54 protein-coding genes, 3 pseudogenes, 1 riboswitch and 1 other annotated feature (1 of these 59 only partly in view) are annotated in these 56,336 nt (G+C 59.7%); of the genes and pseudogenes, 40 read left to right on the top strand and 17 right to left on the bottom strand.

The genetic code is table 11. The annotated features are described in order from the left end of the window. Positions 1 to 1,533, top strand: the 3' portion of a protein-coding gene (locus tag G485_RS0121785; protein ID WP_027094269.1) for an acyltransferase family protein. Its footprint begins 606 nt before the window's first position; the window shows 1,533 of its 2,139 coding nt (coding positions 607–2,139); the start codon falls outside the window, past its left edge; the stop codon is at positions 1,531 to 1,533. A gap of 167 nt (positions 1,534 to 1,700) precedes the next feature. Here G485_RS0121785 and G485_RS0121780 read toward each other — a convergent pair whose 3' ends face one another. Continuing rightward, a complete protein-coding gene (locus G485_RS0121780) occupies positions 1,701 to 2,699 on the bottom strand; it encodes an LLM class flavin-dependent oxidoreductase (RefSeq protein ID WP_027094268.1) in 999 nt (332 codons plus the stop codon). A 177-nt stretch (positions 2,700 to 2,876) separates the two neighbouring features. Between G485_RS0121780 and G485_RS0121775 the strand changes: the two genes are divergently transcribed. From G485_RS0121775 to gntK, 6 genes are all read left to right on the top strand, one after another. Further along, positions 2,877 to 3,566: a metal-dependent hydrolase gene (locus G485_RS0121775; RefSeq protein WP_205620181.1), complete on the top strand. Its 690-nt coding sequence runs from the start codon at positions 2,877 to 2,879 to the stop codon at positions 3,564 to 3,566. Positions 3,567 to 3,582: 16 nt separating this feature from the next. Beyond that, positions 3,583 to 3,849, top strand: a complete 267-nt coding sequence (locus G485_RS0121770) for a YqkE family protein (protein ID WP_027094266.1) — start codon at positions 3,583 to 3,585, stop codon at positions 3,847 to 3,849. Positions 3,850 to 3,893: 44 nt separating this feature from the next. After that, positions 3,894 to 4,856: a nucleoside hydrolase gene (locus tag G485_RS0121765; RefSeq protein WP_027094265.1), complete on the top strand. Its 963-nt coding sequence runs from the start codon at positions 3,894 to 3,896 to the stop codon at positions 4,854 to 4,856. A 107-nt stretch (positions 4,857 to 4,963) separates the two neighbouring features. After that, positions 4,964 to 5,641 (top strand): GntR family transcriptional regulator, encoded by a 678-nt coding sequence (locus tag G485_RS0121760; RefSeq protein ID WP_027094264.1) that lies wholly within the window; start codon positions 4,964 to 4,966, stop codon positions 5,639 to 5,641. Positions 5,642 to 5,768: 127 nt separating this feature from the next. Next, positions 5,769 to 7,130: a GntP family permease gene (locus G485_RS0121755; RefSeq protein ID WP_027094263.1), complete on the top strand. Its 1,362-nt coding sequence runs from the start codon at positions 5,769 to 5,771 to the stop codon at positions 7,128 to 7,130. A gap of 44 nt (positions 7,131 to 7,174) precedes the next feature. Continuing rightward, positions 7,175 to 8,731, top strand: a complete 1,557-nt coding sequence (gntK, locus tag G485_RS0121750) for a gluconokinase (RefSeq protein WP_027094262.1) — start codon at positions 7,175 to 7,177, stop codon at positions 8,729 to 8,731. Between the two features lie 197 nt (positions 8,732 to 8,928). Here the strand turns inward: gntK and G485_RS0121745 are convergent, their stop codons facing one another. Further along, positions 8,929 to 9,366, bottom strand: coding sequence for a Dps family protein (locus G485_RS0121745; protein ID WP_027094261.1), 438 nt, complete (start codon positions 9,364 to 9,366; stop codon positions 8,929 to 8,931). Between the two features lie 214 nt (positions 9,367 to 9,580). On the opposite strand from G485_RS0121745, the gene G485_RS0121740 reads away from it, so the two are divergent. The 12 genes and pseudogenes from G485_RS0121740 to G485_RS0121680 all read left to right on the top strand — a co-directional run bounded on the left by G485_RS0121740 (position 9,581) and on the right by G485_RS0121680 (position 20,447). After that, positions 9,581 to 10,462, top strand: a complete 882-nt coding sequence (locus G485_RS0121740) for a radical SAM/SPASM domain-containing protein (protein ID WP_027094260.1) — start codon at positions 9,581 to 9,583, stop codon at positions 10,460 to 10,462. Between the two features lie 164 nt (positions 10,463 to 10,626). Beyond that, the gene (locus G485_RS0121735) at positions 10,627 to 11,907 is read left to right on the top strand and encodes an ArsB/NhaD family transporter (RefSeq protein ID WP_027094259.1); all 1,281 of its coding nucleotides are present in this window, start codon (positions 10,627 to 10,629) and stop codon (positions 11,905 to 11,907) included. Positions 11,908 to 11,983: 76 nt separating this feature from the next. Further along, complete coding sequence (locus G485_RS0121730; RefSeq protein ID WP_027094258.1) at positions 11,984 to 12,388, top strand: Fur family transcriptional regulator; 405 nt, start codon at positions 11,984 to 11,986, stop codon at positions 12,386 to 12,388. After that, complete coding sequence (locus G485_RS0121725; RefSeq protein ID WP_027094257.1) at positions 12,355 to 13,074, top strand: winged helix-turn-helix domain-containing protein; 720 nt, start codon at positions 12,355 to 12,357, stop codon at positions 13,072 to 13,074. Before G485_RS0121730 ends, G485_RS0121725 begins: the two co-directional genes overlap by 34 nt. A 125-nt stretch (positions 13,075 to 13,199) precedes the next feature. Then, the gene (gene trxB, locus G485_RS0121720; RefSeq protein ID WP_027094256.1) at positions 13,200 to 14,147 is read left to right on the top strand and encodes a thioredoxin-disulfide reductase; all 948 of its coding nucleotides are present in this window, start codon (positions 13,200 to 13,202) and stop codon (positions 14,145 to 14,147) included. A gap of 28 nt (positions 14,148 to 14,175) precedes the next feature. Then, on the top strand, positions 14,176 to 14,424 hold the full coding sequence (locus G485_RS0121715) for a glutaredoxin family protein (protein WP_027094255.1): 249 nt from the start codon (positions 14,176 to 14,178) through the stop codon (positions 14,422 to 14,424). A gap of 34 nt (positions 14,425 to 14,458) precedes the next feature. Then, on the top strand, positions 14,459 to 15,025 hold the full coding sequence (locus G485_RS0121710; RefSeq protein ID WP_027094254.1) for a peroxiredoxin: 567 nt from the start codon (positions 14,459 to 14,461) through the stop codon (positions 15,023 to 15,025). A 419-nt stretch (positions 15,026 to 15,444) separates the two neighbouring features. Continuing rightward, positions 15,445 to 15,642: a cold-inducible protein YdjO-related protein gene (locus G485_RS0121700; RefSeq protein WP_027094253.1), complete on the top strand. Its 198-nt coding sequence runs from the start codon at positions 15,445 to 15,447 to the stop codon at positions 15,640 to 15,642. A gap of 114 nt (positions 15,643 to 15,756) precedes the next feature. Then, on the top strand, positions 15,757 to 17,193 hold the full coding sequence (locus tag G485_RS0121695; RefSeq protein ID WP_027094252.1) for an aldehyde dehydrogenase family protein: 1,437 nt from the start codon (positions 15,757 to 15,759) through the stop codon (positions 17,191 to 17,193). Between the two features lie 178 nt (positions 17,194 to 17,371). Then, positions 17,372 to 18,145, top strand: a complete 774-nt coding sequence (locus tag G485_RS0121690; RefSeq protein ID WP_027094251.1) for a YheC/YheD family protein — start codon at positions 17,372 to 17,374, stop codon at positions 18,143 to 18,145. Positions 18,146 to 18,392: 247 nt separating this feature from the next. Further along, a riboswitch (cyclic di-AMP (ydaO/yuaA leader) is annotated at positions 18,393 to 18,554 on the top strand. A gap of 130 nt (positions 18,555 to 18,684) precedes the next feature. Further along, positions 18,685 to 20,056 (top strand): annotated as a pseudogene (locus G485_RS27745) (APC family permease). 40 nt (positions 20,057 to 20,096) lie between these two features. Then, entirely contained in the window at positions 20,097 to 20,447 is a 351-nt protein-coding gene (locus G485_RS0121680) for a hypothetical protein (RefSeq protein ID WP_027094250.1), read from the top strand. Between the two features lie 71 nt (positions 20,448 to 20,518). Here G485_RS0121680 and G485_RS0121675 read toward each other — a convergent pair whose 3' ends face one another. The 5 genes from G485_RS0121675 to G485_RS27740 form a co-directional block, all read right to left on the bottom strand. Next, positions 20,519 to 22,540 (bottom strand): GxGYxYP domain-containing protein, encoded by a 2,022-nt coding sequence (locus tag G485_RS0121675; RefSeq protein ID WP_240489238.1) that lies wholly within the window; start codon positions 22,538 to 22,540, stop codon positions 20,519 to 20,521. Positions 22,541 to 22,826: 286 nt separating this feature from the next. Beyond that, a complete protein-coding gene (locus tag G485_RS0121670; RefSeq protein ID WP_027094248.1) occupies positions 22,827 to 23,486 on the bottom strand; it encodes a TetR/AcrR family transcriptional regulator in 660 nt (219 codons plus the stop codon). A 30-nt stretch (positions 23,487 to 23,516) separates the two neighbouring features. Next, on the bottom strand, positions 23,517 to 24,539 hold the full coding sequence (locus G485_RS0121665; protein WP_027094247.1) for an ABC transporter permease: 1,023 nt from the start codon (positions 24,537 to 24,539) through the stop codon (positions 23,517 to 23,519). Next, positions 24,536 to 25,285: an ABC transporter ATP-binding protein gene (locus G485_RS0121660; RefSeq protein ID WP_027094246.1), complete on the bottom strand. Its 750-nt coding sequence runs from the start codon at positions 25,283 to 25,285 to the stop codon at positions 24,536 to 24,538. Before G485_RS0121660 ends, G485_RS0121665 begins: the two co-directional genes overlap by 4 nt. 309 nt (positions 25,286 to 25,594) lie before the next feature. Continuing rightward, positions 25,595 to 26,542: a DMT family transporter gene (locus tag G485_RS27740; RefSeq protein WP_240489237.1), complete on the bottom strand. Its 948-nt coding sequence runs from the start codon at positions 26,540 to 26,542 to the stop codon at positions 25,595 to 25,597. 359 nt (positions 26,543 to 26,901) lie between these two features. On the opposite strand from G485_RS27740, the gene G485_RS27735 reads away from it, so the two are divergent. The 8 genes from G485_RS27735 to G485_RS27715 all read left to right on the top strand — a co-directional run bounded on the left by G485_RS27735 (position 26,902) and on the right by G485_RS27715 (position 34,291). Further along, positions 26,902 to 28,125 carry an MFS transporter gene (locus G485_RS27735; RefSeq protein ID WP_051318477.1) on the top strand — a complete coding sequence of 408 codons (1,224 nt, stop codon included), beginning with the start codon at positions 26,902 to 26,904 and terminating at the stop codon, positions 28,123 to 28,125. 210 nt (positions 28,126 to 28,335) lie between these two features. Further along, positions 28,336 to 28,788, top strand: coding sequence for a divergent PAP2 family protein (locus tag G485_RS0121635; protein WP_027094245.1), 453 nt, complete (start codon positions 28,336 to 28,338; stop codon positions 28,786 to 28,788). Positions 28,789 to 28,800: 12 nt separating this feature from the next. After that, entirely contained in the window at positions 28,801 to 29,994 is a 1,194-nt protein-coding gene (locus tag G485_RS27730; RefSeq protein WP_051318476.1) for an MGDG synthase family glycosyltransferase, read from the top strand. Positions 29,995 to 30,014: 20 nt separating this feature from the next. Further along, positions 30,015 to 30,677, top strand: a complete 663-nt coding sequence (locus G485_RS27725; RefSeq protein WP_035157645.1) for a phosphatase PAP2 family protein — start codon at positions 30,015 to 30,017, stop codon at positions 30,675 to 30,677. A gap of 31 nt (positions 30,678 to 30,708) precedes the next feature. Next, positions 30,709 to 32,187: a sensor histidine kinase gene (locus G485_RS0121620; protein WP_027094244.1), complete on the top strand. Its 1,479-nt coding sequence runs from the start codon at positions 30,709 to 30,711 to the stop codon at positions 32,185 to 32,187. Then, positions 32,184 to 32,870: a response regulator transcription factor gene (locus tag G485_RS0121615; protein WP_027094243.1), complete on the top strand. Its 687-nt coding sequence runs from the start codon at positions 32,184 to 32,186 to the stop codon at positions 32,868 to 32,870. The genes G485_RS0121620 and G485_RS0121615 overlap by 4 nt, the downstream gene beginning before the upstream one ends. 77 nt (positions 32,871 to 32,947) lie before the next feature. After that, positions 32,948 to 33,589: a hypothetical protein gene (locus G485_RS27720; RefSeq protein ID WP_051318475.1), complete on the top strand. Its 642-nt coding sequence runs from the start codon at positions 32,948 to 32,950 to the stop codon at positions 33,587 to 33,589. 135 nt (positions 33,590 to 33,724) lie between these two features. Next, the gene (locus tag G485_RS27715; protein WP_035157641.1) at positions 33,725 to 34,291 is read left to right on the top strand and encodes a GNAT family N-acetyltransferase; all 567 of its coding nucleotides are present in this window, start codon (positions 33,725 to 33,727) and stop codon (positions 34,289 to 34,291) included. Between the two features lie 44 nt (positions 34,292 to 34,335). Here G485_RS27715 and G485_RS0121600 read toward each other — a convergent pair whose 3' ends face one another. Next, positions 34,336 to 34,596, bottom strand: a complete 261-nt coding sequence (locus tag G485_RS0121600) for a hypothetical protein (RefSeq protein WP_027094242.1) — start codon at positions 34,594 to 34,596, stop codon at positions 34,336 to 34,338. Positions 34,597 to 34,728: 132 nt separating this feature from the next. Between G485_RS0121600 and G485_RS27710 the strand changes: the two genes are divergently transcribed. From G485_RS27710 to G485_RS0121585, 3 genes and pseudogenes are all read left to right on the top strand, one after another. Continuing rightward, positions 34,729 to 35,982, top strand: a complete 1,254-nt coding sequence (locus G485_RS27710; protein ID WP_051318474.1) for a D-alanyl-D-alanine carboxypeptidase family protein — start codon at positions 34,729 to 34,731, stop codon at positions 35,980 to 35,982. Between the two features lie 60 nt (positions 35,983 to 36,042). After that, entirely contained in the window at positions 36,043 to 36,831 is a 789-nt protein-coding gene (locus G485_RS27705) for a polysaccharide deacetylase family protein (protein ID WP_051318473.1), read from the top strand. Between the two features lie 6 nt (positions 36,832 to 36,837). Next, positions 36,838 to 37,075: a binding site (T-box leader), on the top strand. Between the two features lie 57 nt (positions 37,076 to 37,132). Beyond that, positions 37,133 to 37,414: pseudogene (locus G485_RS0121585) on the top strand (aminotransferase class I/II-fold pyridoxal phosphate-dependent enzyme); the annotation flags it as partial. A gap of 87 nt (positions 37,415 to 37,501) precedes the next feature. Here G485_RS0121585 and G485_RS0121580 read toward each other — a convergent pair. Beyond that, positions 37,502 to 37,804: a hypothetical protein gene (locus G485_RS0121580; RefSeq protein ID WP_027094240.1), complete on the bottom strand. Its 303-nt coding sequence runs from the start codon at positions 37,802 to 37,804 to the stop codon at positions 37,502 to 37,504. Positions 37,805 to 37,938: 134 nt separating this feature from the next. On the opposite strand from G485_RS0121580, the gene G485_RS0121575 reads away from it, so the two are divergent. Both G485_RS0121575 and G485_RS0121570 read left to right on the top strand, forming a co-directional pair. Next, entirely contained in the window at positions 37,939 to 38,526 is a 588-nt protein-coding gene (locus G485_RS0121575) for a P-loop nucleotide/nucleoside kinase family protein (protein ID WP_027094239.1), read from the top strand. A 75-nt stretch (positions 38,527 to 38,601) separates the two neighbouring features. Continuing rightward, the gene (locus G485_RS0121570; RefSeq protein ID WP_035157638.1) at positions 38,602 to 40,812 is read left to right on the top strand and encodes a heavy metal translocating P-type ATPase; all 2,211 of its coding nucleotides are present in this window, start codon (positions 38,602 to 38,604) and stop codon (positions 40,810 to 40,812) included. 48 nt (positions 40,813 to 40,860) lie between these two features. Here the strand turns inward: G485_RS0121570 and G485_RS0121565 are convergent, their stop codons facing one another. Continuing rightward, positions 40,861 to 41,253, bottom strand: a complete 393-nt coding sequence (locus G485_RS0121565; RefSeq protein WP_027094237.1) for a c-type cytochrome — start codon at positions 41,251 to 41,253, stop codon at positions 40,861 to 40,863. A gap of 146 nt (positions 41,254 to 41,399) precedes the next feature. On the opposite strand from G485_RS0121565, the gene G485_RS0121560 reads away from it, so the two are divergent. After that, the gene (locus tag G485_RS0121560; protein ID WP_027094236.1) at positions 41,400 to 42,332 is read left to right on the top strand and encodes a manganese-dependent inorganic pyrophosphatase; all 933 of its coding nucleotides are present in this window, start codon (positions 41,400 to 41,402) and stop codon (positions 42,330 to 42,332) included. A gap of 99 nt (positions 42,333 to 42,431) precedes the next feature. Further along, positions 42,432 to 43,181 carry a hypothetical protein gene (locus G485_RS0121555; protein WP_027094235.1) on the top strand — a complete coding sequence of 250 codons (750 nt, stop codon included), beginning with the start codon at positions 42,432 to 42,434 and terminating at the stop codon, positions 43,179 to 43,181. A 369-nt stretch (positions 43,182 to 43,550) separates the two neighbouring features. Here the strand turns inward: G485_RS0121555 and G485_RS0121550 are convergent, their stop codons facing one another. From G485_RS0121550 to G485_RS0121535, 4 genes are all read right to left on the bottom strand, one after another. Continuing rightward, a complete protein-coding gene (locus G485_RS0121550) occupies positions 43,551 to 44,111 on the bottom strand; it encodes a hypothetical protein (RefSeq protein ID WP_027094234.1) in 561 nt (186 codons plus the stop codon). A 118-nt stretch (positions 44,112 to 44,229) separates the two neighbouring features. Next, positions 44,230 to 44,775 (bottom strand): superoxide dismutase family protein, encoded by a 546-nt coding sequence (locus G485_RS0121545; RefSeq protein WP_027094233.1) that lies wholly within the window; start codon positions 44,773 to 44,775, stop codon positions 44,230 to 44,232. A 92-nt stretch (positions 44,776 to 44,867) separates the two neighbouring features. Further along, positions 44,868 to 46,019: a hypothetical protein gene (locus G485_RS27700; RefSeq protein ID WP_156922540.1), complete on the bottom strand. Its 1,152-nt coding sequence runs from the start codon at positions 46,017 to 46,019 to the stop codon at positions 44,868 to 44,870. A 91-nt stretch (positions 46,020 to 46,110) separates the two neighbouring features. Next, positions 46,111 to 46,971: a helix-turn-helix transcriptional regulator gene (locus G485_RS0121535; protein WP_027094232.1), complete on the bottom strand. Its 861-nt coding sequence runs from the start codon at positions 46,969 to 46,971 to the stop codon at positions 46,111 to 46,113. A gap of 127 nt (positions 46,972 to 47,098) precedes the next feature. Between G485_RS0121535 and fabF the strand changes: the two genes are divergently transcribed. After that, positions 47,099 to 48,337 (top strand): beta-ketoacyl-ACP synthase II, encoded by a 1,239-nt coding sequence (fabF, locus tag G485_RS0121530; RefSeq protein WP_027094231.1) that lies wholly within the window; start codon positions 47,099 to 47,101, stop codon positions 48,335 to 48,337. A 126-nt stretch (positions 48,338 to 48,463) separates the two neighbouring features. After that, positions 48,464 to 49,519 (top strand): annotated as a pseudogene (locus G485_RS27695) (LLM class flavin-dependent oxidoreductase). On the opposite strand, the gene G485_RS0121520 reads toward G485_RS27695, so the two are convergent. Next, positions 49,520 to 49,852: a winged helix-turn-helix transcriptional regulator gene (locus G485_RS0121520; RefSeq protein WP_240489236.1), complete on the bottom strand. Its 333-nt coding sequence runs from the start codon at positions 49,850 to 49,852 to the stop codon at positions 49,520 to 49,522. Between the two features lie 210 nt (positions 49,853 to 50,062). Between G485_RS0121520 and G485_RS0121515 the strand changes: the two genes are divergently transcribed. Continuing rightward, positions 50,063 to 50,536, top strand: a complete 474-nt coding sequence (locus G485_RS0121515) for a glutathione peroxidase (protein WP_027094229.1) — start codon at positions 50,063 to 50,065, stop codon at positions 50,534 to 50,536. Positions 50,537 to 51,702: 1,166 nt separating this feature from the next. On the opposite strand, the gene G485_RS0121500 is transcribed toward G485_RS0121515, so the two are convergent. Next, positions 51,703 to 52,593 (bottom strand): LysR family transcriptional regulator, encoded by an 891-nt coding sequence (locus tag G485_RS0121500; protein WP_027094228.1) that lies wholly within the window; start codon positions 52,591 to 52,593, stop codon positions 51,703 to 51,705. A 107-nt stretch (positions 52,594 to 52,700) separates the two neighbouring features. On the opposite strand from G485_RS0121500, the gene G485_RS0121495 reads away from it, so the two are divergent. After that, positions 52,701 to 53,444 (top strand): SDR family NAD(P)-dependent oxidoreductase, encoded by a 744-nt coding sequence (locus G485_RS0121495; RefSeq protein ID WP_027094227.1) that lies wholly within the window; start codon positions 52,701 to 52,703, stop codon positions 53,442 to 53,444. A 152-nt stretch (positions 53,445 to 53,596) separates the two neighbouring features. Here G485_RS0121495 and greA read toward each other — a convergent pair whose 3' ends face one another. Beyond that, positions 53,597 to 54,073 carry a transcription elongation factor GreA gene (gene greA, locus G485_RS0121490; protein WP_027094226.1) on the bottom strand — a complete coding sequence of 159 codons (477 nt, stop codon included), beginning with the start codon at positions 54,071 to 54,073 and terminating at the stop codon, positions 53,597 to 53,599. Between the two features lie 199 nt (positions 54,074 to 54,272). Here greA and G485_RS0121485 point away from each other — a divergent pair, with 199 nt between their 5' ends. Beyond that, complete coding sequence (locus tag G485_RS0121485; RefSeq protein ID WP_027094225.1) at positions 54,273 to 55,037, top strand: MerR family transcriptional regulator; 765 nt, start codon at positions 54,273 to 54,275, stop codon at positions 55,035 to 55,037. A 189-nt stretch (positions 55,038 to 55,226) separates the two neighbouring features. Continuing rightward, positions 55,227 to 56,174, top strand: coding sequence for an aldo/keto reductase family protein (locus tag G485_RS0121480; RefSeq protein WP_027094224.1), 948 nt, complete (start codon positions 55,227 to 55,229; stop codon positions 56,172 to 56,174). Positions 56,175 to 56,336: the final 162 nt, after the last annotated feature.

Below are 56,336 nucleotides of genomic sequence, written 5' to 3'. Positions count from 1 at the left end.
TACGGCACCGACACCCGAGTGTTCGGGCTGCTGATCGGCGCCGCGCTCGCAGTCGTATGGCCGAGCGCCAAGCTGCCGGAAGACGTTCGGCCCCGCGTCCGCATCGGGCTGGACATCGCCGGGGCGGTCGCGCTGGCGCTCGTCCTGTACATGATGGGAAGCATGCAGGAGTACGATGCCTTCCCTTATCGGGGCGGCTTGGCGCTGCTGTCGCTCGCGGCGGCGCTGCTCGTCGCCTGCCTGGCGCATCCGGCGAGCCGGCTCGCCCGCCTGCTGGCGGCGAAGCCGCTGCGGTGGCTCGGCGTTCGCTCCTACGGCATTTACCTGTGGCATTTTCCGGTGATCGCTTTGACGAGCCCGGCCGTCGATACGGACGGCGTCAACGGCCTGCGAGCGGCGCTGCAAGTCGGAGCGAGCCTGGCGCTTGCGGCGCTCTCCTGGAAATTCGTCGAGGAGCCGATTCTGCGCGGCTTGTGGAAGAAGCGGCTTGCAAGCTTGCTCGCACGGTTCAAGAACAAAGAAGCGATTCGCAAGCAAGTTGCCGCCGTAATGACCGCCGGCATGGCGTTTATCCTGTGCGTGTCTTGCGTCGGAACGGGTCCGGTCGGCGAGGCGAATGCGGTCTCATCCGGGAACGACGCCGCAGCTTCGCAGCCGCCGGTCGACGCGTCGCAGCCGGAGACGAACCCTGATCCTACAGGTACGCCTTCCAAGGCCGTTGCCTATAAGCCTCCCGCAAGCGGTGCGACCACTGCGACCGGAACCGCCAAACCGTTGCCGCCGGCCAAACCTGGCGCCGGCAAACCTGGCGCATCAAGCAACGCCGGGCAGACGACCGGCAGCGGTTCAGGGTCGCAGGGCAACAAGCAGACGGCCGGCGGTGGGGCGGTTGGGAACGGAAAAGGGAGCGGCAACGGTCAAACGGCCGGAAGCCAGCAGCCGAGCGGCAAAGATTCGGCGGGCGGTGCCGGACAGACGAACGCCGGCGGCTCGAAGAACGGCGGTTCCTCCGCTTCGGCGGGAGACGGCGCTAATGCCGGAGCTCCCGATGCGGCGCCGCAATCCGGCAAAGGCATCACCGTTATCGGCGATTCGGTAATCCTTGGGGTCAAACCTTACCTGGAGAAGCTGCTGCCGGGCATCGTGGTCGACGGCGAGGTCGGCCGCCAGCTCTCCGCGGCCCACGAAGCCGTCGATGCCCATTCCGCGGCCGGCGATCTGGGCGATCTGGTCATCTTGGAGCTGGGCACGAACGGCTCCTTCAGCAAGAAGAAGCTGACGGCGCTGCTCGATTCGCTCGGACCGGACCGGCGCATCCTGCTGGTCAACACCCGCGTCCCGCGGAAGTGGCAGGACAGCGTCAACGACATGCTGAAGGAAGCGGCGTCGGATTACGATAACGCGACGCTTGTGGACTGGTACGCTTCCAGCGAAGGGAAGGACGAATATTTCGGCGAAGACGGCGTTCACCTTACCCGCACGGGAGCCGAATTTTACGCCGGCATGCTGGCGGAAGCGATCGGCAAAGCCTGATTCAGAAGCCCGTTTCTCCTGACCGGTATCGCCGGACGGAGGGAAATGGGCTTTAATATTCGTCTTCCCAAGAGGGCTGGCCGGGGGCAACGCTTTTTTTGAACAGCCATCCCACTATCCCACCGACTCAGAAGCGCGCCGATGATCCTGGAACGTGCAGCGAGCTTTTACAGCCCGAACGCTTCGGCCAGCAGTCGGTACGACTTCTGCCGCGCTTCGAAATCGTGCACCATGGTGACGACCATAAATTCGTCGATGCCGAATTGCTCCTGCATGTTGAGGAGCCGGTTGCGCACTTGCTTGGGCGTGCCGATAATCCGCCGCTGGCGGACGGAACGGATGCGCTCCAGATCGTAATCCGTATACGGATAGCTCTCCGCCGTCTCCACCGACGGGAATCGGTCGAGCATGCGGCCTTGCTCCAGCGACAAGAAAAATAAGTCCGTGCTGGTCGCCAGCCTCGAAGCTTCCTCCTCGGTATCGGCGCAAATGACCATGACGGCGGCCAGGGCGCGCGGTTCCTGATTCATTTCCGAAGGGCGGAAGTTTTCCTTGTAGTAATGAATGGCGTCTTCGCTGCCGGGCACGCCGAAGAACTGCGCGTATGCGTATTTCGCGCCTTTGCGCGCGGCGATTTGCGCGGTGCCGAGGCTGGAGCCGAGCAGCCAGATGTCCGGGGCGGTCGGGATCGAAGGCGAAGCGTGCAAGCCGGCGAACCGGTGGCCGGGAGGCAGCGAGTCGTGCAAATAGGCGTACAGGTCGTCGATCTGCTCGGGATAGCGGTCGATGTCCGAATAGCGGCCTTCCTGAAGCGCGCGGGTCGACAGCGGCATCCCGCCGGGAGCGCGGCCGAGGCCGACGTCGATTCTGCCGGGGTGCAGCGCTTCCAGCAGCCGAAAGTTTTCGGCGACTTTGTAGGCGCTGTAGTGGGGCAGCATGACGCCCCCCGACCCGACCCGAATTCGTTGCGTGGAAGCGGCGAGATGGGCGATCAGCACTTCGGGGCTCGAATGGGCCAGCGAGTGGGAGGCGTGGTGCTCGGACACCCAGTAACGTTCAAAGCCCAGCTTGTCGGCCAGTTGGGCGAGACGGGTCGTCTCGGCCAGCGCCTGGGATGCCGTTCGGCCTTCGCAAATTTGCGATTGGTCCAATATGCTGAGTATCATGGACACACCTCTTTGGAGACGGGTGGAGAATGAATCGCGTTCCGTCCGTATTTTTGATCCTTTGGTAACTCATCATACCGCTCGATTTAACTGTAGTCAATAATGTCACAGAATGTGGCCCGGCTGTTTGATTACGGATACATTTGGATTATGATAGGACGTAGGAGGGATTCAATCATGGAGATTGTTTATCATGGCCACTCTTGCGTGCAAATCGTAACGGAAGGCAAATCGCTCGTCATCGATCCGTTCTTGCGGGGGAATCCGCTGGCCGCCGCCAAGCCGGAAGACATCAAGGCGGACGCGGTGCTTCTGACGCATGCGCATGCCGACCACATTCTCGACGCCGAACCGATCGCCAAGGCGAACGGCGCCAAGGTGGTCGCTATCGTCGAGCTGGCGACGTATTTGTCGTGGAAAGGGCTGGACACGATCGGCATGAATCTCGGCGGGACCGTCGATCTCGGCTTCGCCCGGGCGAAGATGATCCAGGCTTTCCATACGTCGGGGATTACGCTCGAAGACGAGCGGGGCATCGTCTATGCGGGAACGCCGGCGGGCTTCATCATCCGCGCGGAAGGCAAGACGATTCTGCACGCGGGCGACACCTGCCTGTTCGGCGACATGAAGCTGATCGGCGAGCGCGAAAAAATCGATCTGGCGTTCATTCCGATCGGGGACCACTACACGATGGGACCGGACGACGCGCTGCAAGCGGCCGAATGGTACGGCGCGCGCCAGGTCGTTCCGGTACACTACAACACGTTCCCCGTCATCCGGCAGGATGCGGAAGCGTTCGTGAACCGGCTGAAGGAGAAGGGCATTCGCGGCAAGGTGCTTGCTCCGGGCGAGCGCATGAGTTTGTAAGAAGGGGAAGGTACACATGGCGAAGAAGAGATCGGCGCCGCCGCAGCGGAAGCCGGAGCCGGAAGCCGCCGCTTCCGGCGCAACGCTCAAGGAGCTTCTCAGCGCAGAGGTCGTCGGCAAGCTGAAGGCGGCCGCCGACGAGCTCAAGGCTGAGGAAGCCAGCCGCAAGGAGCAGGAGCGCAAGCGGGCCGAAGCGGCGCGCGAAGCCGAACGGAAGCGGCTGGAGAACGATTTCGAGTATTTGTTGAACAACAGCGGCATGGATTGGAAGTCATTCAAGTAAACTGGGAAGAGGCGGGGAAGACAGGCACGTTGGGGGGAGCGGGGATGGATCGGGTTCATCGTCTGATCGTGGATACCGACGCCGGCATCGACGGCGCGTTCGCGCTGCTCTACGCCTTGCTCTCCCCGCAAATTCGCGTGGAAGGAATCACGACCGTTCACGGCGCCGCTGCGGCGTTGCAGGCGGCGGATTCGGCGCTTCGCCTCGTCCGGCTGTGCGATCCGGGCTGCGAAGTGCCGGTCGCCGCCGGCGCGGAGCGGCCGCTGGAGCGCCCGTGGGCCGGGCCCGATATCGGGAAGCACGGCCGCAACGGCTTGGGCGGCGCGCTGCTGCCGCCCGCCGACGTCCGGCCGGAGCCCGGGACCGCCGCCGAGCTGCTCGTGCGGCAGGCGAACGCCCGTCCCGGCGAGCTGACGCTCGTCTTGACCGGCCGCGCGACGAATTGGGCGCTGGCGCTGCAGCTCGACCCGTCGATCGGAGGCAAGTTCCGTGCGGTTGTCGCCGCGGGCGGGACCGTTCTGGCTCCCGGAGATGCGACGCCGGTGGCGGAAACCCGCTTCCATGGCGATCCCGAAGCCGCCGCCGCTCTGTTCGCCGCGGCGGCCCGCTTGTCGGCTGTCGGGCTGGACGCGGCGGTCAAGCTGCTGTTGGACGGGCCGAGTCTGGAGCTGGCGCTCCGTCACGTGCCCGCTCACCGCTTCAAGGCGTATCAACTGCTAAGGCGATTGTTTGATTTTCGCGCGACTTGTCCCTTGTTCCCGGATACGCCCATCGGCAAGGTTCCGCTGCACGGGGCGGCGGCCGTGCTGGCCGCGACGAGCCCGGAGCTGTTCGCGTGGCGCGAATGGCCGGCGGCCGTCGACACGGGCTCGGGCGCAACGGCGGGCATGGTCGTCGCCGATCGCCGGCGGTTCCCGGACCTCGCCGGAGCAAGGCACGTTCGGTTCGCCATGGACGCGGATGCGGACGCCGTGCTGCACCGTTTTTTGTCCGTTTTCACAGGCTAACGGGCTCCGCCGCAAAAATCGGATATTTACAGATCACCGCAGGCGAGTTAGTATAAGACAGGAACAAAGTTGTATACAAGTAGACAGAGAAAGGGGGGATGGCGCGCGTGTCCTACCCGGAAGCTTGGCTCAGGGGCGCCTCTTTGGGCGAAGGGATTACTTGCCAGCTTAGGCTGCAAATTATAAACGGCACACTGAAACCCGGAGAGACACTCTCGGAAAACCGGATCGCGGCCGATTTCGGAACGAGCCGTTCGCCTGTTCGCGAAGCAATGAAAACGCTCTCGAACGAGGGGCTCATCCGGCTGGAGCGCATGGGCGCGGTCGTCGTCGGCCTCGGGCCGAAAGAGGTCGAAGAGCTGTACGATGTGCGGTACTTGATCGAAAGCTTCGTTCAGCAGCGCATGGCCGGAAGCGATACCGGGCCGCTCAAGATCAGTCTCCAGCGGATTATCGACAAGATGGAGCTGGCGGCCAAGCACGGCGACCCGGTCGAATTCGCCTTTCAGGATTTGTCGTTTCACGAGACGATTATCGCCGAAGCGAAGCACTCGCGCATCTGGCAGCTGTGGAGAAGCATCCGCCAGATTGTCATGACGGTCATGCTCATTACGACCGAAGAGGTGTTTGCGGAAGGCGAACGGCGAATCCAAGGGGTCGTCGAGAAGCACAGGCGCTTGCTGCAAGCGCTTCAATCGGGCGATCCGGATGAGGTACAGCGCTCGGTGCGCCATTATTTCGACGATTCCTACGTTACGCTGCAACATAGCATTTCCCGAAGTTAAGGCAAGGCCGGGCTGCCGGCCTCGTTCGCTCGAACTTGTCGACAAGTATACAAAATTAAGCTCAAGCGAATAAGGCCAAACTAGAAGGAAACGGCACCAGGAAAATACACCATCATCGGAGGTTTCCATGAATACGATTTTTGGACTTAGCCATACGGCCACCTTGTTGATTTGGACGCTCGTCGCGATCGTATTTCTGATCGTGTTCATCTCAAAATTCAAGTGGAATCCGTTCGTCACGCTGCTGCTCTCTTGTATTCTGCTCGCGCTGCTGGCCGGAATGAAGCCGGCTGATACGGTCACTTCCATCACCAAAGGGCTGGGCGGAACGCTCGGCACGATCGCCATCGTCATCGGCCTCGGCACGATGCTCGGCAAGATGATGGCGGAATCGGGGGGCGCGGAGCGCATCGCGGGAACGCTGATCGATAAATTCGGCGACAAAAAAGTGCACTGGGCGATGGTCATTGTCGGGTTTCTCGTCGGCATCCCGGTATTCTTCGAAGTCGGCGTCATCCTGCTGATCCCGATCGTCTTCATCGTCGCGCGCAAGACGAAAATGCCGCTGCTGCAAATCGGCATTCCCGTGCTGGCCGGTCTGAGCACCGTGCACGGTCTCGTGCCTCCCCATCCCGCGCCGATGATCGCGATCGACGCGTACGGCGCCGATCTCGGCAAGACGATTCTGTACTCGATTCTGATCGGCATTCCGGTCGCCATCCTTGCAGGTCCGCTGTTCGGCAAGTTCATCGGCAAGCGCGTTCAAACCGAACCCGATCCGAAGCTGGTGGAACAATTCGCCATGAAGGAAGGGCGCGAGCTGCCCGGATTCGGCATTACGCTGTTTACGATTCTGCTTCCGGTCATCCTGATGCTGATCGGCTCCATCGCGAACATCGCCGATCCGGAAGCGACGAGCGGGTTCACGCGGTTCTGTGAATTTATCGGCCACGAAGTCATCGCGCTGCTCATCTCGGTCGTGTTCTCGTTCTTCTCGCTCGGCTTCGCGAGAGGCTTCACCAAGGAAGACATCTCCAAGTTCACGTCGGAATCCCTCGCGCCGATCGCGGGCATCGTGCTCATTATCGGCGGCGGCGGCGCGTTCAAGCAAGTGCTGATCGACAGCGGCGTCGGCCAGGCCATCGCGGATTTGGCGACGAACGCCCATATCAACGTCATTCTGTTCGCTTGGCTGGTCGCTGCGCTTATTCGCGTCGCCACAGGTTCCGCAACGGTCGCGATGACGACGTCCGCAGGTATCGTTGCGCCTGTGCTGGCGATGTCGCCGGGGGCGAACGTGGAGCTGGTGGTTCTGGCGACGGGCGCGGGTTCGCTCATTCTGTCCCACGTGAACGACGCGGGCTTCTGGATGGTGAAGGAGTTCTTCAACATGAGCGTGCCGCAAACGTTGAAATCGTGGACGATGATGGAGACGCTTCTCTCCGTTGCGGGATTGATCCTCATTTTGATTGTCAGCGCGTTTATGTAAAATGGAGAGAAAGAAACCATGCGACGAAAGGCTTTGATTAAAACATGCATACTTACATGATAGGCATCGACATCGGGACGACGAGCACGAAGGCGGTGCTGTTCCGTGAAGACGGAAGCGTCGCTTCCGTCGGCAACGTCGAATATCCGCTCTACACCCCGACGCCGCAAATTGCCGAACAGAACCCGGACGAGATTCTGGCGGCGGTCGTCGGCTCGGTCAGGCAAGCGATGGAGAAGGGCGGCGTTGCGGCGGAAGAGGTGCGCTTCGTCTCCTGCAGCTCGGCGATGCACAGCGTCGTCCCGGTGGATGCGGCGGGCAAGCCGCTCATGAACGGCATCACGTGGGCGGACAACCGAAGCGCCGAATGGGCCAAACGGCTGAAGCGGGAAATGGGCGGCCACGAGATCTATTTGCGGACGGGAACGCCCATCCATCCGATGTCTCCGATCACGAAGCTGCTCTGGCTTCGCCACGAGCACCCGGATTTGTTCGCCCGGGCGGCCAAGTTCGTGTCGATCAAGGAGTACGTGCTCGAGAAGCTGTTCGGCCGCTACGTCGTCGATCATTCAATCGCTTCGGCGACGGGGATGATGAATTTGCAATCGCTCGATTGGGACGAAGAGGCGCTCCGCATCGCAGGCGTGACCCGCGACCGCTTGTCCGAGCTCGTGCCCACGACGCACCGGCTGGACGGGCTGAACGCCGCATATGCCGCCGAGATGGGGCTAAAGCCTTCGACGCCGTTCATCGTCGGAGCGAGCGACGGCGTGCTGTCGAACCTGGGGCTTGACGCCATCCAGCCGGGCGTCGTCGCAGTGACGATCGGGACGAGCGGGGCGATCCGCACCGTCACGCACCGGCCGGCGACCGACCCGAAGGGGCGCTACTTCTGCTACGCCCTGACCGAAGACCATTGGGTCGTCGGCGGTCCCGTCAACAACGGCGGCGTCATCTTCCGCTGGGTGCGCGACGAATTCGCCGCGTCGGAGACCGAGACCGCCAAGCGGCTCGGCATCAGCCCTTACGACGTGCTGACCCGGATCGCCGAGCGGGTGCGGCCGGGGGCCGACGGCCTGATTTTCCACCCCTATCTGACGGGCGAACGCGCTCCGCTCTGGAATCCGGACGCCCGCGGCTCGTTCTTCGGCCTTACGCTTCACCATCAGAAGGAGCACATGATCCGTGCGGTGCTCGAAGGCGTCATTTATAACTTGTACACGGTCATGCTGGCGATGCAGGAGACGACGGGCGTGCCTGCGCAGATCAAGGCGACGGGCGGCTTCGCCCGGTCGCCGCTGTGGCGGCAGATGATGGCCGATATTTTCAACCAAAGCGTCGTCGTGCCGGAAAGCTTCGAGAGCTCGTGCCTCGGCGCCGTCGTGCTCGGGATGCGCGCCTTCGGCGACGCGGACGCTTTCTCCCGCGTCTCCCGGATGGTCGGTACGACGCACGAGCACGTCCCGAATCCCGCGGCCGCTTCCGTCTACCGGGAGCTGCTGCCGATTTTCGTCCGCCTGGCGCGGATGCTGGAAGAGGAATACGCAAGCATTGCGAAATACCAGCAAAAGCTGTTTAACGAAGTCTCCGCCGAAGCTTGATCGGCTTGCCGCACAGACCGCCTCGCGAACGGGTTCCCCGTCGCGCGGCGGTCTTTTTGCGATTGGATCCTTTGCTATAATGCCGCTATTTACCAAAGGACCGTAAGGAAGACAACCGTTGGCGAACGCAAAAAAAGGGCGATCCCCCGGATTCTCCGATCCGTTCGGAATCGTCCTTGGCGCCGACCGAATTGGCCTTATTCGCCGAGGAACGCGCCGAGCATCCAGACGTGCTTTTGCAAGCCGGCGTGAATGTCCAGCAGCAGATCGTGGCTCGCTTCGTCCCCGATCGATTCGGCGTAGGACAAGCCCGCCTGCAATTCGTCGATCATGAGGCTGAAGTCGTGCCGGACGGCGGCGACCATTTGCTCGGCGGAGCGGGGTGCAGCCTCTTCTTGAATGGAAGCCAGCTTCAACGCTTCCGACAGCGTCGTCAGCGCGTCGTCGCCGAGCGCGCGAACGCGTTCCGCCAGAACGTCGATATGTTCCGCCGCTTCGTTGTAAAGCTCTTCAAACTTCGCGTGCAGCGTAAAAAAGTGCGGCCCTTTGACATGCCAATGAAAATGGCGAAGCTTCATCTCCATGACGATCCAATTCGCAAGTTGCTTGTTCAGTACGGTTTTCATAGCGCTCATTTTCAGTTCCTCCCCAAATGTTTGATTTAAATTTAAACTTAATCTAAATCTGATTACATATTATCATCCGTGCGCCATTCGATCATGAAGATTTGATGAAGAAAAGATGAAGATTGCATGAAGCACCGACGAAGCCCACGCAAGGGTTCCTCTATTGAAACGGGTGAGGTTCTGCTACAATAGATAGGCTAGCCGCCATGGGGGTATCGCGTTGATGAGAGCGTTAAAGAAGTTTTACATCGAAATTACGAGCGTCTGCAACCTGGCTTGCAGCTTCTGTCCCGAGACGAAGCGCCAGGCGCAGTTCCTGCAGCCGGAACGCTTCAGCCACATTCTCGACGAGATCAAGCCGTATACCGACTCGATCTACCTGCATGTGAAGGGCGAACCGCTGCTGCATCCGAAAATCGATCAATTGCTGGACATCAGCCAGCAGAAGGGTTTTAAAGTCAATATTACGTCCAACGGAACGCTTCTTCACAAGAACCGGCACAAGCTGCTCGGCAAGCCCGCGCTCAGGCAAATGAACTTCAGCCTGCACAGCTTCGACGGGCATGCAGGCTCGACGGACAAGGAAGGCTATGTGACGGGCGTGCTGGCGTTCGCCAAAGAAGCCGCGCAGGAGCACGGCGTGCTGATCTCGCTGCGTCTGTGGAATCTGACGGAAGACAATGCGACGAACGTGCAGCGTCGGCGCAACCGGGAAGTGCTGAGCATTCTCGAGCGGGAATTCGGGCTCGATTACAAGATTGAAGAGCGATTCGAGAGGGGCAAAGGCCTGAAGCTTGCGGAGCGCATTTATTTGAACCAGGACCACGAGTTCCGATGGCCGAAGCTGACCGAGCGGGAGTACGAGGGCAAAGGATTTTGCCATGCGCTCCGCAACCAGGCGGGCGTGCTCGTGGACGGCACGGTCGTGCCGTGCTGCCTGGACGGAGAGGGCGTCATCAATCTGGGCAACATCCACGACAAGCCGTTCGGCGAAATTCTCGAAGGCGAACGCGCGAGACGGCTGTACGACGGTTTTTCCCGGCGCGAAGTGGTGGAGGAATTGTGCCGGAAATGCGGCTACCGGCAGCGATTCGGCACATCTTGATCACCCGCGGAAAATCGTGTAAAATCTAGAACTAGACGCGCGTCAAAACTTCATAAGCAATGATCGGAGGAGCCTGTCATTCGCAGGCTTCTTTTTGTCTTTTTCGGGTTCCCGGCCGTATTTTGGGGCACACATATAGAAGAGTTTCGGGGGAGGAGCCAAGGATGGAGCAACAAGCCGTTTGGGCGATCGTTATTTTTCTTGTCATTTACGGACTGATCATCTCCGAGAAAATCCACCGGACAACCGTCGCCATGATCGGAGCTGCGCTCATGGTCGGGTTCGGCATCGTCGACCAGGAGACGGCCGTGCACCATATCGACTTCAACACGCTCGGGCTGCTCGTCGGCATGATGATCATCGTCGGCATTACGGCCGAGACGGGACTGTTCAACTACATGGCGATCGCCGCCGCGAAGAAGGCCAAAGGGATGCCGATCCGCATTCTCATTGCGCTTGCGGTGATTACGGCCGTCGGCTCAGCCTTTCTCGACAACGTGACGACCGTTCTTCTTATGGTGCCCGTCACGTTCAGCATTACACGCCAGCTGAAGGTGAATCCCATCCCCTTCCTGTTGACCCAGGTCATCTCGTCCAACGTAGGGGGAACCGCGACGCTGATCGGCGATCCGCCGAACATCATGATCGGCAGCGCGGTCAAGGAACTGACGTTCAACGCTTTTCTCGCGAATTTGGCGCCGATCGTTCTTGTCATCATGATCGTCTATATCGGTCTGTTTATGCTGATGTTCCGGAAATCGCTGCGCGCGAAGGAAGAGGACATCCGCGGCATCATGGAGATGGACGAGAAGCAGCTCATTACGAATCGCAAGCTGCTCATTCAATCGCTGGTCGTGCTGGGGCTGACGATCGTGGGCTTCTTCACTCACCAATGGCTGCATCTGGAGTCGGCCACGGTGGCGCTTGCGGGCGCGTTCCTCCTGCTGCTGCTCACCGGCGAGCACTCTATGGAGCGGGCGCTCGCCAAGGTGGAATGGTCGACGATCTTCTTCTTCGTCGGCTTGTTCGTTCTCGTCTCCGGCCTGGTCGAGACGGGCGTCATCGCCGACCTGGCGAAGCGGGCGATCGATTGGACGGGGGGCGACCCGTTCGCGACGTCGATGCTCATTTTGTGGTTGAGCGCCATCGCCTCCGCTTTTCTCGACAACATTCCGTTCGTCGCCACGATGATCCCGATGATTCAGGAGATCGGGGCGCTCGGCTTCGGCGACCTCGAGCCGCTCTGGTGGAGCCTGGCGCTCGGCGCTTGTCTCGGCGGGAACGGCGCGCTCATCGGCGCCAGCGCGAACCTCATCGTCGCAGGGCTCGCAGGCAAGGAAGGCTACCCGATCTCCTTCATTCGTTTTTTGAAGTTCGGTTTTCCGCTAATGCTGCTGTCGATTGTCATTTCCAGCGTTTACGTCTATTTGCGCTATCTGATATAAATTTTTTCCCCTCCTTGACAATCCGCCTTGCAAGATCTAAATTTAAACTAAGTCTAAATAAAGGGAGGGGAGCCTCATGTCTCGCATCGGACTTACGGCGCAGCGGAAGCTCATTCTCGATATCGTCAGCGAAGCCAGCGATCATCCGACTGCGTCGGATATTATCGACCGGCTGAAGCTTCAGGGGCAGACGGTGGCCTATGCGACCGTGTACAATTCGCTTCGCTACTTGACCGATCAGGGCCTCATTCGCGAGCTGAAGCTGGAAGGAGACGCCAGCCGCTACGATGCGCGGATGGAGGATCATCAGCATATCGTCTGCACCTCGTGCGGGCGCGTCGACGAAGTGATGACGGAGATTCCGAAGGACTGGCTGCGGCAGATCGAAGCCGAGACGGGCTACTCCATTACGGAGGAGCAACTGCTGTTCAAAGGAGTGTGCGCCGAATGCAGAACGTCGAACAACAAAGCCGTGCAATAAACGGGGCTGCGACGCCGTTCATGGAAGGGGCTTTCTGCGATACGACGCGCCGGATCGTCGTCATCAGTCCGTTCCCGGCGCAGCTCCAGCAGCTGGTGTCCGAACTGATGGCGCGCTGCTACGACGTGCTCATGTTCCACCATGCGAAGGAGCCGATTCTTCCGCTGCTTCAGAACGACCTCATTATTGTCGACCAAACTTGGGGGACGGAGGATCGGCTTCCCTTCGAAGCGAGCGCGACGTCGGAGTTTCTGTATCTTGTCGGCGACAAGACGACGGCCATTCCGGCTGACGGCCATACGCTCGTCTGGCCCTCCGGTCTCGAAGAGGCCGTCGCCAAGATCGAAGAGCTGGCCGGCCAGAGCAAGCCCTCCGCGCCGGAGAGCGCCGAACGCTTGCGGCTGAAGGATATCGAGATCGACGTCAAGCGGATGCTGGTGTTCAAAGGCGGGGCCAGAGTCGATCTGACCAAGACCGAGTACGATTTGCTGCTCGTGCTTCTAACGTCCGAAGGCGTCCTGACGCGCCAGGCCATTATGGAAGCAATATGGGGCGATTCGTATTTCGGAGGCAGTAATTCGATCGACGTCCATATCAAGAGCCTTCGGCAGAAGCTCGGGGACGATCCGAAAAACCCGTCCTACATCGCGACCGTTCGCGGCGTCGGTTACCGGATTGCGGAATGATCCGCTTCATGAAATCTTCACGAACCCTTCATCATACCTTCATGCAGCCGGGCTGCATCGATGGTATGATTTTTTTGTCGCAAGGATTTAAACTAAATCTAAATATAAAAAAGGAGTGACGGAAGATGCGCAAAACGATTATCGTCGGCACCGGCCCCGCCGGGCTGACGGCGGCCATCTATCTCGCGAGAGCGAACCTGAATCCGCTCGTGATCGAAGGTCCGGAACCGGGCGGGCAATTGACGACGACGACCGAGGTCGAGAATTTTCCCGGCTTCCCGGAAGGCATTCTCGGTCCGGAATTGATGGCCAATATGCGCAAGCAAGCCGAACGGTTCGGAGCCGAATTCAAGACCGGATGGGTGAACGAGGTCGACCTGTCCAAGCGCCCGTTCACGTTGCAAGTGGAAGGCCTAGGCGAGCTGCAGGCGGAGTCGCTCATCTTCTCGACCGGAGCGTCGGCCAAATATCTGGGCATCCCCGGGGAGAAAGAGAACGTCGGACGCGGCGTCAGCACTTGCGCGACCTGCGACGGGTTCTTCTTCCGCGGCAAAAAGATCATTGTCGTCGGAGGCGGGGACTCCGCGATGGAGGAAGCAAGCTTCCTGACCCGGTTCGCGTCGGAAGTCGTGCTCGTCAACCGGCGCAATGAGCTTCGCGCCTCCAAGATCATGCAGGAGAGAGCGCGCAGCAACGCCAAGATCAGCTGGGCGCTGAACCGCACGCCGCTTGAAGTGGTCGCGGACGAAGCCGGCGTGAAAGGCCTGAAAGTGCGGAACAACGAAACCGGCGAAGAAGAGCTCGTCGAAGCGCAAGGCGTGTTCGTGGCCATCGGCCATACGCCGAACACGAAGTTCTTGAACGGCCAATTGACGACCGATTCCCACGGCTATCTGGTCGTCAAGCCCGGCACGACCGAGACGAACGTTCCCGGCGTGTTCGCTTGCGGCGACGTTCAGGACAGCCGTTACCGCCAGGCGATCAGCGCCGCCGGAACGGGCTGCATGGCCGCGCTGGACTGCGAGCGGTTCCTGGAAGCGGCGGAAGCTTCCAAGTCGGAAGTAACGGTTTAATTGAACAACGATAAAGGAGGCCACAACGATGTCCCAAGCCGGGCCCGTCATCGTGTACACCAGCACGCATTGCAATTATTGCAAGCAAGTGAAAGCTTTCCTCGCCGATCAAGGCGTCGCCTATGAAGAGCGCAACATCGACGCCGACGAGAAATTCGCCGAGGAGCTGTGGAATTCCGGCATGCGCTCCGTTCCGGTCACCGTCATCGGAGACGTCAAAATTCTCGGCTTCAACCAAGCGCAGCTGACGCGCGCCGTAGCCGAATTGCAAGCCTAAACTCAATCCCATTCACACCAGGAGGTTTTCCAACATGACCATTCAACAAACGAACGCTTATCCTTTCGCCAAAGTCGGACTGCCCGCCCCGTCGTTCAAGCTGCCGTCCACGAAGAACATCGAAACGCTGGAGGAGACGGTGTCCCTCGAGGATTACCGCGGCAAATGGCTGGTGCTGTTCTTCTGGCCGTACGACTTCACCTTCGTCTGCCCGACGGAAATCCGCGGCTTCAGCGACAGCTACGAGCAGTTCAAAAACCTGGACTGCGAGATCGTCGGCGCTTCCGTCGACAGCGTCTATACGCACCGCGCCTGGATTCAGACGCCGGTCGAGCAGAACGGCATCGGTGACATCCGCTTCCCGATCGCTTCCGACTTCACGAAGGAGACTGCGCATGCCTACGGCATTCTGGACGACGCCTCCGGCGCCGCGCATCGCGGACTGTTCATCATCGATCCGGAAGGCATCCTGCGTTACCAGGTCGTAACCGACATGAACGTCGGCCGCAGCGTCGACGAGACGCTCCGCATTCTTCAAGCGCTGCAATCCGGCGGTCTGTGCCCGGTCAACTGGAAGCCGGGCGAGCGCACGCTCGGTTAACGAAAAAAAGCAGGACAAGCCGCGAGTTTGCGTTTATTTTCCCGCGCCGCGCGACATACTGATAGGATAGAATGGTTCTCGGGTGTGGCGCAGAGCAGGGCAAACCGGACACGCAATCGTTTGCCCGAGAAGGTGCGGGAAATGAACGATCCGAACTTCGCGAAGGGCTGTCTGTGGGGAACGGCGATCAGCCTCGTCATTTGGGGGATGATCGCCTTCCTGGTTTGGAAGCTCGTCTAGTTCGCTAGCTTTGCATAAACAAAATCATCGTCTGCCAAGCGATTTATCCACAAGCAATGGACTGCCCGCAATGGTTTGACACTGACGCAACGCTTTTCCTGCTTGACTAGCACCCTCCGATCGTAATATATTAATTCGGCTGCTGTCTGAAGATACGATCGAAAGGAATGTTAGTGAAAGTGGCTGTGAACGATGACGCCAAACCGAAATTAACCGTCGTCAAAATCCTCAAATGCAAAAACAGCGACTGCAAGGCGTGGGTCAGGGAAGAGTTCGCCACCCCGGGGCAAGTATGTCCGTTATGCAAAGGTCCGATGCTCCGCACGATGAAGCATTTGTCTCCTCTGCAGAAGAAGTACAAAGCCCCTTCGAAATAGGACGAGGCTTGTCGCAGCAAAACCCGCATTTGGCGCGGGTTTATTTTTTTGCCTTTGGCAGGCTTCCGGCTTATGCTAGAAGAGATAAGGATGCAGAGAGGAAGGATGCAACGCATGAGGCGGGAATTGTGGATAGACGGGCAATGGAGAAAAGGGCAGGCCTACACGGAGCTGAAATCGCCGTATTCCGGCCGGCCGATCGCGGAGGTGGCGCAGGCCGGGGAGCGTGAGACGGAGGAGGCGATCGCGGCGGCCGAGCGGGCGTTCGGTGCGATGGCCGCGATGCCGGCGCACGAGCGAACGGCGATTCTGGACCGCGTTGCGAGGTCGATCGAAGAACGCGGCGAGGAACTGGCGCGCCTGCTCGCCCTGGAGGCGGCCAAGCCGCTGAAGACGGCGCGCGCCGAGATCGCGCGAACGGCGCAGACGTACAAGTTCGCCGCGATGGAAGCGAGCCGGATTCACGGTGAGACCGTTCCGATGGACGCGGCGCCGGGCGGCGAAGGCCGGATCGCCTATACGGTCCGCAAGCCGCTGGGGGTCGTGGGTGCGATCACGCCGTTCAACTTCCCGTTTAACCTGGTGGCCCATAAGGTGGGACCGGCGATCGCGGCGGGCAATACGATCGTACTGAAGCCTGCGGGCCAGACGCCGCTCGCCGCGCTGGCAATAGCCGAGCTGTTCGCGGAAGCGGGGCTGCCGGCGGGAGCGCTCAATGTCGTGCCGGGAGCGGGCGCGGTCGTGGGCGAAGCGATCGTTCGCGACCCGCGGGTGAAGGCCCTGTCGTTCACGGGCAGTCCCGAAGTCGGCATCGCCATGCGCAACAAGGCGGGGTTGAAGCGGGTCACGCTGGAGCTCGGGTCCAATTCCGCGCTGCTGATCGACGGCACGGTCGAGCTGACGGATTCGCTCGTCGCACGCTGCGTTGCGGGCGCTTATTCGTTCAGCGGGCAAGTGTGCATCTCGATCCAGCGGATGTACGTGCATGAGAGCAAATACGAGGCGTTCGTCGAGCGGTTCGCGCAGGAAGCCGCGCGGCTGGTCATCGGCGATCCGGAGCGTGAGGAGACGGATTTCTCCGCCTTGATCCATGCGAAGGAAGTCGCCCGAATGAAGGAATGGACGGAGAGCGCTGTAAGGCGAGGCGCCCGGGTCGCACTCGGCGGAGAAGCGCTGTCGGAGACGATCTTCGCCCCGACGGTGCTGACGAACGTCCCCGAGGACGAGCCGGTCTCCTGCAGGGAAGTGTTCGGTCCCATTGTCTGCATGGAGCCGTTCGCCTCGCTGGACGACGCGATCGCGCAAGTCAACCGTTCGCGTTACGGTCTGCAGGCCGGGCTGTACACGAACGATCTGAACGCCGCCATGCGGGCCGCCGACAAGCTGGAAGTGGGGGGCGTCATGATCAACGATTTTCCGACGTTCCGGGTCGATCAAATGCCGTATGGCGGCGTGAAGGAGAGCGGCATCGGCCGGGAAGGCGTCCGTTACGCGGTCGAAGAGATGACCGAGCTGAAGCTCGTCTCCATCCGGTTGCGGCACGGGGGCTGAAGCTTCTCGGCTGCGGTCGGGCGGCGATCGGCGGCGCACCCGCCCGGATCGGGCTCGCCTTCCTTCACAAACCGCTCAAATGACGGGCCGGGCGTGGACGGCTGCCGTTGCCGGACGGTTTGGACGCTCATAAGTTGGACTATTCCGCACTATTAACCGGGTGGAGGAGACCAAGGCGATGAGTTCGTCCTATATCGGCAGCAAATGGAGAAAAACGCTTCCGCTCCTCGGCGAAGCCGAGACGAAGCGTTGGGTGCCGGAAACGGCAAAGCTGACCAAACAGAGGCTGCGGGTCATGCTGCGTAAGTACGACACCGTCTATGTGAAGCCCGAATTCGGCACGTTCGGCGTCGGCGTCATGCGAACGGCCCGCCTCGCGGACGGTAGCTGGGAGCTCAGGTTCGGGACCGCGCGGCGGGTTTACGAGTCGTTTGACCGGATGTATGGCGCTTTGTCCCGCATGAAGAAGGGCAAATCCTACTTGGTTCAACGGGGCATTCCGCTGCTGAAGCATAACGGGAGAAGCTTCGACATCCGGGTCATGGTTCAGAAAAATCTGCAAAAGAAGTGGGAAGCGACCGGTGTCATCGGCCGAGTCGCCGCCAAGGGCAAAGTCGTCACCAACTACCACAGCGGCGGCACGCCGATGCCGCTGGAGACGCTGCTGAAGCCGTATTTGAGCCGGGACGGCATCAAGGGGCAGATCGGATCCTTGAAGCGCAAGGGAGTCAAGATCGCGAAGGTGCTGCAGCGCCGGTTCCCCGGCATTCGGGAGATCGGAGTCGACGTCGGGATGGACAGCCGCTTCGATCCGTGGGTTCTCGAAGTGAACACCCGGCCCGATCCGTACATTTTCCGCAAGCTGCCGGACAAATCCGTCGTTCGCAAGGTGCTGCGCTATGCGCGCTCCTACGGACGGATCAAGGCGAAGGGGAGCGTAAAAAGAAAATAAACAAAAAGCCGCGGACAGCGCAGAACGCGATCCGCGGCTTTATTGCGGTTCGGCCCGACGGAACGCAGCCGATATCGAAGAGAATCGAAGCTTGCGGGCGATAAACGATTAAAGGAAAAGCAACAACCGCATGTAAGCGCTTATGGATGTTCGCTTGCCGGCCAATCGTTAACTTTTGACCGTTTAGCCTCCTTTACAGAACATTCGGCGAGGGAGTAAGATTCAAATGCGCAATTTAAGGAATAATACCTTTTGATCGCTGAATTCTGTAAGCAGAAGCGGGGGAACCAACGAGACGGCTTGTCCGATGCCGGTCTCCGGGGTGAATCGTTCGGCAGCGGCCGAGTGTAGGGCGACTTTCGCGTCCAAATCCGTCAGCTAACCTCGTAAGCGTCCGATGGAAGGATTTGTCGCGATTTCGCGAACCTCTCGCGAGGGTTCGGAAAGCCGCGGGAAGATACATCTTCCCTGCGGCTTTTTCAGTATGCCGATTGAAGCATCGAAGAGATAAACCGGATGGAAAGAAAAGGGGAACTTCTATGTACAGCAGGCTTAAAAGGTATGTGATCGGCCGCCCGATGAAGAGCACGCAGCTCGAAGGAGAGAAGCTGTCCAAGCTGAAGGCGCTCGCCGTCCTGTCTTCGGACGCGCTGTCGTCGGTCGCCTACGGCACCGAACAAATTCTTCTCGTCCTCATGGCGGCCGGCTTCGCCGCCGTCTGGTACTCGATTCCGATCTCGCTTGCGGTTCTCGGTCTGCTGCTCGTTCTCATTCTGTCTTACCGGCAAACGATCTATGCTTATCCTGCGGGCGGCGGCGCGTATATCGTCGCGAAGGAGAACCTCGGCGTATCGACGGGTCTTCTTGCCGGAGGCTCGCTGCTGGTCGATTACATTCTGACGGTGGCGGTCAGCTCCTCCGCCGGCACTGACGCGATTACGTCGGCTTCAAATCGCGGCGGCTACGTTCGGCAGGGGCACGATCTATTACATCATTCAAGGCGTGACCGCCTTGATCCTGTTCCTGGCCGCCAATACGGCTTACTCGGCGTTCCCGCTGCTCGCCTACATGCTGGCCAAGGACAAATACATGCCGCATATGTTTATGGTTCGCGGCGATCGGCTCGGATTTTCCAACGGCATCCTGTTCCTCGGAGCACTGTCGGCGCTGCTCGTCATCGTCTTCCATGGAGATACGGAAAATTTGATCCCGCTGTACGCGGTCGGCGTGTTCATTCCGTTCACGCTGTCGCAGCTCGGCATGATGGTCCGCTGGATCCGGAGGAAGCCTTCCGGCTGGCTGGTGAAGCTCGCCGTCAACACGGTCGGGATGCTGACGACGCTCGTCATCACGCTGATCTTCATCTTTACGAAGTTTAACCAGGTATGGATGGTGTTCCTGTTCCTTCCGGTCGTTATTTTGATGTTCTTCAAAATCAACCGGCATTACCGCAACGTCGCGGAGAACCTCAGGATCTGCATCGACAAGGAAAAACCCGAAGTGAAGGGCAGCACGATCGTCGTTCCGGTTGCCGGCGTCACCCGCGTCGTCATGCATTCGCTCGGCTACGCGAAGTCGTTGACGGACAATGTGGTTGCCGTATACGTCGGCTTTAGCGAGGAAGACATCGACAAGATGGAGCGCAAGTGGGAGGAGTGGAACCCCGGCGTTCGGCTGATTGTGCTGAAGTCGAGCTACCGGAGCGTCATCGGGCCTTTAATCAAATTCATCGATACGGTAGAATGGAAGACGGCCGAGACGGATCATCTGACGGTTCTGATTCCGCAGTTCTTTCCCAAGCATTGGTGGCAGAACATTCTGCACAACCAGACGAGTCTGATGCTGCGGGCGTTCCTGTTCAACCGGAAGGATGTCGTCGTGGCCACGGTTCCGTACCATTTGAAGGAATAGCGTCCGGAACCGCCGATCGAGACGGAAGAGGGGCGGCGCGATGAGCGAAATCAAGATGAATTTATATGAAGATTGGATCGAGACGGTGAAGGAAATTTTCCGGAGCTCCGGATTTCCGTTCGAGCCGGGCACGCCGCATGAGGTCATCGGACAAACCTACTACCGGCAATCGGCCGACACCGACGAGGAAGCCGCCCGCCTGAACGCGGAGAACGAGCGGAGGCTCCGGGAGATGGAGCGAACGATCCGCGACCATTTCGCCAGCGTCATCGAACCGGACATTCGCAAGCGCACCGGATACAAGGGCGATCGGTTCGAGTTCAAGTGGGTGTACATGCAGGGCGAGAACATCGTCGAACTGAATTCGGAGTACCGGATTCCGCTCGGGTAGAGGCAGATTTTATCGTGAAAAAAGCCGGGGCAGCCCCGTCCTTGTCGGATGATCGGTCGCCCCGGCTTTTTTCATTTGCTTAACCCGTATGCCTTGCGGACAAGCGCAAAATACGTATCCGCCGTGACGACCTCGTACTCCGGACCGAGGGACTCGGCGATGGCCAATACGTCCGAAGGCCTCATGCCCCAAGCGTTGACCCCGACGGAGAGGAACAGCGGCGACTGGCCGTCCCATCCCGCCTTCGCCTCTGCCAGGACGTCCTTGCCGTCCTGGACCGTTCCGATGCCGCGCTGATTCGAGACGGGAACGCCGCCGACGATGTCGATCCCGAATTTGTTGCCGGCCAGCAGAATGCCGGGTACTTTGTAATCCTTCCCGTAAGCGGCGGCTTCGTCTTCGGAGAGCGGCACGTCCTGGGTCACTTCCCGGTTGATGACCATCGGGATGGTCATACCGGTATCCTTCAAATACCGGTAGCCGCTCTTCAGGAAATCCGGGAATGTCGTCTCCGGCCACGGATGCGGGCTGAAGTAGCCGGCTCCGGACGGTCCCGCTACCAGCAGGTCGTTCTCGGTCGCCGTCTGGCGGTAATAGTTCAAAATCGAGGGCGCCGCATCGTAGAGCAGCGGACTGGACGTCCAGTTGATCGGCACTTTCCCGCGCGCCGGGTCCTCCCACAGCACTTCCCGCATATGGTTCTCGTCGTACTGCAGGTTGTCGCCTTCGCCGAACGTGAAGGTGACGTAGATTTTGTTCTGCAGCTTCGGCTTGGCCGGCTTGCGTTCCGGAACGTTCACCGGCCTCGTGCCCGACAATACGGTCATGTTGTGGAACCAATCGGCGGCCAGCGTGAAGACGCTATGGGCGGAGAGCAGGTCGACGGAGGCGGCTTCGCCTTCGAAGTCGTTGCTGAACCAGCCCAGATAGGGCGTTCCGGGCTCGACATCGGCGAGAATTTGCTCGAAGAGCGCTCTCTGCTCCGGCACGTCGGTCGAGAGCCAGAACACCATCGCCTTGTTCGCGACGGCGTAATCGCGCAAGTAGCCGAAAGGCTCCTTCTCCTCCGAAGAGAGCGGACGGACGTTGCCGACGGACACTTTGAACTGGTTCCACATTTCAATCGAGATCGTCAATTGCTTCGCGCCGGCCGGCGGCTTGAACTCGTAGACGAAGTAGTTGCCGTTGTCCGCGAACCGGTGGTCGGCCCCGGGCAGCGCTTTGGAACCTTGCCGGTCGTAGAGATACGCTTCTTCTTCTGGCGTATTCGTGTCGAACTGGGCGATCGTCTGGCCGTCGGCGGTCACGGTGATCGCGTGCACGGCCGGTCCCCAGCCGTCCTGCGGGAAGGCGTCGTCTAACCGGACGTAGACCGCTTCTTGACCCAAATACGGCGACAGATCGTATTCGTAGACGCCCCGGTTGCTGGCGTCGCGAATTTGCCGGGTCTCTTGGGCGATCGTATCGAACGTATCCGGAATGCCCGGAGGAATCGGAATGGACGTGTTCGGACTGAGCCCGATCAGCATCCGGTGGGTCGTCCGGCTCCACAGGTTTTCATATTGCCACGTGTAAGCGTCCATTTTGTTTTGGAACTTGCCCCGCAAATCCTCGACGATTTTCAAGCCGTAGGGGGCGGACGTGAGCGTCGCAGCCCATTCCGGGCTTACGACGACGGCGTCCTTGAGTCCCGCCAGCGTCGTCGCGACGTTGATGGAATCCGGAACGAGCGGATCGTAGACGATGACGCCTTTGATTTCCTTTTTGTATTTCGCGAAAATATCCATGTAGTTGTCGTAGAACGTATGCGGAATCGTCATGTCCTCGAACCACGGATCGTTCTCGTTCTGAACGAGGTAGATGCGCGGCTTCTCGCGGTTGACGATGCCTTGAAGGGTCGTCATGAGCAGCTTGACGTCTCCGGGCGCATCATGCACATTGGCGACGTCCAAATGCTCGGCTCGCGCGAACGTTGGAAGCGCTTGCTTTTTTGGCCATTGGATCGTGCTTTGGTGGTTCCCTTCGGTCTGCGCGGCGGATGCGCCGAATGCGGGCGCGGGCGAACAGAGCAAGGCGAGTACCATAGATGCCATCGTTAGCTTTCGAAACAATCGGATCACCTCATTTGGGATGGAAAGTAAGCAAACCGGACTTGCTGTCGTCTCACCTCCTTCAGGGGAGTATCCGAAATCAAAGATATAATTGTATTACATAAATATATTTAATATATCAGATAGTAGAATTCAAGAGGTTCGACAAAGGTTCTGATCTTTCGGTATTTTTCGGCATATCGGAAAAACGCAAAAAGCGCCGCGTCTGCAGGCGGGACCGCCTTTTTTGCAGACACGACGCTTAAGCGTAAGGGATCGACGGCTTCTGTTACGTTAAGCCTCTAACCAGAAATTCGATGGTCGCCTCGCGCTCCGCTTCGTCGTTCCAGACGTTCTCTTGCCGCGAGGCGCTCCAGGTGTGGCCGATCATGTAGCCGAAGATGGCCGATGCGGTCAATCGGAGAATCGTCAAATTCGGCAGGTCGCGAAGTTTGCCTTCCGCTTTGAATCGGTTCAGAATGCGCTCCACCCGCTCCATCACGAGAGGCAAAATCGCCTCGCGGAATTGCTGCTGGAGGTCTTCATGGAACGGGAGCTCCTGCACGAGAATTTTGAACAGGCTTTTGTTTTGGCGAACGAAGGCGACCCGGTTCTCGATCAGCGCGCGCAAAAATTGGTCGAAGCTCTTGTAGTCCGCGTTCAGGACGCCGCGGAATTCCCGCATGACGAACGGAGCGATCAAGCGGGCCAGCGCGGGCGTAGCGATCGCGAGCAGCAGGTCTTTCTTCGTTTTGTAATGGCGGAAAATCGTTCCTTCCGCGACGCCCGCGCGCTGCGCGATCTCGCTCGTCGAAGAGGCGGCGTAGCCTTTCTCCGCAAACATTTCGATGGCCGCCCGGACGATGCGGGACTGCTTCTCCGTTACTTTCTTGCCGTCTGCACCCGCTTCGAGCAGTTCCTTCAGCCACGGCTCCATGCCTTCCGTCACGGTTCCAACTCCTTGCATCGATCGTTGCCGTCAAATGGCTCTTTGTTTCTTCAATGCTACAACGTTCAGAAGGGCGAACGCAACCGAGAAGCCGAGCAGAATGCAGACGTCGGTCCGGATGTCGGCGAAGCCTTCGCCGCGGATCATAATGCCGCGCATCGCGTCGGCGCCATAGTAGAGCGGCATTATATAGCTCAGCTTCTGCAGCCACGGGTTCATGGCGTCCAGGTTGAACAAGCCGGAGAAGAACACCTGGGGCACGATGACGAGCGGAATGAATTGAATGATCTGGAATTCGGTCGTCGCATACGAAGACAGCAGCGTGCCAAGCGTCAGCGCGGTGAGCGTGAGCAGCAGGTTCATCAGCAGGACAAGCCAGATGGAGCCGTCCATATACATACCGAGCACGTAAATCGAATAAACGGCGATGAGGGCGGCCTGGAGCAGCGTGAACAGCCCGAAGCCGGTCAAATAGCCGCCGACGATCTCGGAGCGCCGGATCGGCGTCGCCAGCAGGCGCTCAAGCGTGCCGGTCGTCCGTTCGCGAAGGAAGGCGACGCCCGCAAGCAGGAACACGAAGAAGAACGAGAAAAAGCCGATCAGCACGGGTCCGAACGAATCGAACGAAGTCAGGCCCTCCTCGCCGTGCAAGTAGGAGACGCGCAGCTGGGGCGCGTTCGGGGCTTCGGCTTGCAGCGCTTTCTGCAGGACGACGAGCACGCTGCGGCTGACGGACGGGTCGCTGCCTTCAAGCAGAAGAGAGGGGGCGCCATGGTCGATGGACACAATGGCGTCCAACTTGCCGTCTCGCAGCGCGTCTTCGGCCTCATCCATGCTTGAATAAGGGACGATGTCGGCGTCGGCCCGTTCCAGCCGCGACTCGATCGGTTCGGGCAGCGACACGGCGCCGATATGCAGCTTCACCGACTGGCCGTTGAAGACGAAGTTCATCAGCGTCAGGACGAGCAAAGGGGCGAGGAACAGCAACGCCAGCGTCCGTTTGTCGCGGACGAATTGGCGGATGATCCGCAGGGCGAGCGCGCGCGTTCTCATGTCCGGACACCTCCGCCGAGCGCGATGAACGCTTCCTCGATCGTTTGCGCGCCGCTGCGCGCTTTGAGCGCTTCCGGCGAGTCGACCGCGGTCAGCCGCCCGTCGCGAAGGAGGCCGATGCGGTCGCACTTGTCGGCTTCGTCCATGACGTGCGTCGTCAGTACGATCGTCGTGCCGGCTTGACGCAGAGCGAGCAGCTCCTTCCAGATCGATTGGCGGAGCGCCGGATCGATGCCGACCGTCGGTTCGTCCAGCACGAGCAGCTCCGGCTCGTGGAGCAGCGCGATCGCAAGCGACAACCGCCGCTTCATGCCGCCGGAATAAGCGGCCACCGGCTTGTTCAGATGATCGAGCAAATCGACGACGCCCATCGCCGCGCGGATTCGCTCGTTGCGGCGGCTGCCGGCCAGCCCGTACAGCGAGGCGAAGAAGAGGAGATTCTCGCGCGCGGTCAGCTCGTTGTACAGCGCGTCGGCTTGTGCCATATAGCCGAACCGGTGCATCATGGCCAGCTTCGGCAGCCGTTCGCCGAGCATCCGGACCGTGCCGGAATCCGCCTTGTCCATGCCGGTCAGCAGCTTGATCAGCGTCGTCTTGCCGGAACCGGACGGGCCGAGAAGGCCGAACAGCTCGCCGCGCCCGATGCGCAGCGTGATGCCGTCCAGCACGGTGCGGCCGCCGAAGGAACGGGTCAGGCCGTCGATTTCGACGACGGGCGGCTTCGGGGCAACGAGGTCTGAAGTCATGGGCGTTCACGCTCCTGAAGAAGTAAGTAATCACTCATTTTTTAGGTTGCGAAATGATCATACATCGAGGCTCCGAATTTGTAAAGCGAGTAATCACTCATTTTTTTGGACAATCTTGAAGCCAGAAGCATCGAATTGACCGCGGAGGAGGGGTCCCGGCTCGACGAAGCGAGCCGCCTTCCGGTCAATTATCCGTTCTGGCCGTTGACGGAGGAGGACGATTCGATCGTTCGGAAGCCTCCGCCATAACAAAAATTGCCGTCGCCCGGACTTGCCGCGAAGTCCGCGCAACGGCGATTTTTTGCCCGTTCAGGAGGCGACCGTATCCGTCTTCCCCGGCTTCTTCGGCGACGAACGGGACGCGGGCGACGATTCCGCTCTCATGTAGAGGATGAGGCCCAGAATGACAAACGCGCCGCCGGTCAACTGCAAGCCGCCGATCATCTCACGGAACAGCAGCATGCCCAGCAGACTGGAGCCGATCGGTTCCGCGAGCACCGTCATGGAGATCGTCGTCGGCTTCACGTATTGCAGCAGCCAGTTGAAAATCATATGCCCGAACACGGTAGGCACGACGGCGAGCAGCGCGAACACGAGCCATTCCCGCGGCGGGTAATCGGTGACGGAGATGCCGCAGACGAGATTGTAGGCCCAGAAGCAGAAGAAGGTGACCGCGAACACGATCAGGCTGTACAAGTAAGAAGGAACGCGGGTGAGAATCCGCTTGGCGATCAGCATGTTGAAGACGATTGCGAGCGTCCCCAGCAACGAGAGCGAGTCCCCGAGCACGGCGGAGCGCGACACGCCCGAATCGGCGGAACCGACGAGAACGACGCCGGCGAACGCGATCGCCATGCCGATCACCCCCCGTCTGTTCAACCGGTCCTTGAACAAGAAGAAGGCGCCGATCATGACGAAGACGGGCTCAAGCGACAGAATGATCGTCGAGCTGGCGATCGAGGTATAGCTGAGAGATGCCATCCACAGCAAAAAATGCAAAGCCAAAAAGAAGCCGGCCGCTCCAAGGAGCAGCCAATCTTTGACCGAAATCTTGCGAACGGAGCCGAGCTGCTTGGCGCCGAACGGCAGCATGAGCGCGACGGTAAAGAGCATCCGGTACATCCCCTGCACGGACACCGGCGCGTTCGAGTACCGTACAAGAATCGGCGCAAACGAAATGGCCAGCATGCCGACGATGAGCGGAAAAACCGGCGCCATCGGCGGAGACGACGCGGTTGTCGAAGGGGCGGACGGCATTGGGCGATGTTCCTTCCTGAGTCAAGATAACTTCATCATTCTATCGCCGAACCCTGAAATAATCAATCGCGTAATGGTTGTTCAAGCTGGCGCCTTTTTGGATAAGCTGGTTCATATAGGGAGCGTCGCGGTTGCCGACGATTTCCCGGTAGGAATGGTTCTCCTCCACGACGATGACGCAAAATCGGGATCAAGAGGGCGGTTTTCCGGAAATTGGCCATGATCATCTGCAATACCTCCAATGGAATTCGGTCAGTTCATTTTTAGTTAAGAGAGTTTTCATAAGCGCTTTACATTTTGCTTGTATCCTGATCCTAAGCGCCGCCTTAACCGGCGGCGTACCGGAGGAGGAAAAAACGATGCGTCCAACGGAACTGTCGATTCGCTCCGCACGGCGCCGTACCGGCGTCAGGGACGGATTCTGGATCCGCTTGTCCATCTTGTTCGCGATCGAATTCGTACGCGGCGCTTTCGTCGTGTCCTTCATGCCTTCCTATGCAGGGGACCGGCTGCAATTTTCGCTGTCGGCGATCGGAGCGGCCGTGTCCGTTCATTATTTGGCGGACAGCGTCTGCAAATTGGCGATCGGTTACGCGCTGGACCGGCTTCCCGCGCGGCTTGTCCTCGTCGCCGGTTGGATGTTGACGGCGGCAGGCCTCGGCTTGTTTGTAGAGGCGCGCGACCCGTGGGCGCTATACGCGGCCTCCGCGATGATCGGAATCGGCGGTTCGCCGATGTGGCTCGTCAGCATCGCGCAGGTCGGCAAGGCGAGAAGGGCCGAACGGATGGGCACGCTCTATTTGTTCTGGATGGCCGGGCTCGGACTCGGCCCCGTGATGATCAATTTTGCGCTCGACCGCGGCTATTCGTTCGCCTTCGCCATCCTGCTCGGCGTGACCGCCGTCGCCTGCTTCGTCTCCCTGCTCGTCCGGACGAATCCGGCCGCGGAAGCGGCGGCATCGCCGACTTGGAAGGAACAAGGAAAGGAGCTTGTCGGTCGGATCAGGCGGATGGGCGTCCTGTTCGTCATTATTCTCGTCCAGACGACGGCGGGATCCATGCTCATGCCGCTCTTGTCTCCGTTCGCCGCCCATCATTTCGGGTTCAGCCATTCGCAACTGTCCGCGGTACTCGTAACGGGCGGCGCCGCTGCCGTCGGGCTCATGATCCCGATGGGCAAGCTGACGGACGCTCACGGAGGGAGGACGTTTCTCATCGGCGGGTTCGGCCTCTTCGCGCTCGCGCTCTTCGGCATCGTGCACGCCCAAACGTTCCTGCAGGCCGAACTTCTGGCGATCGTGCTGGGCGGAGCTTACGCGGCGCTGCTTCCCGCCTGGAACGCCATGCTGGCCGACCACGTTCCGGAGCAATCGCAAGGAACCGGATGGGGTCTCATCTCGGCCATCGAAGGCGCGGGCGTCATGGCCGGCCCCGTGCTCGGAGGCTGGCTGGCCGAGCGGTATGGCGATACGGTTCCGTTTCTGCTTTGCGCCTTTCTTTTCGCTTCGCTTTTCGGTTATTTTCTGCTCTTCCGGAGGCGCGAGACGGCGGTTCGCTTGCCGCGGCGCGAAAATTCCGGTTAAGTCACGAGCGAAGAGGGTGGACTGGAGAAACTCGCTCGTTTAGAATATCGAAATTTACGCTTGAATGCTGGCATCTGAACCGAAAGGCATCCGGCGCTCCTTCACTTAAGAATCATTTAAGAAGGAGTTCACGGGTGTTTTATTTTTTTCCTGTACATTAAGTCATGGGGTCGCGGCAACGAATTCAGATTCGGTAAGGAGCATGCGTTCATGACGATTTTATCAAACTATCCGCTCGTATCGGCGCTTGCGGCCATCGTGCTGGCGCAAGGCGCGAAGGTGCCGTTGGTCTGGTTGCTCCGCGGCCGATGGAACCCCGCCTTGGCGTTCGGAACGGGCGGCATGCCGAGCTCCCATTCCGCCGCCGTCGCTGCGCTGGCGACCGCGGTCGGACTCGAGCGCGGGTTCGGCTCCGCCGGCTTTGCGATCGCCGTGGTCGTGTGCGCCATCACGATGTACGACGCGGCTGGCATCCGAAGGCACGCGGGCATCCAGGCCGGCGCGATCAACCGGATTGTGGAGGCGCTCAAGGAACATCTGCCCGCCGCCTGCGACCCGGAACGCCAGCCGCTCAAGGAGCTTCTCGGCCATCGTCCGGTGGAAGTGCTCGGCGGCGCGATCTTCGGCATGTCCGTAGGCGTTGCGTTTCATTTTGTTTATTGAGGGGGGCTAATGATGAAGGAGGCGCGCAAAATTCTCATTCTTTATGCCAAGTTCGGAGACGGGCATTATCAGGTCGCCCAGGCGCTGAAGCAGCAATTCGAGGAGCAAGGAGCCGCCGAAGCCGCGCTGTACGATCCTTTCGCGGAAGCGTACCCGGCGCTGAACCGGTGGTCGCAGTCCGTTTATTACCTGAGCACTTCACAGTATCCGAAGGCGTACGGATGGGGCTACGAGCTGACCGACCGGATCCGGTCGACGTCGGCGATCGGCCGGTGGCTGCACTCCTTGGGGGCGGACAGGCTCATCCGGACGCTCAACGAAGAGAGACCCGACGCCGTCATCCAGACGTTTCCGCTGCTGACGATGTCCCATGTGCGCGAACAGACCGGATGCCGGATTCCGACCTATACGGTGCTGACGGATTACGTGCTTCACAGCCGATGGCTGCATCGGGAGACGGACCGATACTTCGTCGCCACGGAAGAGCTGAAGGCGGATCTGGCCGGCGCCGGGTTCGCTCCGGAGCGCATTAGCGTCAGCGGCATCCCGATTCGTTCCCGATTCCGCGCCCCCGCACCGGCGGAAGCGGAGGGGAACGGGGACGGGGCCGGCCGCACGGCGAAATTCGTCCTCCTGATGGCGGGGGCCTACGGCGTGTCGGCGGAGGTCGGGAAGATGGCAAGCGCCTTGCTCGAGTCGGAAGACTATTCGGTGCTGCTCGTCTGCGGCAAAAACGGGGCGTTGGAAGACCGCATGCGGCGGTTGTTCGCCGGCGAACCGAGGGTGCGCGTATTCGGTTTTGTCGAGCGCATCGAGCGCCTGATGGCAAAGTCCTTCTGCATGATCTCCAAAGCCGGCGGCATCACCTTGACCGAGGCCGTGTCGCTCGGGCTGCCTGTCATTACGTATCGGCCGATTCCCGGCCAGGAGAGCGGAAATGCGAAATACTGGGCGAGCAAGGGCATGCTAACGATCGCGAACGATCTGGAGCAGCTAAAGCGGCAAACGGACGAATGGCTGGCGCAGACGCGGACATCGGAGAGCCGTCAAAGCCATGTCTCCCTTTATTCCGCCGCCGACGCGGCGAGCGCGATCGCAACCCAAGTCTTGTCCGACTTGGGCGCCGGTTCGGCAGCGGTCCATCGGCCGCTCATTCCGTTAAATAAAAAGCGAAGGTGGCTGCAAGCCATCCTTGGAACGCATTAAGGGCAAGGAGAAGATCGAAAATGAAACTGACAACTTGGTCAAACCGCTCCTTCCAGCTCAGCATATTCTGCGCGGTCGGCTTCGGAGCGGTGGCTGCGATGGTCTGCAACCGGAAGATCGGCGCATTCGACCGGGCCGTCGCCGATTTCTGGCAGGGCATGGAGTCGCCCGGCATGACCGGCGTCATGAAGTTTATTACGACCATCGGATCCGGGGAACCGGTCGTCGCCATTACGATCGCTATTATGCTGTTTCTCTTCTTTGTACTGAAGCAACGCAAGGAACTGATCCTGTTCGTGTTCGTTCTGGCCGGCTCCGAAGCGCTGAATGTCGTGTTAAAAACGTTGTTCCACCGCGAACGGCCGACGATTCACCGGCTCATCCCGGAGAGCGGCTTCGGCTTTCCGAGCGGCCATTCGATGGGCGCGTTCAGTTTGTACGGCATGCTCGCCTTTCTGTTATGGAAGCACATCCCCGTCTGGTGGGGGCGGACGCTGCTCATTCTTGCCGCCTGCGCGTTTATTCTGGCGATCGGAATCAGCCGCATCTATTTGGGCGTTCATTATCCGAGCGACGTGCTGGCCGGCTATCTGGCAAGCGGTTTCTGGATGGGCGCATCCATATGGGCCTATCAAAATTACGCGGAATATGGTATATCCAAAATACGAACGAGCGCAAATTAACCCGCCAAACGGCACCGGGGAGAGGCGATCGATGTCCATCCGCATGAAATTGATTCTGTCGTACGCGGCGATGCTGATCGTCCCGCTGGTGCTCATCGCCCTGACGACGGCACTGCTCGCGATCGCCTCCCGGGGCGATTTTCAATATTACAAGAAGCTTTACTTCTCCACGGCCGAGAAGTTCGAATACGACGACCAATTCCATCTGCTGAAGGAGATGAAGCGGTCCAACGAGCGCAATCCAGGCATTCTGAGCGATGCCGATTATTTGCAAGAACTCGACGCCGAGCTGAAAAATTACAACTCCGGATTGGTTATCCGCAGCGGCGGCAAGCTGGAGTATGTCTCGGAATCGTTCCGGTCGGACCGCAGCCTGCTCAGCGATCTGCCGCCGTATTCGGAGCCCGGAATCCGCAACGAGACGATTCAATCGAACGAAGGCAACGATCTGCACGTGTTCCTTCAATACGACTACAAGCTTGCCGACGGTGTGCCCCGTACGGCTTTTATCGTCTCCAAGGTCGACCCGTTCGTCTATTGGATCCGGCAAGCTTTTCCGACGTTGTTCACCGCGCTTCTCGTCATTCTCGTGCTGACGCATACGTTGCTCACCTACTTCGTCTCCAGAAGCATTATCCGTCCGCTCAAGGCGCTGCGCCGGGCGGCCAAACGAATTCGGGACGGGGATCTGGATTTCGAGGTCGGCGTCGGGGGCAAGGACGAGATCGGCCAGCTCGGGCTCGCCTTCGAGGAGATGCGGATGCAATTGCGCCATTCCATCGAGCGGCAGCTGCAATTCGAGGAGAACCGCAAGGAGCTCATCTCCAACATTTCGCACGATCTCAAAACGCCGATCACGACGATCAAGGGCTATGTGGACGGCATTCTGGACGGCGTCGCGGATTCGCCCGAGAAGATGATGAAGTACATGAAGACAGTCTCGAGCAAGGCCGAAGAGATGGATAGACTGATCGACGAGCTGTTCCTTTATTCGAAGCTCGATCTGAAGCATGTCCCGTTCGACTTCGAGGCCGTTCCGATGCGGGATTTTCTGACGGACTGGTCCGAAGAGATGCAATTCGAGCTGGACAAGAAGGGCATCCGGTGGAGCTCGGACATTCGGGTCGATGCGTCCGTTCGCGTCCTGATGGATCGGGATAAATTCAAGCGGGTACTGAACAACATTATGAGCAATGCGGTCAAATATTCGGACAAGAGCGACAAGCGAATCGGCCTGCGCGCGTACGCGGACGCCGGATTCGTCGCCATGGAGATCGAGGACAACGGGCAGGGCATCGAGGCTTCGTCGCTGGAGCATATTTTCGAGCGGTTCTACCGGGCGGAGGTGTCGAGAAATTCCGGCACCGGAGGGAGCGGACTCGGCCTTGCGATCGCGAAGCAGATCGTGGAAGGGCATAACGGCCGGATCGGTGCAGCGAGCGTACCGGGGGAAGGGACGGTCATCCGGCTGAGCTTGCCGATTGCGGACAAGGAAAGGGAGAACCCATGAAGAGCATTTTGATCGTTGAGGACGAGCGTCTTATCGCGGAGCTGCAGCGGGATTACCTGGAAATCAACGGCTACAAGGTGGCAATCGCCGACAACGGGGAAGCCGGACTTGACCTGGCGCTGAACGGCGACTTCGATCTCGTGCTGCTCGACCTGATGCTGCCGAAGATTAACGGATTCGACATTTGCCGGAAAATACGCGAGAAGAAGGACATCCCGATTCTCATGGTCACCGCCAAAAAAGAAGACATCGACGTCGTCCGCGGCCTGGGCCTCGGAGCCGACGACTACATTACGAAGCCGTTCAAGCCCGCCGAGCTGGTCGCCCGCGTCAAGGCGCATCTGAGCCGGTACGAGCGGCTCGTCGGCACGAAGGAGAAGCGCAACGAAATCCACATTCGCGGCCTGCTCATCGACGTCGATTCGCGCCGCGTGTTCAAGAACAAGGAAGAGATCGTGCTGACGACGAAGGAGTTCGATCTGCTGCACTATTTGGCCGCCCATCCGAACCGCGTGTTCAGCAAGGACCAGCTGTTCGAGACGATCTGGGGCATCGACGCGACGGGCGACACGCAGACGGTGACGGTGCATATCCGGAAGCTGCGGGAGAAGATCGAGACGAGCCCGGCGGAGCCGCAATACATCGAGACCGTATGGGGCGCCGGGTACCGGTTCAAAATCTAAACTTTGGATTAGACAGATGCTACCGCTTTCTTCTAGTACCCTCCGAGTGGTATGATGGATGAAAGGATGGTGCACTTATGACGACAACGAAACAAAACACGACTCACGAAGAAGAGGCGGCGAAAGCCAACAACGAGAAACTGCTGGAACTGATCCGGAATTTGCATCAGGCCAGCCTTCAGGCGCTCAAATCGGAGTTCGCCGAATATGAAGTGGACGGCCAAGTCGGCCATCACGAGATTTACGGGCCTTTGTTTACTTATCGCATCAAGAACGAAGAAGGCGCCGGCTACGCTTGCGGCTTTTTCTTGCGCGAGCTGCTGCACAACTTCCAGCAGAACCGGAATCCGGCCTTGTGGCTGTCTTCCTTCTTCGTCGACTTGATGAAGGTTCCGGGGGGCGTGCTGCTTCCGCGGCCGCCGCAATCGGAGGACGAAGCGAAAGCGATGATCGACGGAACGATTCTGCCGCATTGCTATTCCGCGATCAAGGAAGAGTTCGGATCGGAAGAGGTTTATACCGGTCTGGCGATGAATGAAGAGCATGGCCCCGTTCTCGAAGCGGGCTTCCCGAAGTATCGGGAGGGCAACAACGTCTGCGCGATGCCGCTGCATTTGCTGCTCGCCCATTACTTGATGAACCGCGACCCGGCGGATTTGATCATTCAAGGGCTGTATCGGATTCTGGAAGAGCAGGAGAACGCCAAGCCGCAAGCTTAAGCGATGAAGTCGAGCCGAATGCCCTCTCTACGGGAAGAGGGCATTCGGCTCTTCGCGCTTGACGTTCTTGGCTTGTACGCGGCCTACGGACATGTTACCCTAGCGTCATAGGTTCGAGTAGGAGGCAAGCAAGACATGGACGATTACTCCATCATACAAGCGCGAATCGGCGACGGCTTCGAGGCGGTGCAAGCCGTCCCGGACGATATTCCGCAAGTGACGGAGCTGCTGCTGAAGACGGCCAGATGGCTGCAAAGCCGGGGCTCCGATCAATGGAGCGGCCTGCTGCGGGGCGAGGATTCCCATCGCACGTCCGAGAGGATCCGGCAAGGCGACGTATTTCTGTTCAAGCGAGACGGCGTACCGGCCGGAATGGTCATGCTGCTGCGGCAGCCAAGCGCATGGGACGAAGAGCTGTGGGGAGAAGGCGGGCACGAGCGCGCCGTTTATCTTCACCGTCTGGCGATCGACCGCGACTTTGCCGGCCAAGGCTTGGGCGGGAAAATATTGGACTGGGCGGGCTCGGGCATCCGCTTCGACGGCAAAGACCGCATCCGTCTCGACTGCATCGCCGACAATGCGACGCTGAACGGCTTCTATCGCGGAAGGGGATACGATTATAGGGGCGCGGCCGTCAACGGGCTCGGGACGTTCAGCAAATACGAGAAGGCGGTTGCGTATCCCGGAGAATTGCCGCGCTGAACGAACAAGCCCTCCGGCGCCGAGCGCGTGAAGGGCTTGTTGTATCATTTGGCGCCCGTTAGCCTGGCGTACTTTCGTTCGTTGCTTTCCCAGCGCATGCCGGCGAACAAGGCGCCGATGCTGGGGAAGAACACGAGCCGCGCGATCAGGTACGGAAATTGAACCGCGCCGTTGTTGACAAGGTCCAGCACCGAGAACAGGACGACGCAGCCTGCGCCGAAGAGCAGCAAGCCGTAGCGGGCGATGTACTTCCTTTTGCCGATCGTTCGTTTCTTGCTCCACTTCTCTACAAAGGACGATTGCACGGAGATGACCTGCTCTTTCTATCGGCCGTTTGGCCATTTATGACCGTCAATAACTTGTTCTTTTATACTATAATAGGAATTGTCGATAACGCAACTTGCCAGAAAATGATTCCAACGCCGGGGCGGTGCCATATGGGGAAACGAGCAATCGGGAAGACGCTTGTCTGTCTCGGCCTTCTGGCGGCGCTGCTGTCGCAGCCGCTTGCGAACGCCGAAAACTCGCCGTCTCCGAATCCCGATCGAACGGAGCAACAATCGCAGGCTGTCCAGGAGCCCTCCGTCCAATCCGAAGGAGCGGTGCTCATCGATGCCCGATCGGGCTTGATGCTGTACGGCCGCAATCAGGATCGACTCTATTATCCCGCGAGCATTACGAAGATCGTAACCGCTATCGTCGCCCTGGAAACGTCGAAGCCGGACGAGATCGTCACTGTCTCCAAGGAAGCCCGGAACGAAGACGGCACCCGCGTTTATTTGGCGGAAGGCGAGAAGGTGACGATGCGCCATCTGCTGGACGGCATGCTGATCAACTCCGGCAACGACGCCGCCACGGCGATCGCGGAGCATATCGACGGCAGCAAGGAGAAATTTGCGGAGCGCATGAACCGGTTCGTGCGGGAGAAGGTGGGCGTCTGGAACACGAACTTCCGCAACCCGTCCGGTCTGCCCGATCCCGCGCAGTATACGACGGCGGCCGATATGGCCCGAATCGCCCGTTACGCGATGGGCAACGAGACGTTCCGCGAGATCGTGTCCACGAAGTCGGAAGTGTGGAACGGCCAGGAGTGGCAAACCTCGCTCGTCAATCATAACAAGCTGCTATGGAACTACGAAGGCGCGAACGGAATCAAGAACGGGTACACGACGGCCGCGGGCAATACGCTCGTCGCCTCCGCGAAGCGCGGGGACATGGAGTTGATCGGAGTCGTGCTCAAAGCGCCAAGCAGCAAGGCGGCCTATGCCGACATGACGAGCATGCTCGATTACGGCTTCGCCGCCTATCGGATGAAGACGGTGGCGGCCGCCGGCCAGACGTTTACGGTCGACGACGGGCAGGATCGAACGCAGTGGCAGGCGGAGGAAGCGATCGAGGCGGCCGTGCCGATTGGAGACTCGGCCTCGCAGACGCCCGTCGTCGAAGCGGACGGCAGCGTCTATTTGGACACGCCCTTGGGGGAGCAGCCGATCGGACAGCTGCGGGAAATATCGTCCTCCCGGTCGGAAGCAGCCAGCCCGAAGGACCGCAACGAAGTGCAGACGTTGTCCGCCGAGGCGAGCGAGCGCTCCCGAAGCGGTGGCGTCCTCCGGACGACCGTCATTGTTCTAGCGGCCTTGGGGGGTTGCGCGTTTATTCTCTTCCTTCGGAAGCAAAGAACGCGCCCGTGACATATTTACGTTCCCGGCGAACCATACTACTCAAGATTTCATTGCCGGGAGTGGATAGGAATGGGAAAAACCGCCGCGAGGAGGCTGCTGGGCGCCCTCATCTTGGCGCTGCTCTGCGGGTTCGCTAATCGGCCGGCTGCCAACTCGAGGGAATATTACGAATCCCGGGGCGAGATCGTCTGGGAAGTGCCCATGGACGAGCCTTTGATCGCGCTCACGTTCGACGACGGTCCCGACGAGAAGACGACGGAACAAATTTTGGATTTGCTGGCACAGTACAATGCGAAAGCGACCTTCTTCGTCGTCGGCAAGCGGGCGGAGCTCTACCCGGAAGTCGTCCGGCGCGAGGCCGAGGAAGGGCATGAGATCGCGAACCATACGTACACCCACAAGTACTTCAATCGCAGGGTGCAAAACGGCGATATCGCCAGCGAACTGCAGCGGACCGGCGACATGTTAACCGAACTGACGGGCCAGCCCATCCGCTGGTTTCGCCCTCCTGGCGGCTTCTATAACGACACGGTCGTCCGAATTGCGCGGGAGAAAGGCTACACCGTCGTGTTATGGTCCTGGCATCAGGACACGAGGGACTGGATCTCTCCCGGCGTCAACCGCATCGTCCGCAAAGTGCTAGGCAATGCCCGGAACGGGGATATCGTGCTGCTGCACGACCACGTCGAAGGATCGACGCAGACCGTGCAGGCGCTCGCCCAAATTTTGCCCGAGCTGACCAGGAGAGGTTTTCGGATGGTGACCGTGTCGGAGCTGATGCGGCACAAGAAATCGCAATCGGTCAAGCTGGACCGTCCCGACGTCTCCCGGGAAAATCGGGGGACATCGAACAAATAGGGCTTGCGCAACCCGATGAAGAGGAACAGTACGTTAGCCGTCTGCTCCAACAGAGAGTCGGAGTCCGCTGAAATCCGACGTTCAGGCGTTAACCGAAAGCCGCCTCCGAGAAGCGCGCCGAACCGTAGTAAGCCGCGCCGCATTTCCAGCGTTAGAAGGAACGCGTATTGTTGGATACGTGTACGGAGTGCCGCTTGAACGAGCGGAACGAGGGTGGTAACACGGGTGCAGACTCGTCCCTGATCAGGGACGGGTTTTTTGTTTTTTCAAAACCATTGGGGAGGAATCAGGGATGTTGACGCTGACCGGATGGAGAATCGGCTACGTCTGCGGGCATCGGAATTTGATCGCGGCGATGCTGAAGATCCATCAATATACGATTATTTGCGCCCCCATCCTCGGACAGATTGCGGCGCTCGAATCGCTGCGAATCGGGCTGGAGGAGAAGGACTTCATGATCGAGTCGTACAATCAGCGGCGGCAACTGATGGTGACGGGGCTGCGGGAGATCGGGCTGCCCTGCCGGGAGCCGCTCGGCTCGTTCTACGCCTTCCCGTCCATCGCGCATACGGGTCTCGGCTCCGGTCGTCCTTTTGTATGGTGAAGCCGCCGTCGCCCCGCGGGGCGCCTCCTTCTGACCGGGTCTTTTGATGGCTTGCAACGGGAGGCCTTACAGCAGCTTGAATCGCTCCAATTGGTCGAACAGGCGCTCCCGCCGCAAGATCTCGATCTGCTTTGAGCCAATCAGGTCGAAGTGCGGAAAGGGGTCGCGATCATGAATGTAGCGGGGATTCAGACCGTGTTCCTTGCACCATGCGGCGAGCCGTTCCTTGTCCGAGCAGCCGACCTTGGTGACGGTCTTGATGCCGGGAAAACGGGGTTCCAGCCAATAATGGGTCAGGTAGGCGATCTCCCCTTTGGCGACCGACCGCTTCCAGCGGTTCAGCTCGTCTCTTGTAATACCGAAAGCCATAATCGTCTCCATGGGATTGAAATCATGCTTGTATCCTAACAGATTCCGCGCGACAAGGGAAGCGAGGCCGGAGAGACGGTTTCGTGATAGAATGATAGAGGTCCAACATGGGCTTACAAACAAGGAGGTTCCGCATGGAAAAAATGGTGTTTTTCCTCGGAGCGGCCGGAGCGGGCAAGACGACGGTGGCGGAAGCGCTGGTGCGCAGGCGCGGGGCGGCGTTTCTCGATATGGATACGCTGCTGAGGCCCGCGGCGCGAGCGATCATGACCGTCGCCGGCCACGATCCGAACGACCGGGATTCCCCGGAATATAAAGCGCTTTGCCGCGATCTGGGCTATCGGATCACGATGGATGCCGCTTTGGAGAACGCCCGTCTCGGAATGGACGTCTATATCGTCGGCCCGTTCACGAAGGAGACGGCCGACCGGGATTGGCTGGATCGGGAGCTTGCGTCGATCGGCGCGACGACGGGCGATATCGACGTCAAAGTAATTTATGTGTTTCTTGCCGACGAGCGCCGTTATCGGGAACGTATCGAAGGGAGGGAGCTCGAATCGGACGCGTGGAAGCTCGCCCATTGGTCCGAATTCAGCCGATCGCTATCCCGCAGGGACATTCGCTGGGCGTTGCCGGAGCAATCCGTGCTTTACTTTGACAATTCGGATGCGTTGACAGAAGAGAAGATCGCTTCGCTGGAGCGATTCGTCTTCGGCTCTTGACCGGACGCGCTGACATGTCCGGCTCCCTCCGTTCATATATTGTACGGATCGTTGAACGACTTGGGGGAGAAGAAGATGGTCAAGACGATTCAGCTTCAGATCGGCGGGATGACTTGCGCCGCCTGCTCCGCTCGAATCGAGAAGGCGGTGGCGCGGTTGCCCGGCATTCTGGAGGTATCCGTCAGTCTGCCGCTCGGACAAGCCTCGATCCGGCTGGACCCGAAGCTCGTTCAGCTCGATCAGGTTATAAGCCGGATCGACAGTCTGGGCTATCGGGCGATGGAGGAACTGGAGGACGTTCGGACGCACAACCGCGGCGAGATTCGGTCGTACCGCAACCGGCTGCTCATCGCCGTGGCGCTGTCTTTTCCGCTGTTATGGTCCATGCTGGCCCACTTCCCGTTTACGTCCGGCATTCCGGTTCCCCCGCTGTTTGCCTCCCCCTGGTTCCAATTGGCCGTAGCGACGCTTATGCAGCTTTATGTCGCTTATCCTTTCTATTACGGAGCTTTCCAGGCGATTCGCCAGGGCGCGGCCAATATGGACGTTCTCGTGGCGCTCGGCACGTCCATCGCTTATCTGTACAGCCACCGCCTGACGTTCGCCTCGCTGGGAGGCGGTCATGCGCATCATACGCATTATTACTTCGACACGAGCGCGATGATTCTCACCTCGGTGCTGCTCGGCAAGCTGCTCGAATCGATCGCCAAAGGCCAGGCGCTGAAGGAAATGAGCCATCTCCAGAGCTTGCAGTCCCGCCTCATCCGGATTGGCGGCCAAGACGGGGAGGAAGAATGGATCGCTCCGGAAAGGTTAAGGATCGGCGACGTCGCCATCGTGCTGCCCGGCGAACTCGTGTCGGTGGACGGAAGAGTGCTCGAGGGAAGATCGGAGCTGGACGAATCGTTCTTGACGGGCGAGAGCCGGCTCGTCCCGAAGGCGAGAGGGGATCTCGTCTATACCGGTTCCCGCAATTTGACGGGCGTCCTGCGCATTCAGGCGTCGGCCGCGGCGGCGGACACCCGGCTGTCGGGCATGATCCGGTTGGTGGAGGAAGCCCAGCACGCCAAGCCGGTCATTCAGCGCAAGGTCGATCAGGTGGCGGCCTTCGCCATTCCCGTCATGATCCTGTGTGCGATCGCGACATTTGTTTATTGGTCTCTCCAACCGGAAGCGGGAGGGGACGGGGCGGCGCTGCACAACGCCATGGCGGTGCTGCTCGTCTCTTGTCCTTGCGCCCTCGGCCTCGCGGCGCCGATCTCGATTCTGATCGCTTCCAGCCTGGCGGCGAAGAGGGGCGTGCTGTTCAAGGAAGGCCGGTCCGTGGAGCGGCTGCACAAGGTCGACCGGATCGTGCTGGACAAGACAGGGACGCTTACGGAGGGTCGGCCGAGCATCCGCGAGATTCGGTCGCCGGATTATCCGGACGCTTACGTTCTGCGAATGGCGGCTGCGCTGGAGAGGCATTCCGCGCATCCGATCGCCATTGCGATCGTGACGGAAGCGAACAAGAGGCGGCTGCTGATTCCGCAAGCGGAGCAGGTGAAGGAGACGGCGGGCCAAGGCATCGCCGGCCTTGTGGAAGGCAAGCGCTGCGCGATCGGGAACGCGGCCTGGCTGCGGTCGCACGGCATCGACACGTCGCGCCTCGCTGCGGCGGAGGACGGCGCTTCCGTTCTGTATATCGCGTGCGACGGCCATTGCCTCGCGGCGATCGTCTGGTCGGACCGGCTCCGGCCTGAATCCGCTTGGGCGGTCGGGGAGCTCGCGGCGTACGGGGAAGTGCTGATGGCCACCGGAGACGACGAACCCGCCGCGAGGCGGATCGCCGCAGAAGCCGGGATCGGCGCGTTCTACGCGCAGATGCTGCCGGAGCATAAGCTGGAGCTCGTGCGGAAGCTGCAGTCGGAAGGACGAACGGTGGCCATGGTCGGCGACGGCGTGAACGACGCGGCCGCGCTCGCCGCGGCGGACGTCGGCCTGGTCATGGATTCGGGCACGGCTGCGGCCATGGAAGCCGGCGACGTCATCCTTCTTCGCGGCGAATTGACGAAAGCGGCGGCCGCTATCCGAATCAGCCGATTGGCCATGCGCAATATCCGGCAAAATCTCGGCATTTCCCTCATCTACAACGGCATCATGATTCCGCTGGCCGCGTCGGGATGGCTGGATCCCCGGATCGCCTGTCTCTCGATGGCGCTCAGCTCCGTCTTCGTCGTTCTCAACTCGCTTCGCTTGAACCGGCAATTGCGTATCAAGCGGGATGCCGATCCGCAGGCTTCCTGACGACCGCCTTCTCTCCGGCTTTGCATCTCCGCGCCCATCCGGGCTTCCTTATTTCTTCGCCGCCAGCCAATCGGTCAGCGTCCGGATCTGGTCGTCGGTAAGCACGCCTTCAAATTTGGGCATGCCGCCGCCGCCGTTCTTGATCTGCTTGTATATTTGATCGCTGGTCATGGACGCGCCTACGTTGGTCAGCGCCGGGCCGATCTGTCCCTGCAGCTGGTCCCCGTGGCAAGACAGGCAATTGCTCTTGTAAAGCGCCGTAGCGGCCGCTTCGTCGACGGGCTTGGACGGCTGTGCGCTCGGAGAGCCGCTCGGCGTCGCGGTTTGGGATGCGGAGGGGCTCTCCGGCGCGGCTTCCCGGTCGTTCAGGGAATACATCATCAAGACGGTGGCGTAAACGCAACAAACGACGAGCAGAACAGACAGAATCCATTTGCGCAATTCGGGTTCCTCCTTCTAAGGCGGCGCTTGCTTCCGGGCGCCCGCAAGGTTCCTTTTATTATTACCCCATTCATGCGTTTTGCTTGCTTGTCTGCCGTTCGCTAAGGTATAATTTTATCGCCAACTGACAAATAAGGAGTATGAACATGGGAAAAGTTCTGATTTTCGGCCACAAGAACCCGGATACCGACACGATCTGTTCCGCTATCGCTTATGCCGACCTGAAGACGAAGCTGGGCCAGGAAGTCGAAGCCGTTCGTCTTGGCAACGTGAGCGCCGAGACGCAATTCGCGCTCGATAAGTTCAACGCTTCCGCGCCTCGCCTCGTGGAGACCGTTGCGAACGAAGCGAAGGAAGTCATTCTCGTCGACCATAACGAACGCCAGCAAAGCGCGAGCGACATCGATCAAGTGCGCGTCGTCGAGGTCATCGACCATCACCGCATCGCCAACTTCGAGACGAGCGGACCGTTGTACTACCGCGCGGAGCCGGTCGGCTGCACGGCCACGATTCTGAAGAAGCTTTACAAAGAAAACGGAGTCGAAATTTCGAAGGATATCGCCGGCCTTATGCTGTCCGCTATCATCTCCGATTCGCTGTTGTTCAAATCGCCGACCTGCACGCCGGAAGACGTGGCCGCTGCTCGCGAACTCGCTGCGATCGCAGGCGTTGACGCCGACCAATACGGTCTGGAGATGTTGAAGGCGGGCGCCAACCTGAGCGACAAATCGATCGACGAGCTGATCTCCCTCGATTCCAAAGAGTTCTCGATGGGCGGCGCCAAGGTCGAAATCGCGCAAGTCAATGCCGTCGACGTCAATGACGTCCTCTCCCGTCAAGCCGAGCTGGAAGAGAAGCTGAACGGCATTATCGCAAGCAAAGGGCTGGATTTGTTCCTGTTCGTCGTTACGGACATTCTGAACAACGATTCCGTCGGCGTCGCCCTCGGCAAGGAAGCCGGCGCGGTCGAAGAAGCTTACAACGTCAAGCTGGACGCGAACAAAGCGGTGCTGAAGGGTGTCGTCTCCCGCAAATCGCAAATCGTGCCCGTGCTTACGGAAATTTTCAACAAGCGGTAATCCCGCATCGTGAAGCGACGAGAGACTGGCACCGGACGGCCGCGTTCGGGTGCCAGTTTTTTGATTTGATCCTGAGTAGAATAGGGACGGTCGAAAGCCATGGAATACAAGTTCGAGACGGCAAGGAACAACTACGAAGATTTCGCGAGCGGAAGAGTGCTGTACAACGCGCGCGGAACGACCTCGTTTCCGGTTCGGCTCGCAAGCGAAATTGTACAAAGATGCTTCGACATTCTCGAAAAAAAGGGGAATGCAGGTCCCTATACGCTGCACGACCCTTGCTGCGGAGGCGCTTATCTGCTCACCGTGAGCGGTTTGCTTCACGGGCATCGTCTGCAGCGCTTGATCGCTTCCGATGCCGACCCCGGCGTGCTTGGCATTGCCGCGCGCAACTTGGCCTTGCTGACGCCGGAAGGTCTGTCCAAGCGCAAGGCCCAATTAAAGGCGCTTGCGGAGTTGCACGGCAAGCCGTCGCATGAAGAAGCGTTGAAGAGCGTCGACCGAATAGAGGGGTTGATCCTGAGGTCGCGCATCGCAAAAATCGAGACGTTCCAGGGCGATGTGACCGCCCCGGATGAATCCCGCAAACGCCCTTCGGGCGTTCAAATTCTGCTGACCGATGTTCCATACGGAAATATCGCTAGCTGGAGCGGCGACCGTACCGATCCTTTAGGCGCCTTGTTTCGCTATGCGTACGGGCTATTGGACTCCGCTCAATCCGTTATGGCCGTCGTTGCGGACAAAGCGCAACTCCTCAAGCATGAACGCTTCCGACGCCTTCAATATTGGAAGGTCGGCAAACGGCAGATCGGCATCTTCGAGCCCATTCGCGAAACCGATGAAATCTAAGAGAGACAGCCGCCCCGGCTGCCTTTCTTCGGGACCTCGGGCTCGGGCTGTTGCCCCGCGCGCAGAGACCTCCCTCTGCCACAAGGCCACTTTAAGGCCAATAGCCTTTTTTCCATATTGTGGGCTTATCCCCGCTGCTCAGTTTTGTGGTGGGGGTGCTTCTTCTGTACCCAAGACTTAGAATGCACTTCTAATCGAGGCTTAGCCCTTCGCCCACTCCTACACCTGATTAATAAAATGGAACACCAATATGCTCCCCAGATAACTGCGGAGTAAAAAATCACGCCAACACGCCATTAGCATGGGGCTAATATCGGCGATTCTTTTATACGAAAAGCCATTGAAAATGAAGCGGATATCACCAGTCGTTCAAGCAGCCTTCCTAGTAAGTTGCGGGTATGTCATCACGGGGCGCGAGACGCACTGCCGCAACAGGTCCCGCACAATCGAATCTTCGCTGGAAGTGAAGTTGAATCGGTAACCGTACTCGTCCAAGTAAGCCTGCAAATGCTTGGGACCGATTCCGCAGTAGATCCCGTTCATATAGCGCGACGCTTCATAGCAAAAAGCGTTCAAAGGCCGATAACGAGCGGAGTTGTAGATGCCGGGTGCGACCGTAAGTTCGGCTTCCGATTCGACGCATTGTTGCAGGAAGCACCGTATGCCGTATCTCGTCGTCGCTCCCACGAACAAATGCTCCGCCGGCACTTGGTGAAGCTTTACACGGAGCAGCTTGCCCTCCTCCGAGATGGAGGCGGCGGCAATCAAGGTCTGGTACTTCACATTTCGCCTGTAAACGGAGTAAAGAGAGGTCGGCCCATGACGGTCTTCATTGACCCGCACATGACCGGTGAGCGGAAGCTCGGATGTGGTCAGACGGATGGCGTGGCGAATCTTGTGGGCGATCAGCCAGGCGGTCTTGTACGTCACTCGAATCTCCTTGGATAACTGACGGGCCGTTACGCCTCGGGTCAGCCAATGGGAAAATGAAAAGAAAGAAGCCGCCGTATCTCCGTACAGGAGCCGACAGGCTTCTTTGATTGTCGCCTTAGCGAATGACCCCGCAGGCGATTCGATTGCCGGAGTTGCCGGACGGGTCGGTGACGTAGTCGTCCGCTTTCTCGTGAATGACGATCGCCGTACCGTCCGACTTCAAGAGCGAATTCGGGGCGCCCTTGGCGAGCGTCACTTGGTTGCTTGCAATGTCGGCGACGACGGTTCCGTCGTCCTTGACCTGAATGTTAGGCAGATCCCCGGCGTGGAAGCCTTTTGGATTGTTGAAGCCGTGCTGCTTGTGGCCGGGGTTGAAGTGTTCGCCCGCGCTTTTGAAGGCAGGCGGTTCGCACTTGCCCGTCTCGTGGAAGTGTATGCCGTGAATGCCGGGCGGCAAGTTCTTCGCTTCCAGATGAAGCTGGACGCCGTTGCCCTTCGGCGTAATGACGGCGGTTCCGACTTCCTTGCCCTTGGAATTGACGATTTTGGCCGTCACCTGCGACGGCTCGGAACTCGCAATCGCTTGCGGAGCGCCGAAGGCCGGTACGAGCAGCAGGGACCCGAGGATGCCGGCGCCGATCGTGGCTGTGAACTTGTTCATGCTCTACTGTCGTCCTCCTGGTTGCGGAATATCGAATTCTTGCATAGCATCCCCCATTTTCTCCAGAAGAAAACGTTCACTGCCAAATTTGTTCAAATCGGCGCGTTAGGAAGTGCTTTTGCGAGACGAGAACGCTTCTCAGGCGACCCTTGCGCATCCTGAAGGCGCCACGGCGCTTGGATCGCCGGACGGACGAACCAGAAGCGCATCGTCTCGCGCCGGATGCCGCCTGTTGCAAGCTGCATGGCGACATCCGTCTCGACGACGGCGTTGAGGGCGCCGTCCGTCTCCGGCATGGGCTCGCGCAACGCGGTCGCCCGGATGGAGGACAGGCTGCCTGCCAGCTCAACCAGCGCATCCGATTGGCTTTTGTCCATGCCCTCGGTCATGAGCCGGATCATCTCCGCGTCCCCGTGGTCGATCGCGGCGATCGCGTTTTGCGCGAGCTGCAGCGGGGAAGAGGCGGCCAAGTAGGTTCTGAGCGTGCCGGCGGCTTTGTGGACCATCAGTTGATGAAGCGGATCGGGCCGGTCGGACTTGTGGGTGCTGCTGTTCAGAAAATGAACGCAGAAATGACCGGAAAAGCCGTTGTCCGGAATGCCGTCGCCTCCGTGCGGCATGCCGTTCATCGAAGCGGCCATCCGGCGGCCGTTCGTCTCCACGATGATCGCTTTGCGTCTCCAGCTCCAGCCCCGGTCGTAAATTTGCGCCATGATGCGCGTATCCTCTTTGGTTAGCGGCTGAACGTCCGCATGGTCGCTTCCGGCCCGCCGCTGCACCCGGAACGTGAGTCCCGACTCGACGTCGGTGATGGAGAACACGCTTTTGCGCGGCAGCGCCCGCTTCGCTTCCTCCCAGTCGGTCAGTCGTCCGTAATGGCGCTGCCGAAGGAGCGCCGCTTTTTGGGCCAGCTTCTTCGCCGCAGAGCGAGGAAGGACGACTGTGCGCCCGGCCGCTTCGTCCCATAGCGCACCCGAGCTGTCCATCCGGTAAAGCCGTTCGCGGCCGTCCTCCGACACCGTGACGTAAACATCGGACAGTTGCGGAGCGGATCGCGGCTTTGCCGTTGCCGCCGCGTTCAAACTTCTTGCGAGACGGCCATCCCGAAGCTCCAGCGAGGATTCGTACGCCGCATTCGGGCTTGCCCGCACATGGAGGCGGAACGAATGGGGCCGATCCGCGCCCAGGCAGAAAAGGACAATCGCCATTAAAGCCAAACACGACATCCACCGCGTCTTATTCATCGAAAGCCTGCCGCCGCCTTTCGCCATCGCGTTTTCCGTTATTATTTTCAACAGGCATCGGCTTATGTGCGAAAAGCGGGAAGGACGGGAATCAGGCGTCCGCTTGGGCACCGGTTCGTTTGTCGAGCAGCCGGCGCAGCTTCAGCTCCGTGGACGTATCCGGGGCGGGGGTGTAGACGCTGCAGCGCAAATCGGCTTCGCCCTGGACCTGCAGCGAGGTCAGATGGTACAGCATCTTGCCCGCTTTGGCGTGCCGAAACTCGATCAGCACTTCGGGCGCGGTGCTCACCCGGCTTTCCTCCCAGAGCGGCTTGAAGTCCGGGTACTGCGCCTTCATCTCCTCCAGAAACGTTCCGTACCATTCGTCCTCGACGTACTGCCCGTAATAGGAGCGAAAAATCGAGAGGAAGCCTTCGATAAAATGTTCCCAGTTGACGGCCAGCCGGCGCAGCTCCTTGCGCTCGAACAGCAGCCGGATCATGTTGCGCTCTTCCTGCGGCACTTGCGTGAAGTCGAGAAAGACGTGCGCGGCCGCTTCGTTCCAGCCTACGATCATAAATCGCCGGTCCGATACGATGGTCGGACAGTACCGGAGCTCTCGGAGAATTTTCTGAAGAGAAGGGCTGATCTGCGGCGGCTCGTTCCACGCCGGCACCGTCCCGGCGGCGGTATCGAGGGCGAGCGAGAACAAGTACTTGCGCTCGTCGGCGGTCAGCTGCAAAGCGGCGGCCACGCAATCGAGAACGGACGCAGACACCCGGATGTCCCGGCCCTGTTCAAGCCACGTGTACCATGTCGTGCTGACGCCCGCCAGTTGCGCGACTTCTTCCCGGCGCAGCCCCGGCGTCCTCCGCCGCGTCCCGGCGGGGAAACCGAACGACTCGGGGAGAAGCTTGGCGCGCCGGCTTTTGAGAAAGTCGGACAACGCTTGCAGCCTAGTTTGTCTGTTCATGGGGTCGCTCCTTCGGACGAAATCGGATCAAGGTGTTTATTATACTATGATAAACAAAAACTTGTAATAGGATAATAAATCCTTCAGGATAGGAGCGTAAACGATTTTCATAGATGGAGGATGCCGTATGGAAAGAGTCGTCATTACGGGGATGGGCGTCATATCGCCGCTTGGCAACGATGTGGCCTCCTTTTGGAGCCGCTTGAAAAGGGGACAATCGGGCATCGCCCCGATCGATACGTTCGACACGAGCCGACATAAAGTGAAGATTGCGGGGCTTGTGCGGGATTTCGACGCGGAAGCGAGATTCGGGCGCAAGGAAGCGAGAAGAATGGACCGCTTCAGCCAATTCGCCCTCGCCGCCGCCGAGCAAGCCTGGACGGATGCGGGGCTGGACGCGGTTCATGTCGACAAGGAAAAGGTCGGCGTCTATGTCGGGTCGGGAATCGGCGGGCTTCAGACGCTGCTGGAGCAGGAGGGAGTGCTGCGCGAACGCGGGCCGGAAAGAGTGAGCCCGACGCTCGTGCCGATGATGATCTCGAACATGGCTTCGGCGCTCATCAGCATCCGGTTCGGCGCGCTCGGACCGACGATGTCGCCGGTGACCGCCTGCTCGATCGGCAATACGGCGATCGGGGAAGCGTTCCGCCTCATCCGGGCGGGCATCGCCGACGTCGTCATCGCCGGCGGCGCGGAGGCGGCCGTCACCGAGCTCTCGGTCGCCAGCTTCGCCAACGCGACGTCGCTGTCGACCCGCAACGACGAGCCGACGCGCGCCAGCCGGCCGTTCGACGGCGCGCGCGACGGCTTCGTCATCGCCGAAGGCGCGGGCATCGTCGTGCTGGAGTCGCTCTCCCACGCCCGGCGAAGAGACGCGGACATCCGCGCCGAAGTGATCGGCTACGGGGCCAGCTCGGACGCCTATCATATGGTCGCCACCCATCCGGAAGGAACGGGGGCTTATCTCGCCATGAAAGCGGCGCTTCGAGAAGCCGGGCTGGAGCCGCAGGACGTGGACGTCGTCAGCGCGCACGCGACGAGCACCGGGGTCGGGGACCGGTCGGAGACGCTCGCCATCAAACGGTTGTTCGGGGAGCACGCTTACCGCATCCCCGTGACGGCGAACAAATCGATGACCGGCCACATGCTCGGAGCGGCCGGCGGAGCCGAAGCGGTCGCGCTGGCCAGCAGCCTGCGCGAAGGCGTCATTCCTCCGACGATCAATCAGGAAGTGAAGGACGACGTTTGCGACCTGGACTATGTGCCCAACGAGGCCAGGCAGGCCGATCTTGAAGTCGGCATCTCGAACGCGTTCGGCTTCGGAGGCCACAACGCGGTCATCGTCCTGCGCCGTTTCGATCCGTAATCCTCGTCCGTACACGAGCCGGATCAATCGAATAATCCGATCGGCTAATCGAAAAAGCCGATTAGCCCGCTCCCGTTCCGGATGATAAAGTGGGAGGTAAAGTTCATTCCGGGGGGACGGTAAACGATGAAGTTCGTATTGTTTAGTCTGGCGATGAACGTTCCGAACGCCGTAACCGGAGAGACGTTCCCGGCCCAGGAGAAGTTCCGGAACCTGCTGGACCAGGCGGCGCTGGCCGAAAAGCTCGGTTATGACGGCTTCGGGGTCGGAGAACGGCACGGAGCGCCGTTTCTGTCTTCGTCTCCGCCGGTTCTGCTGACCGCCATCGCCGCCCGCACATCGACCATACGCCTTCTTACGACGGTGACGGTGCTTAGCGTGCTCGATCCGGTGCGGGTCGCCGAGGATTACGCCACGCTGGACCATTTGTGCGGCGGACGGCTGGACATCATCATCGGCAAAGGCAACGATCCGCGCCACTATCCGCTGTTCGGCCTCCCCGAGGAGGAGCAGTAGGCGTCGCTGGCGGAGCGGTACGAGCTGCTTCGGCGATTGTGGCGCGAGGAGAACGTCACCTGGCAGGGGCGTTATCGGCCGCCGCTCGACAGGTTGACCACGCAGCCGAGACCTTATCAGGCCGCGATTCCGGTCTGGCACGGCAGCGCCTCCAGCACGCTGTCCACGGAGCTCGCCGCCAAGTACGGCGAACCGATCTTCTCCTCGAACGCGTTCCATCCGATGGACAAGTACAAAGCGCTCATCGATCATTACCGGGAACGGCTCGCGTTCTACGGCCACGATCCGGAGCGCGCGGTCGTCGGAGCCGGAACGGGCGGCTTGTACCTGGCGAACACGAAGGAAGAAGCGATTCGCCGCTATCGTCCCTACTACGACGCGATGTCCGCGACGGACGCCGCCAAGCACAACCGGTCGCCTTTTCAAGGACTGGAAGATCATATCGAGCGCGGATCGCTGCTGGTCGGGAGCCCGGAGAGCGTCATCGAGAAAATTCTCGTCTATCACCGGGCTTTCCGCCATCAAGCGCTCGCCATCAGCGTGGACGGGTTGACCGAGGCGGAGCAGCGGGAGCAGGCCGAACGGTTCGCCCGGGAGGTGGCCCCGGTGCTCAGACGCGAAATTCCAAGCTCGGTCTGGGAACCGCCAAGCCAACGGCCGACTTGATTATTTTCCCCTCCACTTGAGAACCCATCTGTCCATCTCGTCCAGCACCGTGCGGAAGTCCCGCCCCTTGTCGGTCAACGAATATTCTACCGTTACGGGAACGGTCGGAAATACTTCCCTCCGCACGATCCCGTTCTTCTCCAGATGACGCAGCGCATCCGTTAGCGATTGCGTCTTGACGATTTTCAGCTCCCGCAGCAATTGCTTGAACCGCCTGGGGCCGTTCGACAATCCCGAGATGACGAGAATCGACCATTTCGCGCCAAGAATGTCCAGCAATTCGCAAATCGGCGGCTGCTCTTCCTTATCCTCGTTCCGAAGCGGCGTTTCCAAGGTTCCTCCCTCCTTACTTACCATTCGGTTAGTTGGTCAAATTATTTGGATAATGTCCAAACGTTTTGCGTTCTTACATTATGTTAGTGACTTCATTATAATGAAAATCGAACGGAATTGATCGGGGGATTCTATTAATTGACATCGCAAATTAAATTGTATACAATTTAATTTGTAGGCGAGATCAGCCAGTTGAAGGAGGAGATCCGAATGTCGGTTTACGATTTCAAAGTCAGAACGATTCGCGGGCAAGAGACGACGCTTGGCGAATACAAGGGCAAGGTGCTGCTCATCGTCAATACGGCGAGCAAATGCGGGTTGACGCCGCAATACGAGGGGCTGCAGAAGCTTTACGAGAAATATAGCGACCGCGGGCTGGTCATTCTCGGCTTCCCCAGCAATCAGTTCAAGGAGCAGGAGCCGGACAGCGAAGAGAAGATCGAGCAGTTTTGCAGGCTCAATTACGGCGTTACGTTCCCGCTGTTCGCGAAGACGGAAGTGATCGGGGACAACGCGCATCCGCTGTTCGCTTATTTGACGAGCCGGGGGCCGGCCGATCAGTTCGACATTAAATGGAACTTTGCGAAATTCCTGATCGACCGGGACGGGAACGTCGTCAAGCGGTTCGACCCGAAATTGCCGCCGGAGGAAATCGAGAGCGAAATTGCCGCCCAATTGGCTTAAACCGATCAAACGCCAAAAACTCCGGGTTCCCTTCCGGGGAGTGCTGACATTCCGGGGCTCCCACTCCCGCAGCGCTCCCGGTTACGGTACGGCCGAGTTCTCGACCTACCGTCCGGTCAAGCTGTGGGAGAAAACGACGCGCACCAGCAGCTGGGGCGGAGGAGCGGGCTGGACGGGACAGCCGGCCATCGTCCGCTGGGCGCCGGACGTTCTCGCGGCGATGAACGTCAAAGCGAAATTTCGAACGAAGCCGAATTTCACGGAAGTGATCTACGCCTCGCTCGACGGCAACGTCTATTTCCTCGACCTGGAGACGGGCGAGGAGACGCGAAGTCCGATACGGGTCGGCAATCCGATCAAAGGCAGCGTCTCCGTGGACGCGCGCGGTTATCCGTTGCTTTATGTGGGAGAAGGCATTCCGGAGAAGGGAACAATCGGCTTCCATCTCTACAGCCTGACGAACCAGAAGGAATTGCTCTATGTGACAGGAAAAGATTCATTCGCCAAACGGGGATGGGGAGCGTTCGACGGATCGGCGTTGTTCAACCGGAGCGAGGATACGCTCGTCGTGGGCGGCGAGAACGGCATGTTCTACAGCGTGAAGCTGAACACGGACTTCGACCCTGCGGCGAAGACGATCGCGATTCGTCCCGTAATCAGCAAATACCGGTATTCGATCGCGGGCAACGTTTACCAGGGGATCGAGAACTCCGTCGCGGTCTACGGCCGTCTCGCTTTTTTCGCCGACAACGGGGGCAGCATGCAGGCGGTCGACATGGAGGCGCACAAGCCGCTCTGGTCGCTGCCGTCGTCGGACGACACCGACGCGACCATCGTTTACGAGACGGAGAACGGCGTACCGTACCTGTACACGGGAACCGAGGTGGATAAGCAAGGGGACAAAGGGATGTCGGTCGTTCGCAAAGTGAACGGGTTAACCGGGGAGGTCGTCTGGCAGCAAAAGTACCCTTGCTATTCGCAGCGGGGCGACCATCCCGTCAACGGCGGCATGCTGGCGACGCCCGTGCTGGGCAAGCGGGGCATCGGCGACAGAGTCATTTTCACGCTGGCGCGTTACGGCTCCTTCAACGGAGGGCTGATGGTGGCAACTACCTCGTCGTCGCGTCGCGCGGAGGGAAAATTTTCGGAGTCAAGCTGCAATAAGGTCATGGGGTCCGTTCGTTCAAATGCTCTTGCAGAAAACGGTACAGCTTCGCGCCGGCCAGCTTCAACGGGAACTCGGAAGCTTTGCACAGCAGCCCGCAGGGCATGTCGATCGTCCGGTCCTTAAGCGGAAGAGCGACGGTGCCCGGGGGGGCCGGGTTCAGCAAGCTTTCCGGCACCAGAGCGATGCCCAGACCGCACTGTACATAATGCTTGAGCGCCGACATGTTCCCGATCTCCATCGTGTCGAGCGGCGTTCGGCCCGTCTGCTGCAGCAGAAGCTCGAGCTTTCGGCGATAAGGGCAGTTGGCCGCCGTGATGAGCAGCCGGTAATCGCGGAGAAGCTCCGTGACGATGTCCGTCCGGCCGGCAAGCGGATGATCTTGCGGTACGAGCAGGACGAATCGCTCTGTAAATAAGGGTTCGAAATAGAGCTCGCTTCCCAGCTCCGGCGCCGAGCCCAGCGCAAGATCCAGCTCGCCCCGCATCAGCTTCTCGCCGAGCGCGGGAGAACTGGCGATCTCGACGGAGATCCGGATTTTCGGATAATCGGCGAGAAACCGCGCGAGCAGCCGCGGCAGCCGGTAGCTGGCGCTCGGTTCGACGACGCCCAGACGAACGTGGCCCGCCTCGCCCGAATGGAGGTCGGTCATCTGCGTTTGCAGACGTTCCATATCCTTCACGAGTTGAACGCTCTGTTCGTACAGCAGCCGTCCCGCTTCGGTCAGCCGAATCTTCTTGCCTCTCTCGATCAGCATGACGCCGAGGTCGGATTCCAGCCGCTGAATTTGCATGGTGACGGTCGATTGGGCGTAGTTCAGCTCCTCGGCCGCGCGGTTGAAGCTTCCGCAGGCGACGATCGTCTGAAACGTTTTGAGGGCTTTCAGGTCCATGGGCACCTCTCGGAGATTGTTCAATAATATTGAATTATTGATTTAAATAATTCAATTATACAGAATAGTCCGAGGCGTATACAATGGCTTCAGGAGGAGGAGTAAACATGAAGCTGACCGACAAAGTAGCGATCGTCACCGGAGGCGGAACCGGCATCGGCCGGGCGACCAGCCTGGAATTGGCTCGCCGCGGCGCTATCGTCGCCGTCAATTATTCGCGTTCGAGAGCGGAGGCCGAAGAGACGGTGGGGCTGATCGGACAAGCGGGAGGCAAGGCGATGGCCATTCAAGGCGACGTCTCCAGCGATCGGCAAGCGAGGGAGATGATCGGTCGGGTAGCGGAGCAATTCGGCGGGATCGACGTTCTGGTGAACAACGCCAGCATTACCCGCCATATTCCGCTGTGCGATCTGGAAGCCGCGACCGATGACGTATGGGACGAGCTGTTCGGCGTGAACGTCAAAGGAATGTTTTACTGCGCGCGCGCCGCGGCGCCCTGGCTGAAGAAGAGCGCGCCAAGCGGCGCCATTGTCAACCTCGGCAGCATCGCCGGGACGACCGGGCTTGGCTCGTCGCTTCCGTATGCCGTGTCAAAAGCGGCGGTTCACGGGCTGACCAAGTCGCTCGCCCGCGCGTTGGCCCCGGAAGTTCGGGTCAACTGCATCGTTCCCGGCGCCGTCGCGACGAGGTGGTGGGAAGGGCGGGAGCAACAAATGAGGGCGCTAAGCCCCGAGCTGCCGCTGCAGCGCGTCTCGACGCCGGAAGATATCGCCCACTTCATCTGCGCGGCACTGGAGCAGGAGGCGCTGACCGGCCAAATCATCACGGTGGATAGCGGGCAGACGATGTGACGCGAGGAGGTTGGCCGCGATGCTCGATAAAATCGACACGATTAGGCCAAGCCGTCTCGATTCGCGGAGAAGCAAGCAACTTGATTATGCGCCGAACGCCGGTAACGGCAACAAAAAAGACATGCGGCGACGTGGCTGCATGTCTTGTTCCTCTATTCGCCGAGCTTGATCTCAAGCAGCTCGTATTCGATGACGCCCATCGGTGCGTTGACGCTGATCTTGTCGCCGACGTGCTTGCCCAGCAGAGCCGCTCCCAGGGGGCTCTCGTACGAGATTTTGTTCTGGAGAACGTCCGCTTCGGCGGCGCCGACGATCTTGTATTCGAGCTTCTCGCCCAGCTCCACGTCGTTCAGAACGACGATCGAGCCGACTTGAACCGTCGAAGCGTCCGAGCTCTCGACGACGCGGGCGCGTTTGAGCATTTTCTCGATCGTCTGGATGCGCGTCTCCATGAACGCCTGATCGTTTTTGGCCGAATGGTATTCGAAGTTTTCCTTCAAGTCCCCGTAGCTAAGAGCGATTTTGATCCGTTCGGATATCTCCTTGCGCTTGACGGTTTTGAGCTCTTCGAGCTCCTGCTCCAGCTTCAATTTACCCTCGGGGGTAAGAATGACTTCTTCGTTTGACATGCCGACATCTCCTCGTTCATTCTGATTTGTGGGGCTTATGTGAAGTCTCCGCTCGCGAAAACGACGATCGCTCAACATATCATGATAGGGTTTAAAGAGGCCGTTTGTCAATTCTCCAGGGCGGTTAGCGAATTGAAAAGGGTGCTTGACTTTGACGCTGCGTAAAGGTGTACCGTTAAGTCGTCAGGAGGCGATCGAAGTGGAATATACGGTTCAGAAGCTGGGACGGCTCGCGGGAATCAGCACCCGGACGCTCCGGTATTACGACGAGATCGGCCTATTGAAGCCGGCCCGGATCAACTCGTCGGGCTACCGGATCTACGGCCCGAAGGAGGTGGACCGGCTGCAGCAGATATTGTTCTACCGGGAGCTGGGCGTCGGTCTCGAGAGGATCAAAGCGATCGTGAACGATCCGGCCTTCGACGGCGCGAAGGCGCTGCGCGAGCATCGGGAGCAGCTTCTGGAACGGCGGCGTCAGCTGGATTTGCTGATCGCAAACGTAGAGAAGACGATCGCATGGACAGAAGGGAGAATGACCATGAGCGACAAGGAGAAGTTTGAAGGCTTCAAGGCGCAGCTGATCGAAGAAAATGAGCGCAAATACGGCAAGGAAGTTCGCGCCAAATACGGGGACGATGTCGTGGACCGTTCGAACGAGAAGCTGCGGAGCATGACGCCGGAAGCGTTGGAGGAAGCCATGCGGCTGGCCGAACAGGTGACCGAGACGTTGGCCGAAGCTTACGCAACCGGGGATCCGGGCGGCGAGCCGGCGCAGAAAGCCGCCGATCTGCACAAGCGGTGGCTGATGCATTATTGGAGCGAGTACAGCCCCGAAGCGCATGCAGGCCTTGCGCAAATGTACGTCGACGACGAACGGTTCACCGCGTACTACGATACCAAACAGCCGGGGACGGCGGCCTTTCTGCGGGACGCCATTCGGATCTATACGGGCGTAAAGCCGTAAGGCTCGCCCCGGCGCCGGCCGGAGCCCGGTCGAACCCCAAAATCCGCGCTTCGGCGCGGGTTTTGGGGTGCTGGATCTTGGAGGGCAAGACGGGGCATTGAATTGGCACGTATGGAATGCTATCATTATAAACACGCGTTCACGAATAGGCGAATGCGTTACATAGCTCCAAACGGGAGGGATTCGCAGGTGAAGTACAGAAGATTGGGAAGATCCGGGCTGAAAGTAAGCGAGATCAGCTTGGGCAGCTGGATGACCTACGGCCATACGGTCGGCCAGGATACCGGAGCCAAGCTGGTCGACCGCGCGTTCGAGCTGGGCATCAATTTTATCGATACCGCCAATGTCTACTACCAAGGCGCCGCCGAGTCGATGCTGGGCGAAGTGCTGCCGAAGTACCCGCGCGAATCGTACGTCCTCGCGACGAAGGCGTTCTGGCCGATGGGGGAAGGACCGAACGACCGCGGCTTGTCCCGCAAGCATGTGTACGAGCAGCTTCACGCCAGCCTTAAACGCTTGAAGCAGGACTACGTCGACATTTTCTATTGTCATCGCTACGACCCCGAGACGCCCGTCGAGGAGACGCTTCGCACGATCGACGATTTCGTCCGCCAGGGCAAAGTGCTGTATGTCGGCGTCAGCGAATGGACCGCGGCGCAAATCCAGGAAGCAATCCATGTCGCGGACAAATATTTGCTCGACCGCATCGTCGTCAACCAGCCGGAGTACAGCATGTTCTGCCGCCGCATCGAGGCCGACGTGCTCCCCGTCAGCGAGAAGAACGGCATCTCGCAGGTCGTGTTCTCTCCGCTTGCGCAAGGCGTACTGACGGGCAAGTACCGGCTTGGGCAGCCGCTCCCGCAAGGCAGCCGCGCCGCCGATCCGAAGACGAATATGTGGATCAACAACTATTTGACCGAAAACCATCTGCGCAAGGTGGATCAGTTGGACGCCGTTGCGAAGGAACTGGGGCTGTCGCTCTCCAGCCTGGCGCTGGCCTGGATTCTTCGCCATCCGAGCGTTGCCAGCGCGCTGGTCGGCGCCACCAAAGTGTCGCAGCTCGAAGAGAACGCGAAAGCGTCCGGCGTCGAGCTTCCGCAAGAGATCGTCGACCGGATCGAGAGCATTCTGGCGTAGCAGAAGAAGCGGCGGTCCCGGAATATCGCAATCGACCGGAGGTAAGCCAGGCTAGGCGCAACCGCGACAAAGAGGCTCAAAACCTGAGCCGCTTTGGCGATTTCCGCCGCATGCGCGCCAAAGAGGCTCAAAATCTGAGCCACTTTGGCAATCTCCGCCGCA

It is taken from the genome of Cohnella thermotolerans DSM 17683, assembly GCF_000429825.1.
In the GTDB taxonomy this organism is placed as follows: domain Bacteria; phylum Bacillota; class Bacilli; order Paenibacillales; family Paenibacillaceae; genus Cohnella; species Cohnella thermotolerans.
Note: the sequence above shows the minus strand (reverse complement) of the source record. Positions and strands in the feature narration are given on the sequence as shown.

Excerpts from the sequence above, each read along its gene's own strand:
- G485_RS0121660 (WP_027094246.1), bottom strand. The coding sequence starts at position 25,285 with ATGACTTCAGACCTCGTTGCCCCGAAGCCGCCCGTCGTCGAAATCGAC.
- G485_RS27730 (WP_051318476.1), top strand. The coding sequence starts at position 28,801 with ATGAAGGAGGCGCGCAAAATTCTCATTCTTTATGCCAAGTTCGGAGAC.
- G485_RS0121770 (WP_027094266.1), top strand. The coding sequence starts at position 3,583 with ATGGCGAAGAAGAGATCGGCGCCGCCGCAGCGGAAGCCGGAGCCGGAA.
- G485_RS27735 (WP_051318477.1), top strand. The coding sequence starts at position 26,902 with ATGCGTCCAACGGAACTGTCGATTCGCTCCGCACGGCGCCGTACCGGC.
- G485_RS0121695 (WP_027094252.1), top strand. The coding sequence starts at position 15,757 with ATGAGGCGGGAATTGTGGATAGACGGGCAATGGAGAAAAGGGCAGGCC.
- G485_RS0121635 (WP_027094245.1), top strand. The coding sequence starts at position 28,336 with ATGACGATTTTATCAAACTATCCGCTCGTATCGGCGCTTGCGGCCATC.
- G485_RS0121715 (WP_027094255.1), top strand. The coding sequence starts at position 14,176 with ATGTCCCAAGCCGGGCCCGTCATCGTGTACACCAGCACGCATTGCAAT.
- G485_RS27710 (WP_051318474.1), top strand. The coding sequence starts at position 34,729 with ATGGGGAAACGAGCAATCGGGAAGACGCTTGTCTGTCTCGGCCTTCTG.
- fabF (WP_027094231.1), top strand. The coding sequence starts at position 47,099 with ATGGAAAGAGTCGTCATTACGGGGATGGGCGTCATATCGCCGCTTGGC.
- G485_RS0121680 (WP_027094250.1), top strand. The coding sequence starts at position 20,097 with ATGAGCGAAATCAAGATGAATTTATATGAAGATTGGATCGAGACGGTG.
- G485_RS0121745 (WP_027094261.1), bottom strand. The coding sequence starts at position 9,366 with ATGAGCGCTATGAAAACCGTACTGAACAAGCAACTTGCGAATTGGATC.
- G485_RS0121725 (WP_027094257.1), top strand. The coding sequence starts at position 12,355 with ATGCAGAACGTCGAACAACAAAGCCGTGCAATAAACGGGGCTGCGACG.
- G485_RS0121555 (WP_027094235.1), top strand. The coding sequence starts at position 42,432 with ATGGAATACAAGTTCGAGACGGCAAGGAACAACTACGAAGATTTCGCG.
- G485_RS27715 (WP_035157641.1), top strand. The coding sequence starts at position 33,725 with ATGGACGATTACTCCATCATACAAGCGCGAATCGGCGACGGCTTCGAG.
- G485_RS0121730 (WP_027094258.1), top strand. The coding sequence starts at position 11,984 with ATGTCTCGCATCGGACTTACGGCGCAGCGGAAGCTCATTCTCGATATC.
- G485_RS0121570 (WP_035157638.1), top strand. The coding sequence starts at position 38,602 with ATGGTCAAGACGATTCAGCTTCAGATCGGCGGGATGACTTGCGCCGCC.
- G485_RS0121765 (WP_027094265.1), top strand. The coding sequence starts at position 3,894 with ATGGATCGGGTTCATCGTCTGATCGTGGATACCGACGCCGGCATCGAC.
- G485_RS27705 (WP_051318473.1), top strand. The coding sequence starts at position 36,043 with ATGGGAAAAACCGCCGCGAGGAGGCTGCTGGGCGCCCTCATCTTGGCG.
- G485_RS0121580 (WP_027094240.1), bottom strand. The coding sequence starts at position 37,804 with ATGGCTTTCGGTATTACAAGAGACGAGCTGAACCGCTGGAAGCGGTCG.
- G485_RS0121775 (WP_205620181.1), top strand. The coding sequence starts at position 2,877 with ATGGAGATTGTTTATCATGGCCACTCTTGCGTGCAAATCGTAACGGAA.
- G485_RS0121500 (WP_027094228.1), bottom strand. The coding sequence starts at position 52,593 with ATGGACCTGAAAGCCCTCAAAACGTTTCAGACGATCGTCGCCTGCGGA.
- G485_RS0121665 (WP_027094247.1), bottom strand. The coding sequence starts at position 24,539 with ATGAGAACGCGCGCGCTCGCCCTGCGGATCATCCGCCAATTCGTCCGC.
- G485_RS0121710 (WP_027094254.1), top strand. The coding sequence starts at position 14,459 with ATGACCATTCAACAAACGAACGCTTATCCTTTCGCCAAAGTCGGACTG.
- G485_RS0121575 (WP_027094239.1), top strand. The coding sequence starts at position 37,939 with ATGGAAAAAATGGTGTTTTTCCTCGGAGCGGCCGGAGCGGGCAAGACG.
- G485_RS0121535 (WP_027094232.1), bottom strand. The coding sequence starts at position 46,971 with ATGAACAGACAAACTAGGCTGCAAGCGTTGTCCGACTTTCTCAAAAGC.
- G485_RS0121560 (WP_027094236.1), top strand. The coding sequence starts at position 41,400 with ATGGGAAAAGTTCTGATTTTCGGCCACAAGAACCCGGATACCGACACG.
- G485_RS0121495 (WP_027094227.1), top strand. The coding sequence starts at position 52,701 with ATGAAGCTGACCGACAAAGTAGCGATCGTCACCGGAGGCGGAACCGGC.
- G485_RS0121615 (WP_027094243.1), top strand. The coding sequence starts at position 32,184 with ATGAAGAGCATTTTGATCGTTGAGGACGAGCGTCTTATCGCGGAGCTG.
- G485_RS0121740 (WP_027094260.1), top strand. The coding sequence starts at position 9,581 with ATGAGAGCGTTAAAGAAGTTTTACATCGAAATTACGAGCGTCTGCAAC.
- G485_RS0121675 (WP_240489238.1), bottom strand. The coding sequence starts at position 22,540 with ATGGCATCTATGGTACTCGCCTTGCTCTGTTCGCCCGCGCCCGCATTC.
- G485_RS0121780 (WP_027094268.1), bottom strand. The coding sequence starts at position 2,699 with ATGATACTCAGCATATTGGACCAATCGCAAATTTGCGAAGGCCGAACG.
- G485_RS0121545 (WP_027094233.1), bottom strand. The coding sequence starts at position 44,775 with ATGAACAAGTTCACAGCCACGATCGGCGCCGGCATCCTCGGGTCCCTG.
- G485_RS27720 (WP_051318475.1), top strand. The coding sequence starts at position 32,948 with ATGACGACAACGAAACAAAACACGACTCACGAAGAAGAGGCGGCGAAA.
- G485_RS27700 (WP_156922540.1), bottom strand. The coding sequence starts at position 46,019 with ATGAATAAGACGCGGTGGATGTCGTGTTTGGCTTTAATGGCGATTGTC.
- G485_RS0121690 (WP_027094251.1), top strand. The coding sequence starts at position 17,372 with ATGAGTTCGTCCTATATCGGCAGCAAATGGAGAAAAACGCTTCCGCTC.
- G485_RS0121735 (WP_027094259.1), top strand. The coding sequence starts at position 10,627 with ATGGAGCAACAAGCCGTTTGGGCGATCGTTATTTTTCTTGTCATTTAC.
- G485_RS0121515 (WP_027094229.1), top strand. The coding sequence starts at position 50,063 with ATGTCGGTTTACGATTTCAAAGTCAGAACGATTCGCGGGCAAGAGACG.
- G485_RS27725 (WP_035157645.1), top strand. The coding sequence starts at position 30,015 with ATGAAACTGACAACTTGGTCAAACCGCTCCTTCCAGCTCAGCATATTC.
- G485_RS0121755 (WP_027094263.1), top strand. The coding sequence starts at position 5,769 with ATGAATACGATTTTTGGACTTAGCCATACGGCCACCTTGTTGATTTGG.
- greA (WP_027094226.1), bottom strand. The coding sequence starts at position 54,073 with ATGTCAAACGAAGAAGTCATTCTTACCCCCGAGGGTAAATTGAAGCTG.
- trxB (WP_027094256.1), top strand. The coding sequence starts at position 13,200 with ATGCGCAAAACGATTATCGTCGGCACCGGCCCCGCCGGGCTGACGGCG.
- G485_RS0121620 (WP_027094244.1), top strand. The coding sequence starts at position 30,709 with ATGTCCATCCGCATGAAATTGATTCTGTCGTACGCGGCGATGCTGATC.
- gntK (WP_027094262.1), top strand. The coding sequence starts at position 7,175 with ATGCATACTTACATGATAGGCATCGACATCGGGACGACGAGCACGAAG.
- G485_RS27740 (WP_240489237.1), bottom strand. The coding sequence starts at position 26,542 with ATGCCGTCCGCCCCTTCGACAACCGCGTCGTCTCCGCCGATGGCGCCG.